At 69.4% G+C, this 41,233-nt stretch carries 49 protein-coding genes and 2 pseudogenes (1 of these 51 only partly in view); 25 read left to right on the plus strand and 26 right to left on the minus strand.

Going from position 1 to position 41,233, the window contains the following annotated elements:
• The 6 genes from AB0F29_RS06410 to AB0F29_RS06435 all read right to left on the minus strand — a co-directional run.
• Nucleotides 1–389, minus strand: partial view of a glycosyltransferase gene (locus AB0F29_RS06410; protein WP_361868704.1) — the 5' portion only. 370 nt of this gene lie to the left of the window's left edge; only the first 389 of its 759 coding nucleotides appear in the window; its start codon is at nucleotides 387–389; its stop codon lies off the left edge, out of view.
• Nucleotides 390–436: 47 nt separating this feature from the next.
• A complete protein-coding gene (locus tag AB0F29_RS06415; protein ID WP_361867996.1) occupies nucleotides 437–994 on the minus strand; it encodes a hypothetical protein in 558 nt (185 codons plus the stop codon).
• Nucleotides 995–1,012: 18 nt separating this feature from the next.
• A complete protein-coding gene (locus AB0F29_RS06420; protein WP_361867999.1) occupies nucleotides 1,013–1,549 on the minus strand; it encodes a hypothetical protein in 537 nt (178 codons plus the stop codon).
• A gap of 84 nt (nucleotides 1,550–1,633) precedes the next feature.
• Nucleotides 1,634–2,407: a hypothetical protein gene (locus tag AB0F29_RS06425; protein WP_361868001.1), complete on the minus strand. Its 774-nt coding sequence runs from the start codon at nucleotides 2,405–2,407 to the stop codon at nucleotides 1,634–1,636.
• Nucleotides 2,408–2,448: 41 nt separating this feature from the next.
• Nucleotides 2,449–3,384 carry a hypothetical protein gene (locus AB0F29_RS06430; protein ID WP_361868003.1) on the minus strand — a complete coding sequence of 312 codons (936 nt, stop codon included), beginning with the start codon at nucleotides 3,382–3,384 and terminating at the stop codon, nucleotides 2,449–2,451.
• A 140-nt stretch (nucleotides 3,385–3,524) separates the two neighbouring features.
• Nucleotides 3,525–4,310: a hypothetical protein gene (locus tag AB0F29_RS06435; protein ID WP_361868006.1), complete on the minus strand. Its 786-nt coding sequence runs from the start codon at nucleotides 4,308–4,310 to the stop codon at nucleotides 3,525–3,527.
• A gap of 146 nt (nucleotides 4,311–4,456) precedes the next feature.
• Between AB0F29_RS06435 and AB0F29_RS06440 the strand changes: the two genes are divergently transcribed.
• Nucleotides 4,457–4,753 (plus strand): hypothetical protein, encoded by a 297-nt coding sequence (locus tag AB0F29_RS06440; RefSeq protein WP_361868008.1) that lies wholly within the window; start codon nucleotides 4,457–4,459, stop codon nucleotides 4,751–4,753.
• Nucleotides 4,754–4,897: 144 nt separating this feature from the next.
• Here AB0F29_RS06440 and AB0F29_RS06445 read toward each other — a convergent pair whose 3' ends face one another.
• The 13 genes from AB0F29_RS06445 to AB0F29_RS06505 all read right to left on the minus strand — a co-directional run bounded on the left by AB0F29_RS06445 (nucleotide 4,898) and on the right by AB0F29_RS06505 (nucleotide 16,401).
• The gene (locus AB0F29_RS06445; RefSeq protein ID WP_361868011.1) at nucleotides 4,898–5,830 is read right to left on the minus strand and encodes a hypothetical protein; all 933 of its coding nucleotides are present in this window, start codon (nucleotides 5,828–5,830) and stop codon (nucleotides 4,898–4,900) included.
• 280 nt (nucleotides 5,831–6,110) lie between these two features.
• Complete coding sequence (locus tag AB0F29_RS06450) at nucleotides 6,111–6,683, minus strand: hypothetical protein (RefSeq protein WP_361868014.1); 573 nt, start codon at nucleotides 6,681–6,683, stop codon at nucleotides 6,111–6,113.
• Between the two features lie 69 nt (nucleotides 6,684–6,752).
• Nucleotides 6,753–7,073, minus strand: coding sequence for a hypothetical protein (locus AB0F29_RS06455; RefSeq protein WP_361868017.1), 321 nt, complete (start codon nucleotides 7,071–7,073; stop codon nucleotides 6,753–6,755).
• A gap of 254 nt (nucleotides 7,074–7,327) precedes the next feature.
• Complete coding sequence (locus AB0F29_RS06460) at nucleotides 7,328–7,822, minus strand: hypothetical protein (RefSeq protein WP_361868019.1); 495 nt, start codon at nucleotides 7,820–7,822, stop codon at nucleotides 7,328–7,330.
• Nucleotides 7,823–7,827: 5 nt separating this feature from the next.
• Nucleotides 7,828–8,667 carry a ParB N-terminal domain-containing protein gene (locus AB0F29_RS06465; RefSeq protein WP_361868022.1) on the minus strand — a complete coding sequence of 280 codons (840 nt, stop codon included), beginning with the start codon at nucleotides 8,665–8,667 and terminating at the stop codon, nucleotides 7,828–7,830.
• A gap of 78 nt (nucleotides 8,668–8,745) precedes the next feature.
• Nucleotides 8,746–10,260 (minus strand): ATP-binding protein, encoded by a 1,515-nt coding sequence (locus tag AB0F29_RS06470; protein ID WP_361868024.1) that lies wholly within the window; start codon nucleotides 10,258–10,260, stop codon nucleotides 8,746–8,748.
• A 28-nt stretch (nucleotides 10,261–10,288) separates the two neighbouring features.
• The gene (locus AB0F29_RS06475; RefSeq protein WP_361868026.1) at nucleotides 10,289–10,726 is read right to left on the minus strand and encodes a DUF6238 family protein; all 438 of its coding nucleotides are present in this window, start codon (nucleotides 10,724–10,726) and stop codon (nucleotides 10,289–10,291) included.
• A gap of 24 nt (nucleotides 10,727–10,750) precedes the next feature.
• Nucleotides 10,751–11,239 carry a DUF4259 domain-containing protein gene (locus tag AB0F29_RS06480; protein ID WP_361868028.1) on the minus strand — a complete coding sequence of 163 codons (489 nt, stop codon included), beginning with the start codon at nucleotides 11,237–11,239 and terminating at the stop codon, nucleotides 10,751–10,753.
• Nucleotides 11,240–11,252: 13 nt separating this feature from the next.
• The gene (locus AB0F29_RS06485) at nucleotides 11,253–12,722 is read right to left on the minus strand and encodes an SCO6880 family protein (protein WP_361868030.1); all 1,470 of its coding nucleotides are present in this window, start codon (nucleotides 12,720–12,722) and stop codon (nucleotides 11,253–11,255) included.
• 76 nt (nucleotides 12,723–12,798) lie between these two features.
• Nucleotides 12,799–14,175 (minus strand): ATP-binding protein, encoded by a 1,377-nt coding sequence (locus tag AB0F29_RS06490; RefSeq protein WP_361868032.1) that lies wholly within the window; start codon nucleotides 14,173–14,175, stop codon nucleotides 12,799–12,801.
• 21 nt (nucleotides 14,176–14,196) lie between these two features.
• Nucleotides 14,197–14,865 (minus strand): hypothetical protein, encoded by a 669-nt coding sequence (locus AB0F29_RS06495; protein WP_361868707.1) that lies wholly within the window; start codon nucleotides 14,863–14,865, stop codon nucleotides 14,197–14,199.
• A complete protein-coding gene (locus AB0F29_RS06500) occupies nucleotides 14,865–15,182 on the minus strand; it encodes a DUF6112 family protein (RefSeq protein ID WP_360781319.1) in 318 nt (105 codons plus the stop codon). The genes AB0F29_RS06495 and AB0F29_RS06500 overlap by 1 nt, the downstream gene beginning before the upstream one ends.
• An 88-nt stretch (nucleotides 15,183–15,270) precedes the next feature.
• The gene (locus AB0F29_RS06505) at nucleotides 15,271–16,401 is read right to left on the minus strand and encodes a C40 family peptidase (protein ID WP_361868035.1); all 1,131 of its coding nucleotides are present in this window, start codon (nucleotides 16,399–16,401) and stop codon (nucleotides 15,271–15,273) included.
• Nucleotides 16,402–16,911: 510 nt separating this feature from the next.
• Between AB0F29_RS06505 and AB0F29_RS06510 the strand changes: the two genes are divergently transcribed.
• From AB0F29_RS06510 to AB0F29_RS06605, 20 genes and pseudogenes are all read left to right on the plus strand, one after another.
• Complete coding sequence (locus tag AB0F29_RS06510) at nucleotides 16,912–17,667, plus strand: site-specific DNA-methyltransferase (protein WP_361868037.1); 756 nt, start codon at nucleotides 16,912–16,914, stop codon at nucleotides 17,665–17,667.
• Nucleotides 17,668–17,916: 249 nt separating this feature from the next.
• Nucleotides 17,917–18,477 carry a DUF4913 domain-containing protein gene (locus tag AB0F29_RS06515; RefSeq protein WP_361868709.1) on the plus strand — a complete coding sequence of 187 codons (561 nt, stop codon included), beginning with the start codon at nucleotides 17,917–17,919 and terminating at the stop codon, nucleotides 18,475–18,477.
• Nucleotides 18,474–18,950 (plus strand): hypothetical protein, encoded by a 477-nt coding sequence (locus AB0F29_RS06520; RefSeq protein ID WP_361868039.1) that lies wholly within the window; start codon nucleotides 18,474–18,476, stop codon nucleotides 18,948–18,950. The genes AB0F29_RS06515 and AB0F29_RS06520 overlap by 4 nt, the downstream gene beginning before the upstream one ends.
• A gap of 39 nt (nucleotides 18,951–18,989) precedes the next feature.
• Entirely contained in the window at nucleotides 18,990–19,646 is a 657-nt protein-coding gene (locus tag AB0F29_RS06525) for a hypothetical protein (RefSeq protein WP_361868041.1), read from the plus strand.
• A gap of 22 nt (nucleotides 19,647–19,668) precedes the next feature.
• Nucleotides 19,669–20,424 carry a hypothetical protein gene (locus tag AB0F29_RS06530; RefSeq protein WP_361868044.1) on the plus strand — a complete coding sequence of 252 codons (756 nt, stop codon included), beginning with the start codon at nucleotides 19,669–19,671 and terminating at the stop codon, nucleotides 20,422–20,424.
• 248 nt (nucleotides 20,425–20,672) lie between these two features.
• On the plus strand, nucleotides 20,673–20,915 hold the full coding sequence (locus tag AB0F29_RS06535; RefSeq protein ID WP_361868046.1) for an SH3 domain-containing protein: 243 nt from the start codon (nucleotides 20,673–20,675) through the stop codon (nucleotides 20,913–20,915).
• Nucleotides 20,916–21,024: 109 nt separating this feature from the next.
• Nucleotides 21,025–21,510, plus strand: coding sequence for a hypothetical protein (locus AB0F29_RS06540; RefSeq protein WP_361868049.1), 486 nt, complete (start codon nucleotides 21,025–21,027; stop codon nucleotides 21,508–21,510).
• Nucleotides 21,507–21,956, plus strand: a complete 450-nt coding sequence (locus AB0F29_RS06545) for a hypothetical protein (protein ID WP_361868052.1) — start codon at nucleotides 21,507–21,509, stop codon at nucleotides 21,954–21,956. The genes AB0F29_RS06540 and AB0F29_RS06545 overlap by 4 nt, the downstream gene beginning before the upstream one ends.
• A gap of 10 nt (nucleotides 21,957–21,966) precedes the next feature.
• Nucleotides 21,967–22,386, plus strand: a complete 420-nt coding sequence (locus tag AB0F29_RS06550) for a hypothetical protein (protein WP_361868054.1) — start codon at nucleotides 21,967–21,969, stop codon at nucleotides 22,384–22,386.
• A 47-nt stretch (nucleotides 22,387–22,433) separates the two neighbouring features.
• Entirely contained in the window at nucleotides 22,434–23,240 is an 807-nt protein-coding gene (locus AB0F29_RS06555; protein ID WP_361868057.1) for a winged helix-turn-helix transcriptional regulator, read from the plus strand.
• Nucleotides 23,237–23,746 carry a hypothetical protein gene (locus AB0F29_RS06560; RefSeq protein ID WP_361868060.1) on the plus strand — a complete coding sequence of 170 codons (510 nt, stop codon included), beginning with the start codon at nucleotides 23,237–23,239 and terminating at the stop codon, nucleotides 23,744–23,746. Before AB0F29_RS06555 ends, AB0F29_RS06560 begins: the two co-directional genes overlap by 4 nt.
• A 44-nt stretch (nucleotides 23,747–23,790) precedes the next feature.
• Nucleotides 23,791–24,987, plus strand: a complete 1,197-nt coding sequence (locus AB0F29_RS06565) for an MFS transporter (protein WP_361868712.1) — start codon at nucleotides 23,791–23,793, stop codon at nucleotides 24,985–24,987.
• A 23-nt stretch (nucleotides 24,988–25,010) separates the two neighbouring features.
• Nucleotides 25,011–25,343: a hypothetical protein gene (locus tag AB0F29_RS06570; protein WP_361868062.1), complete on the plus strand. Its 333-nt coding sequence runs from the start codon at nucleotides 25,011–25,013 to the stop codon at nucleotides 25,341–25,343.
• Between the two features lie 40 nt (nucleotides 25,344–25,383).
• Entirely contained in the window at nucleotides 25,384–26,181 is a 798-nt protein-coding gene (locus AB0F29_RS06575) for a DUF317 domain-containing protein (RefSeq protein ID WP_361868064.1), read from the plus strand.
• An 89-nt stretch (nucleotides 26,182–26,270) separates the two neighbouring features.
• On the plus strand, nucleotides 26,271–27,536 hold the full coding sequence (locus tag AB0F29_RS06580; protein WP_361868066.1) for an ATP-grasp domain-containing protein: 1,266 nt from the start codon (nucleotides 26,271–26,273) through the stop codon (nucleotides 27,534–27,536).
• A gap of 38 nt (nucleotides 27,537–27,574) precedes the next feature.
• Nucleotides 27,575–28,429, plus strand: a pseudogene (locus tag AB0F29_RS06585) (DUF317 domain-containing protein).
• 75 nt (nucleotides 28,430–28,504) lie between these two features.
• On the plus strand, nucleotides 28,505–28,924 hold the full coding sequence (locus AB0F29_RS06590; RefSeq protein ID WP_361868068.1) for a hypothetical protein: 420 nt from the start codon (nucleotides 28,505–28,507) through the stop codon (nucleotides 28,922–28,924).
• Nucleotides 28,925–28,975: 51 nt separating this feature from the next.
• On the plus strand, nucleotides 28,976–29,761 hold the full coding sequence (locus AB0F29_RS06595; protein ID WP_361868070.1) for a DUF317 domain-containing protein: 786 nt from the start codon (nucleotides 28,976–28,978) through the stop codon (nucleotides 29,759–29,761).
• Nucleotides 29,762–29,794: 33 nt separating this feature from the next.
• Nucleotides 29,795–30,841, plus strand: a complete 1,047-nt coding sequence (locus tag AB0F29_RS06600) for a SpaA isopeptide-forming pilin-related protein (RefSeq protein ID WP_361868072.1) — start codon at nucleotides 29,795–29,797, stop codon at nucleotides 30,839–30,841.
• Nucleotides 30,842–31,012: 171 nt separating this feature from the next.
• The gene (locus AB0F29_RS06605; protein WP_361868075.1) at nucleotides 31,013–31,903 is read left to right on the plus strand and encodes a hypothetical protein; all 891 of its coding nucleotides are present in this window, start codon (nucleotides 31,013–31,015) and stop codon (nucleotides 31,901–31,903) included.
• A 127-nt stretch (nucleotides 31,904–32,030) separates the two neighbouring features.
• Here AB0F29_RS06605 and AB0F29_RS06610 read toward each other — a convergent pair whose 3' ends face one another.
• Complete coding sequence (locus tag AB0F29_RS06610) at nucleotides 32,031–32,963, minus strand: aminoglycoside phosphotransferase family protein (protein WP_361868078.1); 933 nt, start codon at nucleotides 32,961–32,963, stop codon at nucleotides 32,031–32,033.
• Nucleotides 32,964–33,490: 527 nt separating this feature from the next.
• Between AB0F29_RS06610 and AB0F29_RS06615 the strand changes: the two genes are divergently transcribed.
• The 4 genes from AB0F29_RS06615 to AB0F29_RS06630 are packed head-to-tail and all read left to right on the plus strand — an operon-like array spanning nucleotide 33,491 to nucleotide 36,464.
• Nucleotides 33,491–33,919, plus strand: coding sequence for a DUF317 domain-containing protein (locus AB0F29_RS06615; RefSeq protein ID WP_361868081.1), 429 nt, complete (start codon nucleotides 33,491–33,493; stop codon nucleotides 33,917–33,919).
• A gap of 11 nt (nucleotides 33,920–33,930) precedes the next feature.
• The gene (locus tag AB0F29_RS06620) at nucleotides 33,931–34,212 is read left to right on the plus strand and encodes a hypothetical protein (protein WP_361868083.1); all 282 of its coding nucleotides are present in this window, start codon (nucleotides 33,931–33,933) and stop codon (nucleotides 34,210–34,212) included.
• Between the two features lie 2 nt (nucleotides 34,213–34,214).
• Nucleotides 34,215–35,015, plus strand: a complete 801-nt coding sequence (locus tag AB0F29_RS06625) for a DUF317 domain-containing protein (RefSeq protein ID WP_361868085.1) — start codon at nucleotides 34,215–34,217, stop codon at nucleotides 35,013–35,015.
• A gap of 42 nt (nucleotides 35,016–35,057) precedes the next feature.
• A complete protein-coding gene (locus tag AB0F29_RS06630; RefSeq protein WP_361868088.1) occupies nucleotides 35,058–36,464 on the plus strand; it encodes an IS110 family transposase in 1,407 nt (468 codons plus the stop codon).
• 365 nt (nucleotides 36,465–36,829) lie between these two features.
• Here the strand turns inward: AB0F29_RS06630 and AB0F29_RS06635 are convergent, their stop codons facing one another.
• From AB0F29_RS06635 to AB0F29_RS06660, 6 genes and pseudogenes are all read right to left on the minus strand, one after another.
• A complete protein-coding gene (locus AB0F29_RS06635; protein WP_361868090.1) occupies nucleotides 36,830–37,519 on the minus strand; it encodes a hypothetical protein in 690 nt (229 codons plus the stop codon).
• 77 nt (nucleotides 37,520–37,596) lie between these two features.
• A complete protein-coding gene (locus AB0F29_RS06640; RefSeq protein ID WP_361868092.1) occupies nucleotides 37,597–38,046 on the minus strand; it encodes a hypothetical protein in 450 nt (149 codons plus the stop codon).
• An 85-nt stretch (nucleotides 38,047–38,131) separates the two neighbouring features.
• Nucleotides 38,132–39,853 carry a mobilization protein gene (locus AB0F29_RS06645; protein WP_361868095.1) on the minus strand — a complete coding sequence of 574 codons (1,722 nt, stop codon included), beginning with the start codon at nucleotides 39,851–39,853 and terminating at the stop codon, nucleotides 38,132–38,134.
• Nucleotides 39,850–40,476, minus strand: coding sequence for a hypothetical protein (locus AB0F29_RS06650; RefSeq protein WP_361868098.1), 627 nt, complete (start codon nucleotides 40,474–40,476; stop codon nucleotides 39,850–39,852). The genes AB0F29_RS06645 and AB0F29_RS06650 overlap by 4 nt, the downstream gene beginning before the upstream one ends.
• 319 nt (nucleotides 40,477–40,795) lie before the next feature.
• Nucleotides 40,796–40,987 (minus strand): hypothetical protein, encoded by a 192-nt coding sequence (locus AB0F29_RS06655; protein WP_361868100.1) that lies wholly within the window; start codon nucleotides 40,985–40,987, stop codon nucleotides 40,796–40,798.
• Nucleotides 40,984–41,233, minus strand: a pseudogene (locus AB0F29_RS06660) (hypothetical protein); the annotation flags it as partial. The gene AB0F29_RS06655 and the pseudogene AB0F29_RS06660, both read right to left, overlap by 4 nt.

The following is a 41,233-nucleotide window of genomic DNA, read 5'->3' on the forward strand; positions in this document are numbered from 1 at the left end:
GGGCACCGCCACGGGGTGGTGGTGCCGTCCGGGTGGAGGTCTTCGCTCCAGCCGGCGCACCATCCGACCCCGGTCGCGCGGAGCGTGTCGAGACGTATGGCCATCGCATCGTCGGTGAACTCGTCGTCGTCGTCGGCCCAGTTGACGTACTGAGTGCGGACCTGGGCCAGGGCTAGGTTGCGGGCGCAGGCCGCGCCGACCGGTCGCGGCAGGGCGAGGGTACGGACGCGCGCATCCTGTGCGAGCGGCGCTGGCAGGCGGTGGGGATCGGCGCCGTCGAGAGCGATGACGGCCTCCCACGGCACGGACTGCCGGGCGAGGCTGGCGTGCAGGGCGGCGAGGTAGGCGAGCCGGTCCTCCCGCAGGCGGGTGGCGACGACGACCGTGATCGAAGGGGCGGGCAGATCGGGCTCCGGAAGTGGTACGGGCGTGGGGGTCAGCGTCGGCCAGAGGTGTGGGACGCGCTCGTGGCTACGGGGCCGGGGGAGGGCGGTTCGGTCGTGATGGACGGCGCGACGCGAGGCCAGGCTCCGGGGTTGTTGAAGTCGGTTCGAGGGTCGGTGTCCCAGGCGATGACGGGCCCCGAGGCGAGGCGCTGCGCGGGGATGACTTCGATGCCGGCGGGGCGCAGGACGTAGACCCATTCCAGGTCTTGCTCCGCAGCAGTCGAATCGGTGACGGTCATGCGGGTCGGCGGGGAGCCGTCGGGAGTGACCAGGTTGTCCAGGGTGCTGCTTGGCCAGTGCTCGCCGCCGGCCAGCGCGGCAATGATCTCGGCCGGTGCTCCGTCGAGGAGGTCGCTGCCCAACTCTTTCCAGCCGATGGCGACGTCGTCCACGAGATGCCGTGTCATTGCTTCCAGGTCCTGGCGGAAGTGGTACTGGAAGGCGGCGAGCAGGAAGGGCAGCTTCGATGAAGGGTCGCCGTCGTAGTGCACGTAGATGCCGGTGTATCCGTTCGAGGTGGGCCGCGCGATGTAGGAGGGGGTCGACAAGGGGAGTCTCCGGAGGTGCTAGCGGCCTGGGGCACGGCCGTTGTGCCCGTGTGTCGTTGGTGGCAGGCCCGGTTCGGGCGTCGGCGCAGTCGGCGCAGTCGGCGTCGCGGGGGGTGTGTCGTACTCGGCGCGAAGAGCGCCAAGGTCCGCCTCGTTCGAGATGCCGAGTACGGCGACAGCGCAGTTGGCGGCCCTGATCAGCAGTTCGGGAGGGGATCCTGGCCCGGCCGACAGATGCTGGTCGCCCCGCTGTGCGATGGTGGTGAGGAAGTCGAACACGGCGTGCAGGGTGGGCTGAGCGGCGTGCAGAAAGTGCCGGGTGACGGCGCTTACCTCGGCGGGGGTTTCGGCTGCGGCGAGGGCAGCCCGGAAGGGGGCTGTATCCGGCGTCGGCAGGGGCTCGGTGGGCAGCGGGTGCTCGGCGAGGAACACTTCAGCATCGCGGCGGGCCCAGCGCTTCAGGTCGTTGGGGGTTGCGATGCCGAGGCGGGCAGCGGTGGTCTGCTCCGAGGTCCGGCCGACGTTGTCGTTGAGCTCGAAGTCGGGGTTGGGCATGCTCTGTTCCTGGATAGTTGAAGACGGTCCGCCGCGCCGATCGCATGAAGCGACGGCGCAGTCGGGCAGCGGCAACCGCGTTCGTCAGATCGTGGTGCGGGGTGCCCGTGGCGGACCGCCCGTACCTGGCCGCTGGGGCAGGGGCGGTCCCACCGGTACGGATGAGGTGGATGTGCGGCCGTCGGCCTGCCTGGTGGTGATGCTGTACCCGAGTTGCTGCAGCCGCCGGACAGCCTTGGTGGTACGCCGACCGACGTCAGGGGGCCAGGTAGTGGCGGGGAGCTGACAGTGGCCGGTCGCCGGATTGAGGACGAAGCCCTCCTTCACCAGCAGCTCGTGCAGGGCGCGGGCGTAGGCCACTTCCATCCGTGGCCGACCGTTCGGAGCCAGGGTCACGGTGATGGGCATGCCCGGTCCGGGGCTGGTGTTGCTCTGTGCCTTCATCGACGCGAGGCGGAAGGCGAGCAACTGGCGCCTGCGGATCAGCGCGGCGGCCCTGACTGGATCCGCGGGCGCGGTGATGCCGCGGGGCGGGGCGATGCCCTGAGCGTGAACGGGCTGAGTGCCGGCGGGTAGCAGGGGCGCGACGATGACGTCCGCCGTACGGCTGGGGTGTCCGGTGACATAGAGCTGCAGGCCGGCGGCGGAGGTGATGACGCTGCGCTCGTGACCGCTGTCGGTGACGGCGGTATGGGCGAGGGGGCCGGAGTCCCAGAGGCGGGAGGCTGCCGGGTCACCGGCCAGGGGCGTGCCGTGGTTGTCGGACTGCCAGAGGCCGGGGAGCCGGGTGGCAAGCTCCCGGGTGAAGGAGCTGATATCTGGACGAGGCAGAGGGAGACCTCCTCGGGCGATCGGCAAGGACAGGAACGAAACTGGTCAGAGGAGTCGCTCCCCGGTCTCTACACGGCGGTGCTCGGGCCGGTCGCCTTGGCGTCGGTCCGGCGGCATCCGTAGCCGAGCAGGCTCGACGGGCCGGCTGCGGCGGGCACGGCGGCGATGTCCGAGCAGGTGAACGTGTAGGTGAAGGCGGGGCTGGGAGTGGTGCCGAGCCAGGCGCGGTCGTACTTCTCCGGGACGATCCGCAGCCCGGGCTCGGCGACGGCATCGTCCTGGACGTGCGTGTGGGAGAAGATCACCAAAGTCCCGGTCGCGGTCTTCAGGGCGTAGGCGCCGGGATACTGGGCCTTGCCGGCGGTGAACCGGGTCGTGCCCCGTTTTCCGAACTTCGCCACGGCCGTGCGGTGGACCTTGGCCTGTCGCTCGGACGCCTTCGTCGGGGTGAAGACCTGCGACACTCCGGTGGTGAAGTTGTCGCCGACGGCCGAGCGGAGTGTGCCCACGGGGGCGGAGAGCTTGGGCGAGGCGGGATCGACCGCGGTGGCGTAGCCGTCGGCGTCGAGCAGGATCTGCGGGAGGTTCTGCGGGTCGTCGATGTCGACGGTCGAGACCATCTCCCACTGCTTCGTCTCCGTATTCTGCGCCAGGACCAGAACGCGGGCGAGCTGCTCCTTCGTGCCGGCGCGGGTGACGGCGGCGAACCAGCGCTGCTTTCCGGGGGCGAGGCGGGGGATGTAGACGTCGGTCTTCGCCAGGATGTACGCCCACGGGCGGTACGGCTTCCGGTCGGCCTTCGGCAGCCCTCCTTCTTCCTTGAGGTCGGCGAGGGACATGGCGTGCTGCGGTCCGCCTTCGACGGTGTCCAGGAGTTCGCGATCCTTGCTCATACGGGCCAGATTGTTCATCTTCGAGTAGTGGGCGAGGGCGTCGCGGGCAGCGGCCGGGGTGAGCGCCGGGGTCGGCTTGGGGGCGGCAGTGGCGCTGGGGGAGCGCTTCACCTTGGTGGCCTCGGAGGCGTCGCCCGTCGTTGTGCAGGCGGTCGAGGCCAGTGCGACGGAGAGGGCCGCGGCGATCAGGGACAGGGTGCGGTGAACGGGGAGAATGAAAGGGTTCCTTGCGCTGTGAATGGGCTGGGGGGCTATCGGTGGGGAGCGGACGGAACCCTGCTGCCGGCCGAGGGCGCTGCCGGGCGGGGGAGTGCCGTAGCGGGCGGGGCGGTCTCCGGCCTGCTGGGGCGCAGGTTGACGCCGATGCCCTGAGCGACGAGCGTCTGGGCCATCGCCTGCAGACGACGTGCCTGGGCGACGTCGCCCCACGCGGCGGGCAGCAGGACCGCTTCCTGGTGGGGGTGGTACTGGAAGCCGTGGGCGAACAAGGCGGCTCGGGCGTCCGGGGGAACGCTGTCGTACGGTGCTCCGACGGCGCCGTCGGCGTAGTAGGCCAGGGTGAGAACTTGTGCGGCCTGGGCTGGTGCGGGCCGGCGTGGAGGCTCGGGCTGGTCTTCCACGTTCTGGAGGACATCCCACAGAGCTTGTGTGTACCGGGGGAGGAGCCGACGGGAGACAGCTGCGGCTGCGCGTTCGGGGTCGCTGGGGACAGCGATGCCATCCGGTTCTGCGACGTCGTCGAAGTGGTGCGGCCTGATGCCGTTGCCGACGGGCTCGAGCGGGGCGACCACGTACTGGTGCGGGTAGAGGGGACGGTCGGTGACGTAGAGCCGCATGCCGTCGGGACCGTGCAGCACGGCGTCGTGGGGCAGCACGTACGTGCTGCCGATGTGGCTGACGTGCCCGGCATCCCAGAGTTGGTTGGTGGTCGGGTACTGGGCTTCGTACGTGGCGTGACGCTGGTAGACACTGGTCCAGCCGCCCGGCAGGCGCTCGGCCACGCCGGACGCGAAGCTTTCGAGGTTCGGGTGGGTCAAGGGCAGCGTCCTGTCTGGAGAGCACGGCGGGGGCGTCCTCAGCGTGTTCTCCGGGCCGATGTAGATGTAGGTGCCGGCTGGGGGCTAGGTCGTTGAGGGCTGGAGGCAGTGGTGGCACTGTGATAGGCGCCCAATACGGCCTTGAGATGCGTGATGGCGTCGGCCCGACGGGCGGCCAGGATGTCGATCTGCGTGCCGGAGCTCTGCAGGACGCCGAGCGCGTTGGCCGTCATGGTCCCGGCGGCGACGCGCGTCAGGTCTGTGGCGGCCCAGGAGCAGCGATCGACCAGCTCGCCCTGCAGGTGGTCGAGCTGTCGTGCGGCGCGCACCACAAGCCTTGCGAGTTCGTCTTCGGCGCTGCCACGTGGGTGGAGTCTCCGAAGTGCGTCTGGATGCGTGTGGAGGGCCTCGGCCACAAGCCGCTGTCCGTGGGTGACTTGTGAAATGGGCTGCTGTGACTGGTCGTTCACGCTGTCGCTCCGACTGGGGTGGTGAGGGAGGCGAAGTCGAGTCCGTACTCGTCGTACGAGTCGATGTGAAGGCCCCCTCCAACGAGGTTGGTGGGTGTAGGTGAGGCTGCTCCGAGGTCAGCGCGTATGCCGTGGGGGTGTTGCCGGGAGAGGTCGTGGTGGAGGCGACGGCGCACGGACCGGGGAGAGCGGGAGTTGGGGCGCCGGGGCGAGCGGCGTCAGTGCCCGCATCCGGGCTTCTGTCGTGTCCAGGGCCTCCGTGAGAGTTCGTACCCCGGCTGCGGCATCGGCGAGGTCGTAGGACAGGTCGAAGCCGTCGTCCTCCTCGGAATCCTTGGCCTTCTCCGCTGCTGCCTCGAAGAATTCGCCGAGCCGTTCCAGCAGACCATTGGCCGGGTCCAGGACCTGGTGCAGCAGGGCAGCGGCGTCTGCAGGTGACTCCGTTCCATTGAGCTGGTCGGTCAGCGCGAGCAACGCGTCGCCGTAGGCGTAGACCGGGGCGTGGCCGCCTGAGTCGGAGGCGACGGGGGCCTTGGAGTCGTGGTGCGGTGACGTAGCCGCGATTACGCTCCGCTCTCCTGTGGACGGAGCGGAACTCGGCAGTAGCCCGAGTTGATCGAGATGCTGGTCGATCGCTGCGATCAGAGGCTCGGCGCTGCCCCCATGGAGGGCCTCTGGTTGCGGGGCGCGACTGGGGTACGCGGGGGGAGCAGAGTCGTAGATGCGCTCGAACAGGCTCGATCGCTCGCTCACGCGCTCACGGGTCACGATCCATCCCTCCGGATCCCCGGGCGGGCGGTCGGAGGGCGGCTCCTGCGGCGGGCTGATGATCAGGTAGCTGTCATCGGGGAGCGACACACGCACGATGTAGGCGCTGAGACCGAACTCGACGTCGCACGTGAATCCGCGTTGCCGCAGAGGGGTCGTGATGTGGGCGTGGCGGCGCCACAGCTCCTGCCACCAGCCGGTGTTCACGTTGCGGTGGTCGGGGAGCGGCGCGAGCGGAGCTGTTTCGGCAGCGTGTGGAGTGTTCTCCTGGTCAGCGGCCACGGCTTCTCCTGCGGGGGGACGGCGATCGGAGCGGCAGAGTCGTCCGGGGTCTGGGATCAGCTTCCAGCTTCGGAGCCGGACCGAAGTCGAGTTCGTATTTGTCGTAGGTGGTGATCCTGTCGTGTTCCAACTGGTCTTCGCGGTCGGCGACCTGTTCCATGAGGTCGTCGTGTTCGGCCTGACACTGCTGGTATTCGGCCCAGTCGGCATCGTTGAGGTGAGTGGGGCGTCTCAGAGCATTCCTTGGGGGAGTGGGTGGGTGGCCTCGGGCTCGGGGCGGTCAGCGGTGGTGACCGCCTGGACTCGGTGGCGGAGGCTTCGGCGGGCCGCCCGGGCGGGTGAGCTGTGCGAGGAAGCGTTGAAAGCCGAGATGGTCTTCGAGTTCTTTGCCCGCGTCCCGAAGGGATTCGGAGGTGCGCCGCAGATAGGCACGGCCTGTGGCGTGGTCGTGGACCATGTTGTTCGTGAGGTAGTGCCGGTCAGCCGGGTTGGTGGCCCGGAGCAGGGCCAGAGCGTGCTCCGCGGTCTCGGCGAAGTACGGGGCTGCGTGGCTCGACATGGTCGCCGCCAAGGCCAGATGCTTGAGGACGGTGCTGCCGTCGCGGGTGGCGTGAAGGGGGCTCCGGGCGAATCCGGTGGTGAGCCGGAGGACGTCGCGGGAGAGTTCCTGTGCGTCGGTGGCGTGCTGGAGCAGCACGGTGAAGGAAGGCGCCACCGGTACTTGCCCGTCCTCGGTCAGCAACTCCCATTGCTGGGCGGCCTTGTGTGCTTTGTCCTTCATCTCGTTGAGCGCTCCGATAAGGCGGAGCGCGTCATCGCGCGGTATCAGGTCGCGTTGGAAATCGGGCTTCACGGGGCTCTTGCTCCTCGGCCAGGGACGGGTTCGCGGGAGGCGGGCGCACCGGGAGCCGCTGGCGGAGAGTTATGGGTGGGGTGCGGAGCCGGGGGGTGGAGGAGGGGGTGGGGCCGCCCGGGGCGTGATGCCCCCTGGGTGCGAGCTGGACGACGGGGTGGAGCTGGGGGCCGGGTCGTAGGCGGCGCGCAGTCTGCGCAGGCCGGCCTCGTCGGCGAAGGCAAGAGCGGAGAGCGCCCGGCTGGCTGCCGTCATCAGCAGGTTGGATGGAGATCCCGGGGCGGCACCGCGATTTTGTTGCTGCCACCGGGCAGCGGCCAGGAGGTAGTCGGCCAGGGCCCGTACCGTCGGTTCGGCGGCGTCCAGGACGTGCTCGGTGACCGTCTCCACCTCCGCCGGGCTCTGGGCCGCAGCGAGGGCGTCCAGACATGGCGCGAGATCGGGGGCGGGCCAGGGACCGCGGGGAAGTGGATGAGTTGCGCGGAAGGGCTCTGCGTCGCGTCGAGCCCACCGCTTCAGGTCGCCGCGGGTGGCGAGGTTGTACCGGGCGGCGTGGATCTGGTCGGCGTCGCGGCCGACGTTGTCGTACAGCTCGAAATCTGGATCGTGCGGGGAAACTCGGAGGTCCTTCCGGTGAGTGCGGGCTACAGGTCCTCAATGTCGGGGAAGTCGGCGAGGGCGTCCTGCTGGTAGTGGAAGACGGCTTCTTCGAGGGGGGCGAGCCGTTCGTATCCGGGGTGGGATCGGAAGGCGTCGGTGCGGTCGGCGATGTACTGCTGGGTCTCCGCCTCGGAGGTGAGGATGCGGATGGCGTTGCGGGAGCAGATCCGTCCCCACTGGGTGATGTCCGTGGGAGTGGCGTCCTTCATCCATACCCAGATGCCGTTCCCGAGCTTCAGTACGGCGTCGGGGTGATAGAGACCGCCGGTCGTGCGGCGCCGGCGCGGGCTGTGGCGATCCCCCATGTCCCGGATGAGGCCCTGACAGCCCTTGGCGAGCGCCATGGGGAGCAGGTCTTCGTGCTCGGCCAGTTCCTTGGCCAGCTCGCTTTGGAGTTCGTCGGTGTGGATGCGCCCGCGGTCCGTGGTGATCCGCCGCGCGACCTCAAGGACGACGTTGCGCAGCGCAACGGTGGACATGTGTGTCACGGCAACTCACGCTCCTCCCACACGGAGGCGGCCTCGGCCAGGGCGCTGGCCGCGTGCTCGATGACCTCCCGTGTCACCGTGCGCCCGGGCGGTGCCAGCTCGGTGTCGTAGAGAGCGAAAGTACGCGTCCCGCGTACTTGGGCGAGAGAAGGGAGAATCTCGCACAGCAGGGTGGTGGCGACGCGGCGTTGGCGAAGTTCCTCTTCCTGCCGTGCCTTGAGTTCCGCCCAGGCGCCTTGCAACGTCAGTTCCCCCTCCACCACCCGGTCGGCGAGGGCAGTGTCCGCCGCGCGCAGCTTGGCCAGCTGAGCCTCGGCCGATTCGGTCTGCGCCTTCTTCTGCCGGGCGGTTTCGTAGGCGCGGTCCAGCCCGACGGCACCGCTGATCACGGAGTCGACGAGTTCGGGTGCGTACCGCCAGACGACGTTTGCCCGTCCGATGACGGCACGCGCGACGCCGAGCTGTTCCTCGATCTCTCGGACCGTGTGTCCCGAGTCGGGACAAGCGTCCTGTCCCGAGTCGGGACGGGCTTCTTGTCCCGAGTCGGGACACGCTTCGAAGCCGAGATTCGCACGGGCCTTGACAGTGATCATCGCGCAGACCCCCTTGGAGAAGCTCCGGCGCTTGAGGTTCACGGACAGGCTGTAGACGTCGGTCCCGGCGCCCTCGTACGTAACGAAGGTCGGCTCGATGCGTAGGCGCTCACAGGCCGCCATTCGGCCGCGGCCGTCGAGGATCCGTCCTGCTGGGTCCAGAACGATGGGCTGGAGAAGCCCGTTCTCCTGGATGTCGTGCATGAGTACGGCCAGATCGTCCTCGTCCAGCGCCGGGATCATGGAGTTGGTGGGGTGGGATTCGATGACGGGCTCCGTTGGATGGTGTCGTACGTGGTGATTCTTGAGCTCGGCGCCTTTTCAGTGCATGCGGGCGTCGGTGTCGAAGAGTGCGAGTTCGTGGCTGTGCAGGAGGTGTTGCACGATGAAGCTCCGACCTGCGACCTTCCACAGGCCGCGCCCGCGGTTGAGCTGTGCGATGGCGTTCATCTCGACGGAGGTCAGGCCGAGGAGTGAGGCTGCGGCGTGGAGCTGGTCGGTCTCCTGGCGGTAGATGATCCGGGTGCTGCAGTCGGCGAGGAGCCCTTCGGCTAGGGCGCGGCCCTGTGATCCGGCGTCGCCGGCAGTGAGTAGGTCACTGAGCCGGTGGATCACCAGGAGGTTGGCGATGCCGAGGCCGCGGCTGAGCTTCCACTGGCTTTGCATGCGCTGCAACAGACCGACGTGTCGCATCAGCCTCCACGCCTCGTCGTACACGATCCATCGCCGTCCGCCGTTCGGATCGGAGAGGGCGGACTCCATCCAAGCGCTCGCGCAGGTCATCGCCAGGACGAGGGCGGTGTCGTCACCGCTGCCGCCGAGGCGGGAAAGGTCGATGGTGAGCATCGGCGCGGTCGGGTCGAAGCTCACGGTGGAGGGGGCGTCGAACATGCCGGCCAGGTCGCCATGGACCAGGCGTCGCACGGCGTGGGCCAGGTCGCGTGCGGCGTCCCCGAGTTGACCCGACATCACTCCTGCCGCTTCGTCGAGCGCGGCCGGGTCATTGAGGGTGGCGGCGACATCCCCGAGGAGCGGGGTGCGGTGCGTGTCGTCGGCGCGGGTGACGACGGCGTCCAGCGCGACGTCCAGGGCGGTGTGCTCCATGGGCATCAGGTCTCGGCCCAGGACGGTCCGGGCCAGGGACCCGAGGAGGAGAAGCCTGCGCTTGCGGATCTCCCCGACCCAGTCGGCCTCGGAGACGCTCTCCGGACGTGGGGCCGCATCCAGGGGGTTCAGACGACCCGGCAGCCCGGGGCCGAGAGCGACGGACCGGCCGCCGAGGGCTTCCGCCACCGGCGTCCACTCGCCCTTCGGGTCGCACGGCACGTAGACGCGATAGCCGAAGGCGACCGAACGCACGGCGAAGGACTTGGCGAGCGCGCTTTTGCCCTGGCCGATCACGCCGGCGAGCAGCAGGTTCGGGTTGGTGAATCCCTCGATGCGGCCGTACAGCTCGAACGGGTCGAAGACGAAGCTGGCCTCGGCGTGGACATCCCGGCCGATGTAGATGCCTTCGGCGCTGAGCCCTCCTTCAGCGAGAAAGGGGTACGCGCCGGCTGCGATAGCGGTCGTCATCCGGTGGGCGGGGAGCCGAAGTCGGGAGCCGCGTGCGGATCCTGGCCCTGGTCGTCCGTTGGACGGGTAGAGGGGGGCGGGCATCGTGTGCTCGTCCGGTGCCGCGTCCGCCGGACGGGAGAGCGCTTCGGCCTGGGCCTTGGCCAGGGCTTCGGCAAGTTGGCGGTGGGCGGCCTTTCGGCTGGCCCGGTCGGTGGTGTGCGGGGTGAAAAGGGGGCTGGCGGAGGCGCGGCGTCCGCGGCGGCCGGGACGGTGGTTCATCCGGGGCCCTCGGTTCGGCGGGTCGGGCTCACCGCACGCAGGCGGTGGTGCGTGGCGGGCTGGTGAGGTCGGTAGGGGTGGTCCTGCGGCGGATGGCGTGTCCGGCGGCAAGGTGGCGCTGGCAGATGGTGAGGACCGGTGGCCCCTCCGGAAGCTGGTCCGGGCGGCACTCGGTGGAGGCGGCGGAGGCCGTCGGCAGGAGGTGGAAGGCTGCGTGGACCTCGGCGGTTGCCTGCCACAGCCGGGTGTGCGCGGTGGCGAGATGCCGTCCGGCCGCAGGGTGCGGGGGCCGGGTCGCCTCGGCGAGCTGGTCGAGGAGTTGGTGCAGTCCGGTCAGGTGGGCGTGCAGTACGTCCACGTGAACACGGTCCGTGTCGCGGCCGGGCAGGTTCCTGGTGTGGTGGCGGACGCCCGCGGTGGCGGCGCGGAGGTAGGGGTGTGTGTCGGGCGCGGCATGTGCGTTCAAGAAGGTCCTTGTGGTGCGGTGGGATCAGCGACGGCGTGGTCCCGAGGCGGATGTGGCGGGTTGCGCCTGCTGCGGGGGGATACCGAGGTGCGCACCTCGCTGCCGCTGTGGCTGGTCCGAGTGCTCTGTGAGTGCCTCGTGCAGCCGTGCGAGGTTGATCCGCCACTCGTCACGGAGACGCGTGCTCGACCAACTGCCTGCCAAAGTTTCGGAGTTGTAGATGCGGACGAGCGCTGCAGCCGCGAGAGGGCGAAGATCTAGGGGGAGTGGCGGCGTGGGTCGGTACCACGGTGGCCGCCATGGAGCGCTGAACCGCTGTCCGCCGGGACACTGTTCGGCGATCACCGCAGCAGCGGCTACCGCCTCCTCCCAGTCACCGATGGTGTCCGCTGACGGCCGGGAGAGTGTTCGGCGGAGGAGTACTTCGCGCTCCGATGGATCTGTTCCGGAGAGCAGGTCCTCGAAGTCACCCGCCTGGTCGTTGTCGAAGGGGCCGGTTCCCCAAGTGCCCATGGGGCTTCCGTTCTTAGAGAGTGGTGCGGGCGAGGGGGAGCGCGGCAGCGGTGAAGGCGACGGGCTGCTGATAGGTGAGGCGCCGCAGGTCCACGCCGGCGCTGACCGCGGCGGTCTCGATGGTTGCGCAGGCGGCGTCGAGAAGGGCGTCGGTCTCGGCGGTGACGGTGACCAGCCCGGTCAAGGCGACGTCGGCGTGCCCCGCGATCAGCTGGCGTTCACGCTGTTTGGCGTCGGCGTACTCGATCGAGTCGGCCTCGGCGTCGACCTGGCCGCGCCGGGCGCGTTCGCTGGCGTCCGCGATGATCGCGGCCTTGCGGCGCTGGACGTCGCGCAGCGCGGACTCGAAGCCCTGGGGTACGTAGATGAGGGAGAGGCTGCGCCGGACTCCGGCAGTGAACATGAGGCCGTGCAGAAAGCCGGCGGAAGTCTCGGTGCGGGGCCAGTTCTCGACCCAGTAGGTGACGTGACGCGCCGTGTCGGTTGCGACGCGGTCGCGTTCCTCGACCTGGACGACGGGGCCGGCGGCTGCCGGGTCGGCTTCCGCCCGGCCGGCCTCGGACCACTGCTGCAGGGCCGAGAGGGCCTTCGGGTCGTAGGCGGTACGGATGACGGCGGCGATCTCCCGGGCGTTCAGCCAGCCGGTGATCACCAGCCCTGCGTTCCGGGCAGCCTGGGCAACGCTGGCCGTGGTCTGCTCCATGACCGTGAAGGCGCCAGGCAGCCCGCCACCCGCCTGGGATATCAGACGCCGGGCGGCTTTCAGATTGAGCGAGATCGCGATGTACGTCTCGTGCGGGGCTGCGGCAGGCCCGGCGGCGGCAACGAGTTCGGAGTAGACCTGGCCGGCGACCGGGGTTTCGGGGCGGCCGTTGCGGGTCCAGTGCCGGGCGAGGGTGTCGCCGGAGTCGGGCACGGTGCGCTCCAGGACCTGCACGGTGGCGACGTGCCCGGTGCGGGCGATGCCGGCGAGCGCCCGGCCCCACCCGTGCACGTGCTGGTTCTGCGTTGCTGGGTCGAGCAGGACGAACGCCCTGGAACTGACGCGGGCGACGGCGGTGAGGGTCTGCTGGTGCGGGTCGTGGACGGCGGCGGCCTGGTTGGCCGAGTCGCCGGGGGTGACCACCCGCAGCGAGGCGGTGGTGCCGGGCAGGTGAAGGAGGCCGTCCTGCCGGGGGCGGGTGACGGGACGGGCGAGCCACAGGGTCTGCCCGGTGCTGTGCCGGTAGACGTACCGCAGGACGATGGGCGCCCAGTCGATCATGGACCGGCCGTGTCGACGGATCACGACGAGGGCGGCGACCGCAGCCCACAGCGGGCCGAGGACGATGGCGCCGAGGAGTCCGGTGGAGACGAGTGTCACCAGCAGCAGGGCCAAGGCGCAGGAGGTGAGGAGGAGCTGGGGGAGGGAGAGGCCGAGGAGGATGCCCCGGCGGGAGCGGTGCGGAAACTTGACCGTGATCGGAGCAGAGAGGTCGGACAAGAGGTTGGTCCTGAAGGGTGCTGGGGCCCGGGGCGAGAGGTGTGAAGCCGCTCGTCCCCGGGGATCGGTCAGGTGGTCAGAGACCGCTCGGCGAGGGGGGCGGTGGCAAGGCGGGGTCACTGGCGCCGGTTCCGGCCGTGCCGGTGGAGGGCTGTGCGGCCTGCGACGGTGGGCCGCCGGCCGGAGGACCGGACTGCCATCCGCCCATGCCCTGCGCGACGCCCGGGCCGGAGCCACCGGACGCCGGGCTGCCGCCCATCTGCCCGCTGCTGTCGTCGGTGACGCTGGTCGGGGCGGGCTGGACCGCCTTCTCCAGGCCGGACTTGATCGCGTCGCCACCGGGTGAGAGGCCGGAGCCTTCGTCCTGGGAGCCGTCCTGATTTCCGCCCGACGGGTTGGAAGCGATATCTCCGGGGAACCCTCCGCCGCCGGGAAGCGCGTCGGGCCCCTGCGCCGCGACGTCGCCGCCTGCGGCTGCGGCACCGCCGGTTCCTGCGGTGGCCGCCATCGAGGCAGTCTTCCTGCCCGCACGCTCGGCGTGCTGCTTGGCGAGCTGCGCCCCGGCTCCGCCGGCGCGGTGCAGTCCCTCGGCGTCCGACCCTTCCGCTGCCCAGTGGACGAATTTGAAGGTGGCGTACGGGCACAACAGGACCAGAACCATGATCACGACGCCTGCGAGGACGTCGGCGAGGGCGCCCAGGCCGTCCTTGGACTGGGTGTCGCCCATTGCGGCGATCCCGAGGACGAAGATGATGGTCATCAGCAGCTTCGAGACCACGAGGGTGGCGGTGGCCTCGATCCAGCCGCGGCGCCAGCGGCGCGCGGCTTCCCAGCCGCCGCCGGCTCCGGCGAAGGCAGCCAGCGTGACCATCACGAGAATGCCCACCTTGCGGACGAGCATGACGCACCAATAGAGGGTGGCGCCGATGGCTGTCGCGATCGCGACGCCGACCATGACGAGCCAGCCCAGCTGGGTGACCGCCGCGAGTTGGCCGACCTTCACGATGCGGCGGACCGCGCTCTCGATGTTCAGGCCCGCGCTGGCGAGGAGGCCGGCCGAGAGGGCATCGACGACCTCGATGGCGACAGTGGTCAGGGAGACGGCCGCGAAGGCGAAGAGTACGCCGGCCGCAGTACCGCTGAATGCCTGGGCCAGCGCCTGGCCGTCCCGGCGAACAGCAGCACGCACGAGCTGGGCGCAGAACGTCGCCACCAGGGCCACCAAAGCGATGGGGAGGATCGTCTCGTAGTTGTCGCGGAACCACGATGCGTTGAGGTCGACGTGGGTCGTGTTGTCGACGGCCTTGGCCGCCAGGTCCACGCTCGTGGCGGCGAGTTCACCGGCGGACTTGGACAGCCAGTCGCCGATCGCCTTGCCCGGATCGGAAGCGAAGTCGACCGCCTCGCCGACCGAGCAGAGTGCGTCCGTGAGGGGAAGATCGCAGAACGCCATGGGGACTCCTTTCGGTCAGGGTCAGGGGGCGACGGTCGGCGCGATGGCTACGAGGGTGCAGTCCTTCGAAGGGCGGCACTGCACGGCGAGCGTGATCGAGCGGTCCTCCGCTCCGCCACCGCCCTTAGCCCAGGCGATGGTCTGCTTGCCGGTGACGGTCACCGCGTAGATGTGCGCTTGGGCAATCGCCGACGGGTCCTCGGCGAGGGCCTGCTTGAAGGCGGCCGGGTAGTGCCCCTCGGAGGCGACGGCGGTGGCGTACTGGCCCTGATCGGCCATCCGCGCCCACAGGGCCGGGGTCGGCATCTGCGCGGACACCGAGACCCAGTCGACGTACGGATACTCCTTGGTCATCCACGCCCGCATGGCGGTGAGCTGCTGCTCGTGGCTGGTGATGCGGGTGTCGTACGACCACAGCATCTGGGCGGCGGCTTTGGCGAACTGGACGGGATCGGAGATCCGGGGCGGCCGGGCTACCGAGCCCGTCCCGGAGGACGGCTCCGTTGCTACGGGGGCGGCACTGCGGCTCGGGGACGCTGGGCTGGGATGAGAACTGGGCCGATCGGCAGGCCCGCTGATGACGGCGGTGAGGACGGTGATGGCCAACAGACCGGCCAGGACCGCCGCCGCTACGGCGATGCGGCGGCGGGAGGACCAGCCGAGACCGAATGCGGAGATGCGCTTCTGTATCACTGGACCTGCGATCCGAGGTTGCTGAAGAAGGCGATCACGCCGTTGGCGGCACCGAGGCCGAGCGCCGCGCCCGCCGATACGAGCGCACCCTTCTTGCCATTGGCCTCGGCCTGGTGGCCCCCGCTGTGATGGCCCCACGCCCAGACGCCGAGGCTGACCGCGAGGGCGCCGACCACGGCGATGATTCCGAACAGATTGATGCTGTTGACGACGGTCTTCAGGACCGACAAGCCGGGCAGGCCGCCCCCCTTGGGGGAGATGCCGGGATCGTATGCGAGGTGGATGAGGCGGTCGGCGAGGTGGGACACGGGTATGGCGGGTCTCCTTGCGTGCGCAGGCCGAAGAGGCCCGGCAGACGGGCAGGGGAAGGGAAGGGGGACGGCGCGAGAAGAAGGCCCGGCGTCAGATGACGCGGCGGGCGAGCAGGACGTCCATGCTCGTGATCGGCACGATCCGCACCGGTTTGCCGGTGCGCGGGGCCTCGATGACCAGGCCCCTGCCGATGTACATCGCGACGTGCTCGGGGCGGGCGGCAGTGCCCCGGCTGAACACCAGATCGCCGGGCTGCAGGGCCTTGACCGAGACGGCTTTGCCATCGGCGATCTGGGAGTACGTCGTGCGGGTCAGGGAGATGTCGACCTGGCGGTACGCCTGCTGCATGAGGGAGCTGCAGTCGCAGCGGCCCATCGGGTCTGGCCCGCGAGGGTCGGTGCAGTGGCCGCCCCACTGGTAGAGCGTCCCGAGCTGCCGCATCGCCCAGAGGATCGCCTTCCGGGCCCGCGGGTCGGTGCCCTTCGGGATGGAGTAACCCTTGGGAACCTTGCCCTCGGGGATGTCTCCGAACGACGTTCCTTCGTCGGCGGAGCCGCAGCCGGGCCCCGTGGCCGACTGTCCGGCGCTCTGGTCGTCACCTTCGGGGCCGCCGTTGCCGGGGAAGGTGGTGGCGACAGCCTTCTGGAGGGCGGTGGCGAGCGGTTCCCACTGTGCGTACGCATCCGGGTAGCCGGAGCGCTGGACAGCCTGGGCGGCCTGGGTGATGGTCATCTGCTGCCACCCGCTGACCTTGACCAGCGCCTTGTAGAAGCGCTCGCTGGCGTAGACGGGGTCACGGATCTGCTCGGGGGTGCCCCAGTTCTGGCTGGGCCGCTGCTGGAACAGGCCGAGGGAGTCGCGGTCGCCGTAGGCGAGGTTGCGCAGCCGGCTCTCCTGCATCGCGGTGGCCAGCGCGATGATCTGCCCGCGCCTGGGCACCTTCATGCTGACGCCGGTGGCGACGATCGTCTGGGCATGCGGAATCTGCTCACCGGGCAGGTCCAGGCCCTCGATCTCGACATCGGCGGCGTCCGCGCCGTCGAGGATCTTGGCGACCTGTTCGGTGATCTTGTCGGTGTCCAGGTCGGGCAGGCACTGGCCGATGGTGCCGGCCACGGATGCAGCTGCGGCTTCTCTGGAGCTGACCAGCGCCATGGCCTGGCCGCCCAGGAGTAGAGGAATGAGGAAGACGACGCCGAGGACGGCGGCGAGGGCTTTCAATCCGGGAAGCCCGCGCTGCGGCCTTGGGCCGCGGGCTGGCTCGGGTAACGGGCTGTCATGCAGAGTTCCTTGAGGTGCGGGTACGGCGCGCCGCGCGTGCTCGGGGGTGACGCGGAAGAGGGCGCGGCTGCCGGGGGTGGGCGGTCGGTCAGGGGAGTTGGTGTCGGTGAGTTGCCGCTCGCTCGACAGGGCTGCGGAGCTTGATGTGCCGGGGCAGAGCGGTTCCCGCGAGGTATGTGATGGGAGCGCCATCGGCGGTAAGTGCGCCGGGCAGTTCAAAAACAGTAGGCGGAGATCGGCCGTTGACCAAGAAGTCGGCGCTGGGTACCGGATTCCGGTACATCAGCGGAAGTCTCCTTGGCCATCGGCAGAATCGCCTCTACAGTTTTTGAACTCCCCTTGCTTTCCCCGTGGCGCGGTCCTGGGCTGCTTCATGCCCAGTTGATCCCCCGGGTTCGCCTGCAGGGTGAGAGTTTCCCTCTGTCCTCACACCCGAATCGGGGTACCTTTTTGCCTTTTTCCCTGCACCAGGGCGACGCCCTCCGCATCCTCGCCGGACTTCCGGATGGCTGCGTCGACTCCGTCATCACTGACCCGCCGTACAACAGTGGCGGCCGGACCGCGAAGGAGCGCACCAGCCGTTCGGCCAAAGCGAAATACGCCTCTGTCGACGCGAAGCGTGAACTCCCTGATTTCGAGGGGGAGAACATGGATCAAAGGAGCTACGGATTCTGGCTGACGCAGAACATGACGGAAGCCCACCGCCTCACTCGCACGGGCGGTACGGCGCTCCTCTTCACCGACTGGCGCCAACTCCCTATCACCACGGACGCGATCCAGGCAGCGGGTTGGCTGTGGCGGGGAGTGCTGGCCTGGCACAAGCCGCAGGCGAGGCCCCAGAAGGGCCGCTTTACACAGAACTGCGAATTTGTTGTCTGGGCCTCGAAGGGGCCGATGGACGCATCCCGAAACCCTGTCTACCTGCCCGGCCTCTACAGCGCCTCCCAGCCGTCGGGGGCGAAGCGGCGGCATATCACCCAGAAGCCCGTCGAGGTGATGCGCGAGCTGGTCAAGATCAGCCCCGAAGGCGGTACGGTCCTCGACTTCTGCGCCGGATCCGGATCGACGGGTGTCGCCGCCCTTCTGGAGGGTCGCGATTTCATCGGCGTGGAGAAGACCGAGCACTACGCGGCCATCGCGGCCGACCGACTCACGGAGACGGTCCGCGAAACCCTGACCAGGGACGACATGGTCCTCACGGCCTGACGGCTGGGCTTCGGCCTCAAACGACACCCGCGCAGGCCGCCCGGGCATCGAGACCTCACCTGCACCCTTCCGCGGTCCGTGGAACGCCCTGATTGACCACGGATCCGCCCCCTCTCCCACCCTGCCTTCCAGGAGGCCCTCCAACCCATGCCCGAATCCACGGAACACGACCCGGCAGACGGGGAACTGCAGCCAGTCCGGATTCCAGATCCCCAGCTGGAAGGAATCGAAGCAAGCGTCCGCCGACTGATGGACCAGTCGGCGCAGCAGGCTCAGCAGCTCGACCACCTCGCCTCCCCTCCGGCTCCCCGCGGGCCCTCACCGTTCGCAGCATTCGGAATGCCGACGCTCGGGGGGCCCCCGCCGCCCACGCCGCCGGAACCCCGCCCGATCCTGGAGCTGGACGGCGAAGAGCGGGAGGACGAACTCGATGCGCTGAGTGACTGGGTGGAGGACTTCTACCTGCCCGTATACGGAGCCGAAGTCACCACGTCGTCGCCCTGGTGTCTGCAGTGGCGGGAACACGACGACGTGGTGGCGTGGCTTCACGCACTGTGGATGGCCTACACACAGCACAAGGACCCCGAGGCAGGTCTGAGTGGCCTGTTCGTCTGGCACCGTGATTTCCTCACGCACGCGACGGCCGCGGTCCGCGCACCCGGTGGGCCTCTGTCCGCCTGCATGACCTCCCCGGAGCGTCCCGCCCACCGGCTCCTTCCGGGGCCTCCGTCCTCAGCCCGTACTCAGCAGGCGGCAGCACCGGACCTGGCCTCCGACGAGCCCGCTGATGCCGGCGAGCTGACAGCGTGACCGGCGGGGCGCAGCACCGGGCGGCCTTCGGGCTGAGCTTCGATCCCCGCGCGCTGACCGATCTCCTCCAGGCCCCCAGCGACATACGCGACCTCACCCTCGCCTACCTGCAGGATGTCGTGACCGCCCAGCGCTTCGGGATCCGACTCACGGGCGACCTGGAGGGTTATCGGAAGCTCTTTGTCGACTCCCGCAAGGAGTGGCGCGTCGTCTACGGCCTGCGCCCGGCACCCGAGGAGTCCACCCACCAGCGGGACATCCATGTCGTAGCGATCCGGCCACGGGCAGGCAACGACATCTACGACGAGGTCGGGCGCCGTCTGGGGATGATCCGCCGCCCGGTGAGCTCGCAAACTCACGCAGCGCGCTCCCACCCACCGCAGCTCCTCACTCGCAGTCGGGCACCGCTGCCCACCGCCCTTCCGCCTGCCGCTCGCTCTGCACAGAGCGCAGCGCACCATCAATCTCGCTGATCACTTGGAGCTTCGCCCATCTCTTCCGACCTTGCGCCGTTGTCGTCCCTGGACCGTCGGATCGAGGCTGCCACCGGTACGGACATCGACACCCTCTGGGCCCGCCGAGACCGTGGCGCGCTCGACGAGCCAGACGCCCGGTTGGTCGACGTCCACCGCCAGCTCGTCGACGCCACGACCGGCGTGACCTTCTATCGCGTCATGCTTCACCGCCTGGCCAGTGGCGAGCATCCTGTGGACGGCGCGTTCTTCGAAAGCCTCGACCGGATCATTGAGCAGCTGCGGGAGGCCGCGGACGTACGCGATTCCCGTGCCCGGCGGGTGCTGGCCGCGCTGGAACCGATCGAGGCAACCCTCGGTGCGGCAGCGGTCGGCGAGGCGCTTTCCGCGGCGGACCAGGCCGCTCTGCAGCTGATCACCGGTGGAGCCAAGCTCTATCAGCACCTGGTCACCGGTCAGTTGGCGGTGACGACTGCCTCCGGGCAGCGCGTCTCCTACACCGACCTGCAGCACCTGGAAGCCGCCGGTCTCGTATCTCGTGATTGCGGTCCGCCCGTCCACGCCGGACAACCGGTCGAGCTGACAACAGCGGGGCGAGCCGCTCTCCTTGCCGCCCGCCGGCAGAGCCCGCCTCCGACGACGAAGGCGGCAGCGCCGCCTGGCGCCTGGCCGGCCACCCCACCACTTCACCGCTGACCCGCGTATGAAACGAGTCCTTTTGTCCTCACCCCCTTCGCCGTCCGACCGCAGACACCCACCCGAAGACAAATTCGACTTCCACATCGACGCCCTCGATGCCGATGACGAGAAGTACCGCGACTTCTACCACCACGTCTCGGTACACCAGGACAGTTACGTCCCGCTCGCCGAACACCACAGCGCCAACGGGGTGCACAGCTACTACGTACTGTTCGACCGCAGCGCCACGTACGGCCATCCCGGCGACCCTCACCTCCTCGCCGTTCACCTGCGCCGAGACGAGGCGAAGGCGACCTTCGACTACGAGTACGCCCAGCTTCCCCTGGTGCCGATGGCCCAGTCGTGGCTCATCCACCGAGGCTGCCCCGCCGAGAAGATCGGCATCTCCCACGAGATCGGACCGCGGCCCGCGGACGAGATGACCAGGGCCCTTGAAAGGCGCCTTGTGAGCGACGGAGATTGCTTCGCGATGGGCCTCTCCTACACAGAGGACGATCCGGACGACATGGTCACCCTGGTCGTGCTCCGCGCCCTGGACGAGCGGGCGCCCTCCCCGTACCGGGTGCTGGTCGAGGAGGCCGACGTCGACCTGAGGACGTACACCCTGCGCGAGGGGGGCTTCAACACAGTTGAAGAAGCCCGGCACTGGTACACCGAGCGTCTCAGCGGTAGAGCCGGCCCGCTCCCGCCCGTCCGGCCTACCTCAGCGTCGCCGACGCAGTCGGCGATGCCGGCAAAGCCACCGGCTGCGCGTCCGCCCGGTCGCCTGTTCTGAGAGTCGCAGCACGCGGAGGCGGGCGAAAGGTAACCGACGATCGCCGGTTGGCCAAACCGGCGATTGTCCGGATGCTAATTGGGTCGTCGGGAACGCTCCCGTCGCACCTGATTTCCCTTTTCCTTCGTGGAGGTTCTTTCCGCATGCGCTCAACCCGAATTGCTGTAGCAGCAGCTGTACTCGGTGCACTCACCCTTCCCATGGCTGCAACAGGGTCTGCAGCCGCGAGTACGGCACCGGTATCGAGCATGGCTCCTGTCGAACGACCGTGTGAACGGCCCGGCCCGTGGATCATCGGTACGAAGGCCGTGGCCATCCGCTCCAAGGCATCAGCGAAGTCCACCCGAGTCGGCATCCTCTACCGGGGTCACAAGTTCTCCGTGCACAAGTCGAGCGGCGGATGGCGCTACATCACGGACAAGACCACCGGAGTTAAGGGATGGGTCTCCGGAGCGTGGGTCTATCGCGACGTCCGCATGTGCCTCAACTGATTTGTTCCGCAGCGTAGTCCCCCCGAATCCGACGGCTGGCCGGACCGTCAACCAGCTGCCGTCATCTCTTTCACCAACCTGGTTCTTCCCTTTCCTGAAAGGAGACTTCGTGTCCGAGGACATGACCGACGGGCTGGACGACATCGTGTCCGTGCTCACCGACCGGATCGAGACCCGGTTCGGCATGAGGCTGGACCTGCTGCGCAAGGCGGTCGCTGCGAGGCCGACGGCCTACCCCGCCGCCACCGAAGCCGTCACCTGGCATGGGCGTCTCGTCGAGTCCCAGGCTGACCTTGACCGTGCCGAGGACGCGCTCCTAGCTGTCCTGGACACGCAGTCCAGGGAGATCGACGATCCGGCGCTGGCCCTGGCCTTTCAGGTGGACGCGGCTGTGCAAATACGCGACGGCCGGGCGATGGTCCTCCGGCTCCTGCTCGACCCGGATGCCCCACAGAAACAGGGGCTCGCCGCTCAACGCCTGGCACGGCTCACCCGCGGCGACCGCACCGGGCCTGCCGTCTCGGCCAGCGCCCCGCCCCACTCGACCACCTCCGTGCCATCGGTACCGGTGGCGGGCAGGAGCGTGCGGAGGTGAGCGTCCGATTCAAACCGAGCTCCGCCGACGGCCAGCTGCAGGACGTCTTCGGCGTCTCGGTCACCGAGCTGTACGAGAAGGCGATCAGTCCCGATGCGTCACCGGCGGTGACCCGGGCCCTGGAGCTGCGATCCTTCCTGGCCCTGGCCGAGGAGCAGGTTGCCCGGGTGCGCGACCGGGTGCACAGCGCGATGGCACCCGACCGCGACATGGGCGAACTGTCCGCGGACGACCTGCGGTTCGACGCGCAGTGGATGGACGCGGCGCTCGACGCCCGGGCCGGCTACCGGACCGCACTCGGCGACCTCCTGCGCACCATGCCGCCCCTCCACCAGCAGGCCCGTCCCGTCCGACTGGCCCAGCAGGCGATCACCGCCGCGCTGCCTCCGGCCTCGGCCGCTCCGACGCCCCCGCGCGCCGGGGCGGCCGGAAGCCGACGACCGTGAAAGCTCTCTATTGCTCCACCCCACGTCCACTGAAGTAGCCGCCCAGCTCGAAGAGTTGTACGGCGCCGAGCGGTCCGCGCTCGAACTCCACGCCCAGGATCAGCCGCCCGGCATGCTTTCCGCTCTGCTGACCATGCACGACGACCTCGCCTTCGCCGAGCGAAGCATCACTTTCCACCGGGAACGCCTCGCCCAGCTCGTCCACCCCGAGCGCCTGCTCGGCGCCCACGAGGTCACCCACGTTCTCGACTGCGCCCGACGCCTCGCCGAAGCCGTCGCCATCCGGGACACCCAGGCCAAGACGCTCACCGCCGTCCTCCAGAGCCTCGGTCGCGTCACCGCACCCGAACCGGGCCCGGAGACCGCGCCCTGCGCATCCGCCGCGCTTGCGCCGGGGCCCCCTGCCGCGAGCCCGGCACGAAGCCGCTGACCTCCAGCAGTACCGCACGCCTTCCGCACCCACCCAGGAGATCGCCCATGGCTCTCACCGGTCTGCCCCCCGACACCGACGCCGACATCGCCCGAGTCACCGAGGTGCTCGCCATGATCACCCCACGGTGGAACGTCCGGATCATGCTCGCGCTGTCCGGCCGGCCGATGCGCTACAAGGAGATCGCCGATGACGTCTCCTGGCTGCAGCATGGGCAACTCCACCCGAGGCTGCGGGCCCTGTGCGACGCCGGCTTGCTCGAACGAACCGAACACACCACACGGCACGTCACCTACGGCCACACCGAACGCGGCACCCAACTGCTTCCCGTTCTGCCGCTGATCGTCACCTGGGCCGAGGCATATCTGGAACAGCCGGAGCGTCCGCTGCCCGCGATCGAGCAGATCGAGGACAGCCTCACTCTCCTCACCCGCCGGCATGCCGCAGCCATCCTGTGGACCCTGCGCGTGCGCGGCGAGGTCAGCGGCCGAGCGCTGGCAAGGATCTCCATGCCCGACCGCGACTGGACCAACGTGTACCCGCCGCTTCGGCAGTTGGTGACCGACGGCCTGGTGCACACGGAAGGAATCGGACAGCCCTACCGGCTCTCCGAAGCGGGCAACGGACTGGCCCCGGTCCTCGGTGCCCTGTCGGCGTGGGCCGCCGGACAGCCCCTCGCACAGGCGTCCCACCACCCCGTCTGGGGCCGCACCCTCACCGAACCCGCCCCGACCGCGTGGATCAGCAACCCTCCGCGCCCGGCGCCGTCGGCGTGGCACAAGCGCGACCTGTTCTCCCACGCCTCGCACATTCACCCGAAGTCCGCGCTCGCGACAGGAGCACCGCGCCGATGACCAGCACGACCACCGACCTGCAGCACGTTGTCGGCCGGCTTTCCGCACCCGGCCTGATACGCCTGATCAGCGAGATCGACGACCACGGGCCCATACCGCGGCGCGGTTTCACCCGATCCTTCCCCGACCTGGCCCGGCACCAGATCCGGCACGCCGTCAAGGAGGCCCGCGACCTCGCCCTCATCCATTCCACGGGCGAGCACCACCTCACCGAGGCCGGTGAAGCCCTCGCCGAGCTCTACGATGCGGCGGCACGCTGGGGGCGGCAGCACCAATACCCCGCGAAGGAAGGGCACTTCACCCTTCGGGTCAGCAGCGCCCTGGCCCTGCTCGTCAGGCCGGAGGAATCCGCCTGCCTGCCCTCCACAACACGGCCGGAAGCTGCTGCGGACGCCTCCACCGCACCAGGGCTGGAGGAGCTGGAGGCGGTACGGAGCGCCCTGCTGCAGTGGTTGAACGACCACTCCCGGGCCCCGCTGCGCACCGCCTACGAGACGGCAGCGTGAGCCGCCGGCCACCACCCCAGCACGCGAAACCCCCTGCCCCCGGCGTGGTCGCGGGCCTCTACGTACCGCGGGCAGCGGACGCCGCCGCTTCCGCCATGACCACCTACGGGATCCCGCTGCTGGTCCTGGCGACCACCGGCTCCCCGGTGCTGACCGGCTTGGCGTTCGCCCTGGAATGGATCCCCCGGCTCGCCGCGTTCGCCGCGGCCGGAACCCTGGTCGACCGGTACGGGGTCGCACGAGTGTTCCGCCTGGCCGCGCTCGCCCGAGCGCTCGTGGTGCTGACGGCGGCCTTCGTCCTCTCTACGAGCACGGGAGGGCCGACGGGAACGGTCACGGTGATGGTGCTGGCCGCCGTGAGCGGCATCGCGACCGAGTGCACTTTCATCGCTTCCGAAACGGCTGGGGGAGCAGCGAGCCGCCAGGCCGGACGCCGTGCTCACCGGGTGCAGTCGGTGCTGATGGCGATCGATCAGACCGCCACCCTCGCCGGCCCCGTCGCGGCCGGACTCCTCCTGCACTGGAGCGGAGCGGTGGGCATGCTCAGCATCCTGGCGGGCCTTTCCCTGCTGGGCACCGTGCTCGTACCCCGCCACACGCTCACAGCAGCAACTTCTTCGGTGTCCATCGCCGGGGGGCTGCGGACCGGCTGGTCCACGCTCCGCTCCCTGCCGGCTCTGGTCTGGCTCGTGGCCGGGCTGGCTCTCAGCAACTTCGCCGCCGGGGTACTGCAGGCCGCGATGCCGATCATCATCGTCACCGACCTGGGCCGCTCCAGCGCGGACGCCGGGCTCATCTGGTCCGCCGCCGCCGTCGCGTCCCTCCTCGCCATCACCGCCACCCGAACCGCGATCGACCGATGGGGCCTGTGGGCCGTCGGAGCGGTGGCCGCGACGATCGCCGCGACCGCCACCCTGGCCGTTTCCCAGGCGCACACCTACAACGGCTACCTGCTACTCATCGCCGTGCTGATGGCCGGCGAAGGCGGCATGGTCGTCGTCCTGCGCACCCTGCGCTCCCAGCTGATCCCGGCCGACGTGTTCGGCAGCACCCTGTCCGTCACCGCCCTCCTGCTCCTGGCCCCGTTCCCCGTCGCGGGCCTCCTGGTCGCCGCCGTACCACCCGACCACCTCGGCCACGCCATCACCGGCGCCGCGATCCTCCAGGCCCTGGGACTGGCCACGGCCTTCACCCGACTGCGCACGCTGCCCGGTCTGCGCGCACCCGCCCGACACCCCTGAGACGCAAGGAACCCTCGGCGCCCATGCCCCCTACTCAGCAGCAGCTGCCTGACCTCGGCCTCGGTCACCACCCCGATCACGGCACATGTACTCCCACGATCACCCAGAGGTTCCACGCCTTCGACACCGAACATCCGTGGATATACGTGCGGTTGCAGAGCCTCGTCGCCCGCCGGCTGGCCGCAGGCGCCACGCGCATCGGCATGAAGGCGTTGTTCGAGGCCCTGCGCTGGCAACAGCCCAGCGGAGTGAAGGGCCTCAACAACAACTACACCGCCCTGTACGCCCGGAGGCTGATCACCGACCACCCCGAATGGGCCTCCGCCATCGAGATCCGCCGCCGACGCAGCCCGTAAGGGCGGCTGCCCTGCCCAGCTCAACAACCGACGGAAGTGCATGCCCGAACCCATCCACACGCCCGAGGGAGATGTCCACGTCTTCCCCCGCTACCTCGCCGGGCTGCCCGGTCACGCAGACCCCAGTTTTGAACCTGTCGCCCACTGGCCCCACTACCACCTGGACGAAGGAGAGTGCCAGCTCGTCATCGCGTCGCCGGACCACCGCATCAAGATCGGCTGGTTCGGAGACGATTACGACATCTGGCAGATCAGCGCCGCCAAGGACGCGGTATCGGCAGCTACGTGGACAGCACGCATCAACCAGAACACACCCCCCGAGCTCGTGCACGGCCTCACCAGCGCCTTGGCTGCCGAGTACGACCCCGAGAGCGAGACGTTCCTGAAGTCCAGCTCCTACCGATGGACCGACGGGGTACAGCCCCTGCTCGATGCCGGATGGGAGCGCCAACCCCTGGCCCGGGGCCTCGTCAACATCGTCTCCCCGGACAACCTGGCGGGCGCGACCATCGACATCGTCAACAGTGACCCCACCGCAGATGCGGTGACGCTGTGGGCCGGCCCTCCCGGCTGGGGCACCCGCGCCGAGTTCGTCTTCTCCGCGCGCACCCCGAAGCACCTGATCGCGGCGACGGCCGCTGAGTTCGTCAACCCCGCCCCTGTCGTCCGCGAGGCGCGCAACTTCCCTCGCCGACTGGCCCAGCTCGCGACCCTCGCTCCCGTCCCGCAGGTACCAGCAGCTCGTAGCGGCGCCACTACGGGCAGGCGGAGCGCTGGTGCGGACGGCATCCCCCGGCCCGCGTCCGTCCCCGCCTCGCCTGCCGGCCGCCGCCGATGAACTCGCCGGGCACTGAACACTCTCGCCCCGCCACTTCGCCGAGACGCTCGGCGGATCCTTGCCTACCTCTACATTCCCGGAGTAACTGCTTGTCCTCGTCCTCTCGTACCGTTCTCGTTGTCTCCTCCGGTGACGAGGTCTATCGCCGCTACTGCCTGGAGCAGGTGGCCGCCGCCTACCGGATTGTCCTCGTCTCAGACGCACGGCCGACGTGGCAGAACGAACTGGTCGCCGACTGGGAGATCGCTGACATGAGCGACCCGGATGCCGTGATCACCGCAGGCCGCATCCTCGCCACCCGCCACGACGTGGCCGGTGTACTCACCTGGGACGAGTACCAGCTCGTCCCCGCCGCCCACCTCGCCCGGATCCTGGGCCTGCCGGGTTCCGACCCCGAGTCGATGCGCGCCTGCCGGGACAAGGGGCGGACGCGGGCACTTCTGCACGAACACGGCGTCGGGTCGGCCGCTTCGATCCGCGCCGACTCGATGATGGAGGCCCTGCTCGCGGCTGATTCCATCGGGTATCCGGTGGTCCTCAAGCCCGCCTCCAACGCGGGCAGCCTCGGGGTACTGCGCGTCGACAGCTCCGGCCAGCTGCCAGACGCATACGCGTTCGCGTTCGCCGGCACCCAGGGGATCGGCAGCGAGTCCGACGAGGTACTCGTCGAGGAGTTCCTCGACGGCCCGGAAGTCTCGGTCGAGTGCGTCACGCACCGAGGGATCACCGCCGCAGTTGCCGTCACCCGTAAGACGGTTGATTTCGAACCGTACTTCGAGGAGATCGCCCACTCGGTCGATGCCCGCGATCCACTGCTCGCCGAGGTGGCTTCCGTGGCCACCGCCGCCGTACGCGCCCTCGGAATCAGCACCGGCATTCAGCACGTCGAGCTTCGCCTCACCGACCGCGGCCCGCGCATCATCGAGGTGAACGGCCGGATCGGCGGCGATCTCATCGGCCGTCTGGTCCTCCTCGCCACCGGCCTCGATCTGCCACGGATCGCCGCCGATCTGGCATGCGGCACCGCACCCGACCTGACGCCCACCCGCAGCCAGGCAGCGGCCATTCGGCTCCTCTACCCGGACACGGCCGGAACGATCGCCCGCCGCTCCATCGACGCTTCGTTCGCCCAGACCACGGAATGGGTCGAGGAGGTGCGCTGGCTGCGCGATGCCGGCGACCGCGCGGTCCTCCCGCCCATCGGCGACGTCGACACGGCCCGCATCGGCCACATCCTCATCACGGCTCCCACCGCCGGTATCGCCCAGCAGCGCATCGCCCTCGCCCTGGACCACATAGCCATCGAGGTGGACACCCACACCGAGCCCGAGCGCCCGACCAGCCCGGCGCGGTGAACCACCCGACTACCTGTTTCTCCTGAAGGCGGCCCCGCATCAGCACAGATACTGACCTCGACGGCGACGTATTCATCTCACCCCGCCACCTCGCCGCGGCCCTCTGCACCGGGGATCCCGCCCTCGAACCCCTCACGGACATCGGCTGGGACCTCCAGCACGACAGGCTCGGCAACGTGTTCGTCACCGCCCCCGACCGGCGCGTGCGCCTCGGTTACCTGCCGGAATGGGAAGACGACGGCCTGTGGCGCATCAGCGGCTTCAGCGATCCTTTCGGCAAGCCCGCCTGGGGGGTCTGCTTCAACGACAGCTGCCCCACCGAGATTGTCACGGCGTTCACCCACAAGCTTGCCGAGCTGTACGAGCAGGGCCCCGACGCCTACCTCGCCGCACCCATCCCCGACCACCCGGACCGGGACCCGTTCTTCGCCGTCGTACCGCTCATCAGGGGCGGCTGGAACCTCGAATCGAACCGATGGGGTGTCCTCGCCGTCCAGTCACCGGACAAGCTGGCCGCCCTGGAGCTGACCACCGGAACGCTCGACCCCGGGGGCGAGCTGACTATGCGCGACGCCCGATGACAGCTCTGGGCGGGCAACAGCATCAACGCCCCGGCCTGGTACGCCACGGCCTCCACCGACACCCCCATCGCTCTGCTCCGCGCCGTCACCGAGTGCGTCGCCGACCCGGCACCCCTCGTCCGCTGGAGAGAGGAGACGTACAGCTACGTCCAGGACCTGGCCACGGTCACTCCGGTCACTCCAGAGCGCGCACGGCCCCCGACACCGCTCGACGTGCGCCACGCAGTCGCCCGCCGCCTGGCACCGCTCCCCGCCGTCAGCGTCCCCCGCTGGAGCACCACGACCAGTCGCCCGGCTCTGACACGCCGTTGAGACACATGGAGACCCTCCCTGTCCGTACACGCCAAGGAGTTCTTCGACGAACTCGGCCTGCCCTTCACCGGCACCGTGGTCAGCGACAGCTACATCGCCACACCCGTACCCGGATCGCCCCTGCGCCTGCGCATCGACTTCACCCCCGGCATCTACACGCACTCCTACGACGGCCTGCGCCTCAAGCTCCTCCACGTCGAGCAGGGACCGATCGACGAGATCGTCCTGAGGTTCACCGACCACCAAACGTTCCGACACCGTGACGCGACCACCAGCGGGACGGCATGGCCCGGCACCTTCCGCCGGGGCACCGAGAGCGGACCCCCGCCATGGGAAGGCGCCGACCTCCGCAGGCTGCGCAGCGCCATCGTCCAGTACACCGACGCCTGGATCTCCGGAGCCTGGAAGGCGCCCACGCCGGCCGGTGCCGCCGGTCGCCCCGCCCAGGCGATCAGCACACCGGCCAGACCCCGAACCGGCGGCCCCGCCCGCTGACCTGTCCGTCCCGCCCACCGCCGGGCGAAGCCACCCCGGGCAGGAGATCCCGTGCCGCCTGACCCCTTGACGAACCTCGCCCCCGACCAGAAAGTGAAGGTCCTTCCCCGCCACCTGGCCGGCCCGGGCCCCGTAGCCCCCCGCCGGGTCTGGGGCGTCCCCACCGACCAGAGCTGGCCGTTCCACCGAGAGGAGGAAGGAGGCCCGGCCGCCGCCATGAGCCCATGCCTGCGGCTGTGGACCACCTTTGAACCTCAACCCGACGTGCCCGGATCGGGCACATGGACCATCGGAGCCAAGCGCGCTCCGTCCGGCCCCGGAGCCTGGCGGATCACCTTCGACGCCACCACCCCCGTCGAAGTGCTCAGCGACGTGCACATCGAGCTGCTCGATCTGTATCTGGAAGACCGGGACAGCAGCAAGGGCGTGCTGTTCGAGGACGCCACGGCACCCTACGAGGCGTACAAAACCTTGCTCGCCCGTGGCTGGAGCCACAGCGTCGAGACGAACGGCACGCAGAACTTCCGTTCCCCCGACGGCCTGGGCGCCGTACAGCACCGGTACGCCAACATGGGCACGCGCAAGCCGGCGTGGACCGCCTGGGCCGGGTCTCCGGGCGACCGGCTCTGGTCCGCGAGCTTCTCCATCGGCACACCTGCCTCCCTCGCTGCCGCCCTCACCGCTTCGCTGGTCTCGACCGAGCCGGTCCATCGCGCAGTCAAGGACGTGCCGCTTCAATCCCGACAGCACCTCTACTTTGCGACAGCAACACAGCCGACTGCTCCCTCACCCGCGGTCCCGCCGCCCGTCGGCGCGACCCGCAGCCGGACCCGCTGACCTCACCCGCCTCATCAAGGAGCACTCCTCCCCTTGCACGCCCGCATCATCCGCCGCGCGATCCGCTCCGCCGCCCTCGCCGCCGCCGTGACCGGCACCCTCACCTGGGCGCCATCCGCGACCGCTCAGTCCACCGAGCCGACGCCCTCCTCCCAGGCCCCCACCGAGAACTCAGCGCCCGAGGCCGGCAGCATCGCCATCACCAAGAAGGACCCAGCCGGAGACCTCCTCGCCGGAGCGGAGTTCCTCCTCCTGGACGCTGCCGGCCAAGAATCCGGACGCGGAAAGACCGACGCCCAGGGAGACCTCACCTTCCCGGACCTCGCACCGGGCGTGTACCGCCTCACGGAGACCACCTCGGGCAGCCCGATCCACGACGTCGTCGCCGACCAGGACGTCATCGTGGCCCCTGGGGTCACTGCCCGCCTCACCATCACCGACCCGTTCAAGGCCGCACAGCTCGTCCTGAAGACCGCGGACGACAAGACCGGCAAGCTCCTGCCCGGCTCGACCGTGAACGTCGGCAGCGGCGACACGACCCTGCTCACCCTCACCACCGGCCCGAAGGGCACCGCGTCCGGCGAACTGCCGATCTCCAGCCGTGCGGGCCACTTCTGGGTCCAGCAGATCAAGGCACCCCACGGCTACGACCTCTACAAGCCGAAGAAGACGTTCACCGCCGCCCCCGGCGCCCCGGTCACCGTGACGGTCACCAACACGAAGACTGCGACGAACCCGCAGCCCGATCCGTCGGACAAGCCCACCAGCACGCCGTCGACACCGGAGGACAAGCCGAACGAGGAATCGCCCCGCGCAGCGAACCCCGCACCGGCGAAGAGCAGCCCCCCGCAGCCCACTTCCTCAAACGCCACTACGCCAGCCTCGGAGGACGACAAGGACGACACGCCCCCCACGGCTCCGGCGCCCAAGGGCTCCCTCGCCAGCACGGGCGCCGGCGCCACACCGTGGATCATTGGGGGTGCTGGCCTGCTCGTCGCCAGCGGCATTGCGACCGTGATCGCGTCCCGGCGTCGCCGGTCGGCGGCGGCTTCGCCGACCGACGCTGACGCGACCAGTTAGCCCACCCTCACACCTTCGTAAGTTGACCCCCGGGATTCCTCCTGGGGGTCAACTGCGTATAGCCGGTAAACGCAGACCACCGCAGGTACTTCGGGAAGCCCGGCACCGCACCCGGTGGAGCGCCTAAGGTCTGGTAAAACGAGCGACCGGCGAACAGAGGACGAGGGACCCGTGGCAGGAATGGCGGCGCAACGCGATACCGGACGGTACCTGTACTGGTCCGAGCGCCGGGTTCGCGCCGTGGCCGAGGAGATTGGCCTTTCACTGGAACGCGGCTGGCAATGGTCCTTCACGCTTAGCCTGCCCATGACGCAGTTCCAGATCGGCGAGCGAACACGCTCCCAGAACCGGTTGCGCACAGCCCAGAGAATCCTCCGAAGGCTAGGGCCCCTCGCTGCCACCGTATTCGACGGCCCCACGCCGGTCTCCTACACACAGGGCACCGGACACGTGGAATTCGCCGAGTTCGTCGGCAACTACGCGGCGAACAAAGCCGTGCTCTGCCACACCCGCACCCGATGCCACGAGGGGCGGGCGGTGGATATCGTCCTCTTCGGCAGCATGGAACACGTCGAAGGCTTCCGCACCGGAGACGCGATCGACGACGGCTGGGTCTCGTCCGCGGCCCCTGCGATCGAGGAACTGCTGCGCACGCGAGGGACTGAGAACACCTGGCAGTGGGACGACGACCAGTCCCGAGCCGTGGAAGCCCTCAAGATCGCAGTGCAGCAGGGGGAACAGCGCGGCGGCGCACACGACGGGCGACCCTGGACCCGCGGCTACACCCTCGGCCACGACCGCCAGGCTCAGTGGTGCGCCGAGGTCTACGCCGATGTCGTGCTGGAAGACAGCCGCTGGGCCAACGAGCTCGCGGCGGACATGGGCCTCAACGACGTACACCGCATCGTGATCGGTGCCCCGCTGTGGATCCGGGCCCTACGGACGGACACTCTGGTCCGATACCAGGGCGGCGCCAACAGTTGGCTCCGTCGACTGCTTGGCCGCCGGCGATCCACGGTACTGAGAAACCACTTGCCCCTCTCGGCTGGCCGAACCGACTGAACCATCGTTACAACGAGGCTCGCGCACCGTCCGTCGAATGATGTGGCCACCGTGGACGGGAAAGCGACTAGTACTCCAGCTGTAGATCGCGATCATCATGTCTGGGATGCGGCTTGTCGCCGGTGCTCTACGAGCGTTCGGTGAGCAACTTCGCCAGGCGGTCGGCGAATTCGGTGAGCCAGTCCAGTCGCGGTCCGCTGCGGGCAATACGAAAGCCGTGGCGCCGACCCCAGAACGCAGCCTGGACGGCATGGAACTGGGCCCACCGCTGGACGCGTTCACGGTCGAGTTCCGCGGCCTCGGCGAAGACGTCCAAGACGCGGTGGACAGCCTCGCACAGGTCATCCGCTTCGAGGAGCGTCAGCGCGCGAGACTTCAGCAGCGTGCCGCCGTCATAGGCGGGATCTCCCACGTACCCCTTGGGGTCGACAGCCAGCCATGGCTCCCGGCCGGCACGCAGGATGTTCCGGGCATGAAAGTCGCCATGGATAAGGGTGTCCGGCTGGGCCCGCCCCAGCTCCCGAACGGTCGCCACGGCGGCACCCAGCACCTGACACGGCAGCGCATGCGTCAGCTCATCAGCGTCCTTGCACAGCTGCTCCTCCCAGGCATCAGCCTGCTCACGCAGCCGAGGCAGGCCGGGCGGTGCGGGGATAGCCAGGCGGCGATTGAGCCGCCCGGCGACCGTCACCACCTCGTCGCCGTCCTCGACCTCCGCCAAGGTCGACGGCTGAACCCGCTCCAGCAGCATTGCGAAGTGCTCGTCGTCGCGCTCATGCAGCAGGACGGCGCCGCACCCGCCCCACGCAACGAACGCATCCGGCTCATGGACATTGCCGGGATGCGGAAACGACACCTTCAGCACGGCGCTCTCCTCAGCCCGTCGGCGTACCGGAACGATGACGCCAACACCCCCGTGCATGACCTCGCCATCTGGTACGCACCCCCAGCGCCCCAGCAACTCCTCCACGATCCCAGGCAGCTCGGCGAGCCATACCGCCCCGGCCTCCCCCTCGCGGTCGACGGTGCTCTGTGCGAACTCCTCTGGCATCGCGATCATCCCGGCACCCTACGCGCCAGCCCGACACAGCCACCACGTCCAAAGCTGGCCGCTACCGCCGCCCGGCAGACCGCACACTTCGAAGATCGCGATCTACAGCTGGAGTGCTAGGCGGTGCGCTGCCGCCGCGCGAGGCCGGGACGATGTGGGCACTCTCAAGTTGAGAGGCCGAGATCGGCTCGTGCCCGCAGAGCTGGCAGGCTGAGCCTGCAGCTTGTCGGGCCTTGTCATTCGTGTGAACACTGCCACCACACCGAAAGTCTCCACGGCCCAACCTCCTGATTCGAGTCCGGCCGTTGAACGCCCTGTACGTGCAGCGGCCGATCACTATGAAGAGCCGCGAGCCACCTGCTCTGATGACGTCCGGGCCGGACTTTCTCGACCAATTTCTCCGGGGCCCGGTGGCCTCGTGTGGCAGTTCGCCCGGGGCAGACATGAAAGATCGCGGAAAGACTGGCCAACGAGGTCAGGGGCATGTCAACGTAGACGACCTTCCCGGAAAACCACAGGTCAGAGAGGTGACGCCCGTGACTGTGGCTCCCGTCCGCCCGGTCGGATTCGCGACTACGATCGAGGATCTACGGCTGCACGTATGGTCGCTCGGCCCTGGCCAGCCGTGCGACGTGACGGATCTCTTCTCCGCCGAGAACTTCCACTTCATAGTGGACGATCGCGCCGACGTCCACGTGGCGAGCAAGGACGGCCGCTTCTACTTGGGTTGGTACCCCAAGGGCCGCCGAGGCTCGCCGAGAGAAGGATGGAAGCTCGTCGTCACCGGTACCGGAGACGAGCTTGGCTACCAGGCATCTTTCGACCGGGAGACGCCGGCCGACATCGTTGCCGCCGCCGTAGCCCGCGTCCTGGAGACCGCCCAGCCCGTCGATGCCTCGAACGCTTGGGGGCATCCGACTCGGCCGCCCTCCCTTGAATTCACAGAACAAGGAGGCCCCTCGTAGTGGATAAGGAAATGACCGTTGGCGAAGCGATCGAGCTTCTGTCCGCCTGTGACCCGAGCGCCCGGCTGCGTTTGGCGATGAACCCATTCTTCCCGATGGCCCATCGTCCGCAACAGGTCATCCAGTCCGCGGACCAGACCGGTCACCCCGTTGTCTACCTCGCCGAAGGACGGGACGCGGACACGCAGCTCGGGCACCTCCCGCCCGAGGTCGCCGTCGAACTGGCCTGGCACTCCTCAGTACAGCCACCCCTACGCCGCGCCCGTCGCTCTGCCGGCGCGAACCGCACTTAGCCTTGGAGGCGCCTCTGTACCCCGATCGCCCACACGACCCGTCCGCGTACTGGGTCGGCCCCCGACACCTTGCCGGGGACGACGGACGTCTTTACGACACCGTCGCAGACGCCCTTGCCGGCCTCGGCTGGTCGAGCCTGACGATTGTCCGCGGACAACGCATGCCGGAGGAGGCAGCGAAGGACCGCAAGGTCCTGCGCAGCACCGTCCTGCACATCAGTCCCGACACCCTCCGGTGGGCCCAATGGTCCCTGCCGGACGAGCCACTGGAGCTGGGTGAGCGGCCGGTCGCCTGGCAGGTCTCCGCGCGCGCGGACACCAGCTCCCCGCTCGCTGCGTGGTCGGCCCACTTCACCCTCGACGTACCGGGCGAGGTCATCGTGGACTTTCTGTTCGCGCTCGACGCCCGCGAACAGCCCGCCCTCCCGCTCGGTGGCCCCGAGCTGGTCCTCGACGCGGTGACCGCGCACGGGTGGTTCCGCGACTCCGACCAGCCCGACGCCAGTGCGATGGACGCCACCCTCACGTCTCAGATCAGACTCGGCGAGGTGTCGCCCCTCATCCAGGACGGTGACCCGCGCGCGCTGACGCTGCAAGCCGATGACATGGGGCCCCGGGGATGGCAGGCGTTCTCCGAGCCGGTAATGGGTCGGCCTCTCCTGTGGGTCGTCTCCTTCAGCGCCGGTGTGCCGCACGACCTTGTCGCCTCATTCGCGCAGGCACTCACCTCCAGCGCACCGGTCCTGCGCCGGGTTCTTCCCGAGAGCACGCGGGACCGACTCCTGCGCGCCCCTGCCGGCTGAGGTGTGCGGCGGTCTCCCGCCGCACACCACCGGTCTGTCGGAGTGCTTTTGCTATGTGGAGGTGGGTACTTGTTGTACGCAGGCTGCGACTGGTCGGACCGGTGGCTGGACGTGGCCGTCCTCGACCGGTCCGGATCCGTTCTCGGGGAAACCCGGATCATCTATGCCGAGGCTCCGGACCCGGTCGCCCGTTACAAGGAGTTCCTGGCACCACTTGGGCGCAGGTGGCGAGGGACCATCACCGGTATAGAGGACGTGGGAATCCTCTTCGCCCGGTCCCTGGCAGCATCGGGACTGCAGGTTGTTCATGTGGATCCCACCCGCGCTGCTCGTCACCGCGCCGCGTTCGGGACGTCCAAGACGGATCGCGCCGACGCGAGGCTGATCGCCTCGATGACCCTCGCGGGAGAGTTCCGGCCGGTCGTGTTGAACTCGCCGGAGGCAGAGGCGCTGCGGGTGGTGGCACACGCGCACCGGGCGGCCGTGGAGGACAGGGTCGAAGCTCTCCACTCCGTGCGCGCCGCGCTCATGCGGATCTGGCCGGCTGCCGTATCGGCGTGGCCCGCTGGTGTCGGCGGGCTGCGCAGTGCCCAGGCGAGAGCCGTCCTTGCTGCCGCCCCGAGCCCCCGGTCCGCAGCCGGGCTCGACCGAAAGCGCCTGGGGGCGATACTGGAGGCGGCGGGCCGGACTCGGACGGTCGAGGACGAAGCCGAGCGTCTCCGCATGCTCTTCTGTCGCCCGGTGATGCTGCTCGATCCGCATGTCGAAGACGCCGAGTCTGTTCGGATCAGGCACTATCTTGCTGTCCTCGATCGGGCGGTCGAGCGGACCGACGTCCTGGCACGGGACCTGGAGCAGCGTTATGCCGCCCACCCGTACCACCAGTTGGTCTCCTGTCTGCCGGGTATCGGCACCACGCTCGGTGCCTACCTGCTGGCGGAGATCGGCGATCAGCCCGTTGATCGGTTCGGCAGCGGACGCGCCCTCGCTGCCTACGCCGGGGCGAGTCCGGTCACCTGGTCGTCCGGCCAGATCGTCCGAGTGTCCTTCCGCCGCGCATCGTCCACGCACTTGAGGAGCACCGTTCACAAGGCGGCCTTCTCCATGACCAACCACTCGCCAGGAGCCGAGATGTACTACCGGCGGCATCGAACGGCTGGTGATGCTCACGCTACGGCGCTGAGAAAGCTGGGGCGCAAGATCCTTTTGTGTCTCTACCACTGCATGGCCTCCGGCACGCCCTACGACGACGCCGTCGCGTTCGGGTACGACCCGGCCGCGGTCGACGCTCGTGGTGTTCGGCGCGGTAAGCCACTGGACGAGGAGCAGATTGTGCGCGCCCAGCGCATGTTGCTTGCCCCCGGCGTGAGCGTTACCGACACGGCACAGGCATTCGGGGTGAGCAGGCAAACGATCTATCGGCACGTCCTTGGCCGACGTCGAACGTGATGACCGGACGTGTGCAGTCGCTCGGTCCGAGGGCGGAGGCGTTCACCGTACGGCGGTGAAGGCCCCCGCTCTCGGCCAGAGCGGGAGAGGCGGGCGGACCGTGGTACGCCCGAAGCCAACCCCGGGCCCCGAGCCCCAACGTGGGAGTGGCGCCCACGGCCCCCGCCCGCCTCGCCTAACCCGTGAGCACAGTGCGTCGAAGCGACCGGTGTCCGATCCAGCGCAGCCCGGCCTCCTCCACCAGGGAGCCGGGCTTCGTGCGTCTCAGCCGACGGGGGCTGCGGTGGGCAGCTGACCTGCCCTCGTGAGATGCAGCAGAGCCCCGGCCCGCAGAGCGGAGCCGGGGCGCGCGGAACCAGTCAGGTTCAGCGGGCAGCGGCCTTGGTGAGGGCGCTGTCGATGTGCCGGTCCACCAGTGCTGGCGAGCCGGAGATGATGACCAGCACGCTGCCGTCGCGGATCGCGGACTGTTTCACCACGGTGTCGCGTCCGCCGACGGAGAAGGTCATCAACTGGCTCCACCGCTCGGCGCCGAGCTGCGGCGCGGGGACCTTCTGCGTGGTGATGTCGATCGCCGAGTCGCCGACGAGGACCTGGTATTGCGGGCAGCCGGTCATCGCGTCGTAGATCCGGCTGGCGCCGACGGACAGCTTGGCGGGTGCGTCGCTGTACAGCTCCTCGGAGATCTCCGAGGAGCTGCTGCCGTTGTAGGCGAAGGTGGTCTTCGCCTGCCGGGTGAAGTCGAGTGATCCTCCTGTGGCCGCGTCGCCGCCGAGGTCGTTGAGTGCAGGGCAGCCGAGGACGGTGACGTCGTCGTGCTGGGCGGGCTGTTCGGGCTTGCGTGTGTAGCCGCTGCCGAGATCGCTCTCGTTGAGCAGGCGTTCCTCCAGCACGGCGGAGGAGAGAGGAGCCTCGGTCTGTTCGGCGCTGGCCGTCTTCCCACCACCTGACGGGGAAGAGACGGAGGCGGGCTGCGCCTCGGTGGAGCAGGCGGGCAGGGCGAGGACGGCGAGGGCGGTGATGCCGAGGGCAGTGGCGGTGACGCGTACGCGCATGGAGGAACGACCCCTTGAAGCTAGGTGACGGTTGGGCAGTACGGGCCCATCGCCCGTTGGGGTCGTAGGAGTGGGGGTCAGTGGCCGAGGTGCCGGAGGCCGTCCTCGAACGTGGCGTGAGACGCGTCTGCGGGGCCGGCGTTCCTGTTGTACCAGGCGGTGTCGAGGCGCGGCTCGTGCTGCTGATGGCCTGTACGGCAGCGCAGCCAGACCTGGTCGCGGGTGGAGAGGACGAGCCAGTCCCGGTACGTCCCGCACTCGGCGCAGGCGACCAGCTCCTCGTCCAGCACGATCGGCCACGGCCATGCCATCATCCGCCCGTCCAGCTGGTCGTGGCTCGGGACTCGCAGCTCCGGCGGGGGGAAGTCGTCCACCTGCATGGTCGGTTCCGCGGCCCGCAGCAGCTCGGCTCGCGCCCGCTCCACCTCCGGCGGCACCTGGCCCTCCAGCCGCGCCCACATCTCGAAGTGCCGGCGCTCCGTCTCACTGGGTCCCGTGGTGCGGCGGCGGCGTATTCGCTCGAACACCTTGCTCGTCCTCCCTCGCTTTGTCCTGCACGCAACATGATCGTGCCCTAACTCCCGCACCCGCTTCAATTCACACAATCCACAGTCACGGTCTCCCGCGCCGGGGCTTTGTCCGCTTGGCCGCCCGCTCACCCACCGTGGGTGCCGAGGACTTGCGTCCGTGGCTACTGCTCAGCTGGTCGCTGGTGTCGGCAGGCAGGCCCGCAGCCCGGCGCAGCCGCCAGACGAGAACGTCGGAGACCGACTCGGCGGTGGCGAGTTCCCGCCGCCCGGCGGCATCGCCCAGCAGCTCGACCGGATCGTGTCCGGCTGCTTCGACGTCGGTGAGAGTCGCAGCGAGCGCGTACCAGCCCGGCTCGCCGAGCACCCGCTCGGCGAGGGCCGGTACCGCATCTCGCAGTATCCCGGCCTGCCGTACGGTCACCGCGCGGCCCAGATGACGGCCGCGCTCGTGGAGTGCAGCGAGGGGGTGGGCGGCGGCCGTCCGATAGGCGTTGCGGAGATGCTCGGCGGCCTGTCGGGCGGCGGCGGCCTGCTGGGCGTGGCCCTTCCTCGCATGCCAGTGCGCGGTCGCGGAGATCAGGAAGAACAGCATGTCGATCGCCATAGCTGTGGTCGCTCCGTCCTCCCCGCGGCCGAGAGCGGGCCCGCCCTGGACGAGGGTGCGGGCGGCCTGCCGCAGTGCCCGATCGTGCCCGCGTAGGGCGCGGACGTGCGAGCGGGAGGCTCGCTCGAAGGCCGTTGCGGCGTCGTGCAGTTCGCGACGGGTGTGTGCCGCCGACGTCTTCGCGAGGGCATCGAGGACCTCGCCGGCGGCGGCGATGTGGGCGGCGGCGACGGCGTCGTCGCCATGCTCGATGACAAGGATGGCTTGCCAGACGGCAGCGGTCGTGCCCCGGCGTGCTGCGGCTGGAGCGCTTGGTCCCGTACGGCTCGCCTCCTCCTTCTGGGCAGTGTGAGTGGCCTCGCCATCGGTGGACCAGCGTTCGCGGATGCGGGGCAGCGAGAGGTCGGGGGCGAGGCGGGCGCCGGGGTAGAACACCGGCTCGCCCTGGGCGTTGACGTCACCGACCAGGGCCACCTTGTAGCCGAGCAGGTCGCCGGACGGTGCGGTGCGCTTGCGGATCAGGAGACCGGCGGCGGCGAGCCGACCGAAGAATTCCTCGTCGCTCGTGGCGCCGGCCACTGCGCGTCGTACGGTTTCGCGCAGCTCCTCGCGGGCGGTTCGCTCCCGGCCCTGCCGTTCGGCCTTGCGGAGTTCAGCCTTGGTGGGCCGTTGCGCGGCCGTGCCGTCGCCGGGCGCCACTTGGTGGAGACTGAGTTCCTTCTCGATGAGCCGGGCTTCGGCCTGCGCGCGGGCGCCGGAGCGGAAGTCGTCGGGGCGATGGCCGTCCTCGGTGACGAGGGTGGCGATGATATGGATGTGGTCGTCGGCGTGCCGTACGGCGGCCCAGCGGCAGCCGGGCTGCCCCTCGCCGGGGTCGATGCCGGTGGCGGCGACGATCCGGCGGGCGATGCCGGCCCACTCCTCGTCGGACAGGATCCGGTCGCCGGGGTCGGCGCGTACGGAGGTGTGCCACACGTGCTTGGCCGGTCGGGCGTGCTTGGCCAGGGCCATCACAGGCTGGTCCAAGAGCTGCTGGAGGTCGGTGAGGGTGGCGTTCGTGTCGCGGCCCGGGTCGGGGGACATGCCGTCGAAGGAGGCGACGAGGTGGGGGTCGATGTGGTCCTCGTACTTACCGGTGTCGTAGAGGTAGTAGAGGAGACCCCGGGTGTCCGACCCTGACGGGTTGACGCTGGGGATCATGATCCGTGCTGCTTGATCAGCCGTGTCAGGGCCTCGTGGGCGGTGTCGGCTGCACGCCGCACGGCGACGATGGCCGCTTCGAGCTGGGGAGCGTCTGCGCCGGAGTTGAGGGCCTTGGTCATCTGGTTGAGGTTGCTTCCGGCCCAGCCGAGCCGTCGGCGGCTGTCGAACAGGGCGGTGATCACTTCGCGTTCGTCGGCGATCTCGGCGCTGGTGCGGTCGAGGTCGCGTGCGGCGGCGAGTGCGGCACGGGCGAGGAACCCGGCGACCGACAGCTTGCAGCGGGCGGCGGCGGATCTGATCAGGGCGTATTCGTCTTCGTTGAATCGCGTGGCGGGCTGGCGCAGGCGCTTCTTCTCGGGCGGTTGACGCGGTCGCTGACGGGTGCGAGGAGCGCGCTCTCGGCGGGTGCGCGGCTGCGTCTGCTTCTCCTCCTGCTCCGGCTTCGATCCGCCCCCGGTCGAAGCCTCAAGGACCTGCGCCCCCCGGTGCAGGTCCCCTCCCGCCCCCTCGGGGGCGGGATTGGCGGAAGCTATGCTTCCGCCCCAACTTGCTCGCCCCGGGACCGAGTTGGACTCCCGCTGAGGTGCCGGGGCGGTGCCGTACTTGTTCGGGTTCTTCATCGACGGTGGGACCTCGTGGAGCGGATTCGGTGCTGGACGGCCGCAACCAGGTCGACGACCTCTGCGGGTCCTGCGAAGCAGCGGACGGGTCCGTCGGGCTGCTCCTGGATGAGCCAGTGGCCGGTCGGCGTGAGAACGGCGGCGTGTAGAAGACCTCGGCGGACCAGAACGTCCGCCCAGGCGCTCGCCTCGGTACATGTGGGAGAGGACGAGCGGATCGGACGAGGAATCAAGGGGGTGCCTCCTGGCGCAGATGGTGAGAGGAAGTAGCTGCTGCCTTGACGGCTGGTGAAGGTTGTGACCTGCTGCTTTACGGTCGTCAGCCACATTCGGGGCACCGCTGGACGTGGCCGCTCAGCGCCTTGGCCATCCGCTGTTTCGCTGCAATCGCCTGTCGCGCGCTTGACTTCGCCGCCGGTCTACCAGCGTGCCAGCGGGAATGGTTGGTCATGCAGCTGATCTCCATCTCATGCTCCGCGCGGAGCGAAGCGAAGCGGGAACAGGTCTTCATCTGGCGGCACTCCCTGCGGTTGACTCTTCTGTCGCGTCCCGGAGCTGCTTCAGGACGAGGCTCATGCGGTTGTTTCCGACGCCGGGAAGCTTCTGGGTGCGGATGATCTCCCGCACCTGGACCCGGGTTACCGCCGCGTTCCGGTCCCGAGCGAGAACGGCTGGCACGTGCGGACGGACCTGCTCGACGACGTCCTCGACAGACATCTCGACCTGGCGCGGTCCTCGGTCCCCGGTGGGTTCGGTC

Source organism: Streptomyces sp. NPDC026589 (assembly GCF_040638385.1).
Lineage (GTDB): Bacteria > Actinomycetota > Actinomycetes > Streptomycetales > Streptomycetaceae > Streptomyces.

Bases quoted from the DNA above. Each gene is read 5' to 3' on its own strand.
- AB0F29_RS06535 (WP_361868046.1), top strand. From the start codon at position 20,673: ATGGCTCCTGTCGAACGACCGTGTGAACGGCCCGGCCCGTGGATCATC.
- AB0F29_RS06470 (WP_361868024.1), bottom strand. From the start codon at position 10,260: ATGAACCACCGTCCCGGCCGCCGCGGACGCCGCGCCTCCGCCAGCCCC.
- AB0F29_RS06575 (WP_361868064.1), top strand. From the start codon at position 25,384: ATGCCCGAACCCATCCACACGCCCGAGGGAGATGTCCACGTCTTCCCC.
- AB0F29_RS06655 (WP_361868100.1), bottom strand. From the start codon at position 40,987: ATGAAGACCTGTTCCCGCTTCGCTTCGCTCCGCGCGGAGCATGAGATG.
- AB0F29_RS06440 (WP_361868008.1), top strand. From the start codon at position 4,457: ATGCGTGATGGCGTCGGCCCGACGGGCGGCCAGGATGTCGATCTGCGT.
- AB0F29_RS06480 (WP_361868028.1), bottom strand. From the start codon at position 11,239: ATGGGCACTTGGGGAACCGGCCCCTTCGACAACGACCAGGCGGGTGAC.
- AB0F29_RS06460 (WP_361868019.1), bottom strand. From the start codon at position 7,822: ATGTCCACCGTTGCGCTGCGCAACGTCGTCCTTGAGGTCGCGCGGCGG.
- AB0F29_RS06620 (WP_361868083.1), top strand. From the start codon at position 33,931: ATGACCGTTGGCGAAGCGATCGAGCTTCTGTCCGCCTGTGACCCGAGC.
- AB0F29_RS06420 (WP_361867999.1), bottom strand. From the start codon at position 1,549: ATGCCCAACCCCGACTTCGAGCTCAACGACAACGTCGGCCGGACCTCG.
- AB0F29_RS06555 (WP_361868057.1), top strand. From the start codon at position 22,434: ATGGCTCTCACCGGTCTGCCCCCCGACACCGACGCCGACATCGCCCGA.
- AB0F29_RS06650 (WP_361868098.1), bottom strand. From the start codon at position 40,476: ATGAAGAACCCGAACAAGTACGGCACCGCCCCGGCACCTCAGCGGGAG.
- AB0F29_RS06645 (WP_361868095.1), bottom strand. From the start codon at position 39,853: ATGATCCCCAGCGTCAACCCGTCAGGGTCGGACACCCGGGGTCTCCTC.
- AB0F29_RS06635 (WP_361868090.1), bottom strand. From the start codon at position 37,519: ATGCGCGTACGCGTCACCGCCACTGCCCTCGGCATCACCGCCCTCGCC.
- AB0F29_RS06560 (WP_361868060.1), top strand. From the start codon at position 23,237: ATGACCAGCACGACCACCGACCTGCAGCACGTTGTCGGCCGGCTTTCC.
- AB0F29_RS06490 (WP_361868032.1), bottom strand. From the start codon at position 14,175: ATGGCGTTCTGCGATCTTCCCCTCACGGACGCACTCTGCTCGGTCGGC.
- AB0F29_RS06570 (WP_361868062.1), top strand. From the start codon at position 25,011: ATGCCCCCTACTCAGCAGCAGCTGCCTGACCTCGGCCTCGGTCACCAC.
- AB0F29_RS06610 (WP_361868078.1), bottom strand. From the start codon at position 32,963: ATGATCGCGATGCCAGAGGAGTTCGCACAGAGCACCGTCGACCGCGAG.
- AB0F29_RS06515 (WP_361868709.1), top strand. From the start codon at position 17,917: ATGGACCAGTCGGCGCAGCAGGCTCAGCAGCTCGACCACCTCGCCTCC.
- AB0F29_RS06465 (WP_361868022.1), bottom strand. From the start codon at position 8,667: ATGATCCCGGCGCTGGACGAGGACGATCTGGCCGTACTCATGCACGAC.